37 protein-coding genes, 1 tRNA gene and 8 pseudogenes are annotated in these 43,514 nt (G+C 39.0%); 29 read left to right on the plus strand and 17 right to left on the minus strand.

Features of this window, described 5'->3' with window-relative positions; translation table 11 throughout:
- Window positions 1–208 precede the first annotated feature (208 nt).
- Both groL and groES read right to left on the minus strand, forming a co-directional pair.
- Window positions 209–1,853: pseudogene (gene groL / locus ACFINF_RS05085) on the minus strand (chaperonin GroEL).
- 58 nt (window positions 1,854–1,911) lie between these two features.
- A complete protein-coding gene (gene groES, locus ACFINF_RS05090; RefSeq protein ID WP_005774667.1) occupies window positions 1,912–2,208 on the minus strand; it encodes a co-chaperone GroES in 297 nt (98 codons plus the stop codon).
- A 226-nt stretch (window positions 2,209–2,434) separates the two neighbouring features.
- On the opposite strand from groES, the gene fumC (ACFINF_RS05095) reads away from it, so the two are divergent.
- The 3 genes and pseudogenes from fumC (ACFINF_RS05095) (at window position 2,435) to ACFINF_RS05105 (ending at window position 6,146) form a co-directional block, all read left to right on the plus strand.
- Window positions 2,435–3,823, plus strand: a complete 1,389-nt coding sequence (gene fumC, locus ACFINF_RS05095; protein WP_375619938.1) for a class II fumarate hydratase — start codon at window positions 2,435–2,437, stop codon at window positions 3,821–3,823.
- Window positions 3,824–4,410: 587 nt separating this feature from the next.
- Window positions 4,411–4,630: pseudogene (fumC, locus tag ACFINF_RS05100) on the plus strand (class II fumarate hydratase); the annotation flags it as partial.
- A gap of 625 nt (window positions 4,631–5,255) precedes the next feature.
- Window positions 5,256–6,146: an outer membrane protein gene (locus ACFINF_RS05105; RefSeq protein ID WP_375619939.1), complete on the plus strand. Its 891-nt coding sequence runs from the start codon at window positions 5,256–5,258 to the stop codon at window positions 6,144–6,146.
- A 1,365-nt stretch (window positions 6,147–7,511) separates the two neighbouring features.
- On the opposite strand, the gene ACFINF_RS05110 is transcribed toward ACFINF_RS05105, so the two are convergent.
- Window positions 7,512–7,596: transfer RNA gene (locus tag ACFINF_RS05110), tRNA-Leu, on the minus strand.
- 221 nt (window positions 7,597–7,817) lie between these two features.
- Between ACFINF_RS05110 and ACFINF_RS05115 the strand changes: the two genes are divergently transcribed.
- The 7 genes and pseudogenes from ACFINF_RS05115 (at window position 7,818) to dut (ACFINF_RS05145) (ending at window position 14,517) form a co-directional block, all read left to right on the plus strand.
- Window positions 7,818–8,423, plus strand: a complete 606-nt coding sequence (locus tag ACFINF_RS05115) for a YqaA family protein (protein WP_375619940.1) — start codon at window positions 7,818–7,820, stop codon at window positions 8,421–8,423.
- A 12-nt stretch (window positions 8,424–8,435) separates the two neighbouring features.
- Window positions 8,436–9,008 (plus strand): disulfide bond formation protein B, encoded by a 573-nt coding sequence (locus ACFINF_RS05120; protein WP_375619941.1) that lies wholly within the window; start codon window positions 8,436–8,438, stop codon window positions 9,006–9,008.
- Between the two features lie 297 nt (window positions 9,009–9,305).
- Window positions 9,306–9,826: pseudogene (locus ACFINF_RS05125) on the plus strand (type II toxin-antitoxin system PemK/MazF family toxin).
- 1,208 nt (window positions 9,827–11,034) lie between these two features.
- Window positions 11,035–11,403: a hypothetical protein gene (locus tag ACFINF_RS05130; protein ID WP_375619942.1), complete on the plus strand. Its 369-nt coding sequence runs from the start codon at window positions 11,035–11,037 to the stop codon at window positions 11,401–11,403.
- 899 nt (window positions 11,404–12,302) lie between these two features.
- Window positions 12,303–13,112 carry a VIT1/CCC1 transporter family protein gene (locus ACFINF_RS05135; RefSeq protein WP_375619943.1) on the plus strand — a complete coding sequence of 270 codons (810 nt, stop codon included), beginning with the start codon at window positions 12,303–12,305 and terminating at the stop codon, window positions 13,110–13,112.
- Window positions 13,113–13,340: 228 nt separating this feature from the next.
- A pseudogene (gene dut, locus ACFINF_RS05140) lies at window positions 13,341–13,873 on the plus strand (dUTP diphosphatase).
- A 104-nt stretch (window positions 13,874–13,977) separates the two neighbouring features.
- Window positions 13,978–14,517 (plus strand): annotated as a pseudogene (dut, locus tag ACFINF_RS05145) (dUTP diphosphatase).
- Between the two features lie 824 nt (window positions 14,518–15,341).
- On the opposite strand, the gene ACFINF_RS05150 reads toward dut (ACFINF_RS05145), so the two are convergent.
- Both ACFINF_RS05150 and ACFINF_RS05155 read right to left on the minus strand, forming a co-directional pair.
- Window positions 15,342–15,923, minus strand: coding sequence for a biopolymer transporter ExbD (locus ACFINF_RS05150; RefSeq protein ID WP_375619944.1), 582 nt, complete (start codon window positions 15,921–15,923; stop codon window positions 15,342–15,344).
- Window positions 15,920–16,804: a MotA/TolQ/ExbB proton channel family protein gene (locus ACFINF_RS05155; RefSeq protein WP_375619945.1), complete on the minus strand. Its 885-nt coding sequence runs from the start codon at window positions 16,802–16,804 to the stop codon at window positions 15,920–15,922. The genes ACFINF_RS05150 and ACFINF_RS05155 overlap by 4 nt, the downstream gene beginning before the upstream one ends.
- Window positions 16,805–17,812: 1,008 nt before the next feature.
- On the opposite strand from ACFINF_RS05155, the gene ACFINF_RS05160 reads away from it, so the two are divergent.
- Both ACFINF_RS05160 and ACFINF_RS05165 read left to right on the plus strand, forming a co-directional pair.
- Window positions 17,813–18,139 (plus strand): YqjD family protein, encoded by a 327-nt coding sequence (locus tag ACFINF_RS05160; protein WP_375619946.1) that lies wholly within the window; start codon window positions 17,813–17,815, stop codon window positions 18,137–18,139.
- Window positions 18,140–18,142: 3 nt separating this feature from the next.
- Window positions 18,143–18,586 carry a hypothetical protein gene (locus ACFINF_RS05165; RefSeq protein ID WP_375619947.1) on the plus strand — a complete coding sequence of 148 codons (444 nt, stop codon included), beginning with the start codon at window positions 18,143–18,145 and terminating at the stop codon, window positions 18,584–18,586.
- Between the two features lie 320 nt (window positions 18,587–18,906).
- Here the strand turns inward: ACFINF_RS05165 and ACFINF_RS05170 are convergent, their stop codons facing one another.
- Together ACFINF_RS05170 and ACFINF_RS05175 are read right to left on the minus strand one after the other, a co-directional pair.
- The gene (locus tag ACFINF_RS05170) at window positions 18,907–19,704 is read right to left on the minus strand and encodes a helix-turn-helix domain-containing protein (protein ID WP_375619948.1); all 798 of its coding nucleotides are present in this window, start codon (window positions 19,702–19,704) and stop codon (window positions 18,907–18,909) included.
- A gap of 773 nt (window positions 19,705–20,477) precedes the next feature.
- Window positions 20,478–21,206, minus strand: coding sequence for a nuclease (locus ACFINF_RS05175; protein ID WP_375619949.1), 729 nt, complete (start codon window positions 21,204–21,206; stop codon window positions 20,478–20,480).
- 157 nt (window positions 21,207–21,363) lie between these two features.
- Here ACFINF_RS05175 and ACFINF_RS05180 point away from each other — a divergent pair, with 157 nt between their 5' ends.
- The 17 genes and pseudogenes from ACFINF_RS05180 (at window position 21,364) to virB11 (ending at window position 32,721) form a co-directional block, all read left to right on the plus strand.
- On the plus strand, window positions 21,364–21,714 hold the full coding sequence (locus ACFINF_RS05180; protein ID WP_375619950.1) for a TrbC/VirB2 family protein: 351 nt from the start codon (window positions 21,364–21,366) through the stop codon (window positions 21,712–21,714).
- A 27-nt stretch (window positions 21,715–21,741) separates the two neighbouring features.
- Complete coding sequence (locus ACFINF_RS05185; RefSeq protein ID WP_375619951.1) at window positions 21,742–22,065, plus strand: type IV secretion system protein VirB3; 324 nt, start codon at window positions 21,742–21,744, stop codon at window positions 22,063–22,065.
- Window positions 22,065–24,425: a VirB4 family type IV secretion/conjugal transfer ATPase gene (locus ACFINF_RS05190; protein ID WP_375619952.1), complete on the plus strand. Its 2,361-nt coding sequence runs from the start codon at window positions 22,065–22,067 to the stop codon at window positions 24,423–24,425. Before ACFINF_RS05185 ends, ACFINF_RS05190 begins: the two co-directional genes overlap by 1 nt.
- Window positions 24,422–25,192: a type IV secretion system protein gene (locus ACFINF_RS05195; protein WP_375619953.1), complete on the plus strand. Its 771-nt coding sequence runs from the start codon at window positions 24,422–24,424 to the stop codon at window positions 25,190–25,192. Before ACFINF_RS05190 ends, ACFINF_RS05195 begins: the two co-directional genes overlap by 4 nt.
- A gap of 24 nt (window positions 25,193–25,216) precedes the next feature.
- Window positions 25,217–25,483, plus strand: a complete 267-nt coding sequence (locus ACFINF_RS05200) for an EexN family lipoprotein (protein ID WP_375619954.1) — start codon at window positions 25,217–25,219, stop codon at window positions 25,481–25,483.
- A pseudogene (locus ACFINF_RS05205) lies at window positions 25,483–25,854 on the plus strand (EexN family lipoprotein); the annotation flags it as partial. The gene ACFINF_RS05200 and the pseudogene ACFINF_RS05205, both read left to right, overlap by 1 nt.
- Before the next feature lie 122 nt (window positions 25,855–25,976).
- Entirely contained in the window at window positions 25,977–26,267 is a 291-nt protein-coding gene (locus tag ACFINF_RS05210) for an EexN family lipoprotein (protein ID WP_375619955.1), read from the plus strand.
- Between the two features lie 36 nt (window positions 26,268–26,303).
- Window positions 26,304–26,507, plus strand: coding sequence for a hypothetical protein (locus ACFINF_RS05215; RefSeq protein ID WP_375619956.1), 204 nt, complete (start codon window positions 26,304–26,306; stop codon window positions 26,505–26,507).
- Window positions 26,508–26,561: 54 nt separating this feature from the next.
- Entirely contained in the window at window positions 26,562–26,966 is a 405-nt protein-coding gene (locus tag ACFINF_RS05220) for an EexN family lipoprotein (RefSeq protein ID WP_375619957.1), read from the plus strand.
- 26 nt (window positions 26,967–26,992) lie between these two features.
- Window positions 26,993–27,208, plus strand: a complete 216-nt coding sequence (locus tag ACFINF_RS05225; protein WP_375619958.1) for a hypothetical protein — start codon at window positions 26,993–26,995, stop codon at window positions 27,206–27,208.
- Between the two features lie 54 nt (window positions 27,209–27,262).
- Window positions 27,263–27,667, plus strand: a complete 405-nt coding sequence (locus ACFINF_RS05230; RefSeq protein WP_375619959.1) for an EexN family lipoprotein — start codon at window positions 27,263–27,265, stop codon at window positions 27,665–27,667.
- Window positions 27,668–27,693: 26 nt separating this feature from the next.
- Window positions 27,694–28,617 carry a type IV secretion system protein gene (locus ACFINF_RS05235; RefSeq protein ID WP_375619960.1) on the plus strand — a complete coding sequence of 308 codons (924 nt, stop codon included), beginning with the start codon at window positions 27,694–27,696 and terminating at the stop codon, window positions 28,615–28,617.
- A gap of 7 nt (window positions 28,618–28,624) precedes the next feature.
- A complete protein-coding gene (locus ACFINF_RS05240; protein WP_375619961.1) occupies window positions 28,625–28,912 on the plus strand; it encodes a type IV secretion protein VblB7 in 288 nt (95 codons plus the stop codon).
- Window positions 28,909–29,580, plus strand: a complete 672-nt coding sequence (locus tag ACFINF_RS05245) for a virB8 family protein (protein ID WP_375619962.1) — start codon at window positions 28,909–28,911, stop codon at window positions 29,578–29,580. Before ACFINF_RS05240 ends, ACFINF_RS05245 begins: the two co-directional genes overlap by 4 nt.
- 2 nt (window positions 29,581–29,582) lie before the next feature.
- The gene (gene virB9 / locus ACFINF_RS05250) at window positions 29,583–30,437 is read left to right on the plus strand and encodes a P-type conjugative transfer protein VirB9 (RefSeq protein ID WP_375619963.1); all 855 of its coding nucleotides are present in this window, start codon (window positions 29,583–29,585) and stop codon (window positions 30,435–30,437) included.
- Between the two features lie 27 nt (window positions 30,438–30,464).
- Window positions 30,465–31,649: a type IV secretion system protein VirB10 gene (virB10, locus tag ACFINF_RS05255; RefSeq protein ID WP_375619964.1), complete on the plus strand. Its 1,185-nt coding sequence runs from the start codon at window positions 30,465–30,467 to the stop codon at window positions 31,647–31,649.
- Window positions 31,650–31,668: 19 nt separating this feature from the next.
- Window positions 31,669–32,721 (plus strand): P-type DNA transfer ATPase VirB11, encoded by a 1,053-nt coding sequence (virB11, locus tag ACFINF_RS05260; protein WP_375619965.1) that lies wholly within the window; start codon window positions 31,669–31,671, stop codon window positions 32,719–32,721.
- Window positions 32,722–33,485: 764 nt separating this feature from the next.
- On the opposite strand, the gene ACFINF_RS05265 is transcribed toward virB11, so the two are convergent.
- The 10 genes and pseudogenes from ACFINF_RS05265 to ACFINF_RS05310 form a co-directional block, all read right to left on the minus strand.
- Complete coding sequence (locus ACFINF_RS05265; RefSeq protein WP_375619966.1) at window positions 33,486–34,628, minus strand: adenosine monophosphate-protein transferase; 1,143 nt, start codon at window positions 34,626–34,628, stop codon at window positions 33,486–33,488.
- The gene (locus ACFINF_RS05270; RefSeq protein ID WP_375619967.1) at window positions 34,616–34,834 is read right to left on the minus strand and encodes a hypothetical protein; all 219 of its coding nucleotides are present in this window, start codon (window positions 34,832–34,834) and stop codon (window positions 34,616–34,618) included. Before ACFINF_RS05270 ends, ACFINF_RS05265 begins: the two co-directional genes overlap by 13 nt.
- 53 nt (window positions 34,835–34,887) lie before the next feature.
- Complete coding sequence (locus tag ACFINF_RS05275; protein WP_375619968.1) at window positions 34,888–35,010, minus strand: hypothetical protein; 123 nt, start codon at window positions 35,008–35,010, stop codon at window positions 34,888–34,890.
- Entirely contained in the window at window positions 34,997–35,185 is a 189-nt protein-coding gene (locus ACFINF_RS05280; protein ID WP_375619969.1) for an antitoxin VbhA family protein, read from the minus strand. Before ACFINF_RS05280 ends, ACFINF_RS05275 begins: the two co-directional genes overlap by 14 nt.
- A 167-nt stretch (window positions 35,186–35,352) precedes the next feature.
- Window positions 35,353–35,623, minus strand: a pseudogene (locus ACFINF_RS05285) (HigA family addiction module antitoxin).
- Window positions 35,624–35,639: 16 nt separating this feature from the next.
- A complete protein-coding gene (locus ACFINF_RS05290) occupies window positions 35,640–35,735 on the minus strand; it encodes a type II toxin-antitoxin system RelE/ParE family toxin (RefSeq protein ID WP_375619999.1) in 96 nt (31 codons plus the stop codon).
- An 805-nt stretch (window positions 35,736–36,540) separates the two neighbouring features.
- Window positions 36,541–37,914, minus strand: coding sequence for a phosphoglucosamine mutase (glmM, locus tag ACFINF_RS05295; RefSeq protein ID WP_375619970.1), 1,374 nt, complete (start codon window positions 37,912–37,914; stop codon window positions 36,541–36,543).
- Between the two features lie 542 nt (window positions 37,915–38,456).
- Window positions 38,457–40,607 carry an ATP-dependent zinc metalloprotease FtsH gene (ftsH, locus tag ACFINF_RS05300; RefSeq protein ID WP_375619971.1) on the minus strand — a complete coding sequence of 717 codons (2,151 nt, stop codon included), beginning with the start codon at window positions 40,605–40,607 and terminating at the stop codon, window positions 38,457–38,459.
- Between the two features lie 114 nt (window positions 40,608–40,721).
- Window positions 40,722–42,209 carry a tRNA lysidine(34) synthetase TilS gene (tilS, locus tag ACFINF_RS05305; protein ID WP_375619972.1) on the minus strand — a complete coding sequence of 496 codons (1,488 nt, stop codon included), beginning with the start codon at window positions 42,207–42,209 and terminating at the stop codon, window positions 40,722–40,724.
- Window positions 42,210–42,227: 18 nt separating this feature from the next.
- Window positions 42,228–43,514, minus strand: a pseudogene (locus ACFINF_RS05310) (tol-pal system protein); the annotation flags it as partial.

The following is a 43,514-nucleotide window of genomic DNA, read 5'->3' on the forward strand; positions in this document are numbered from 1 at the left end:
TGGAACTTCAGCAACCATTGCTTCTGTTGTAATCAGCAAGCTAGCAATTGAAGCCGCATTCTGGAGAGCAGAACGCAAAAACTTTCACTGGATCAACAATTCTTGAAAGCAATCAAATCACCAAATTCACCGGTTGCGAAACGTGAAAAAGCATTAAAAAAACGGGCACAGAAAGCCCGTTTCTTTATTACTTCTATGGAATAAGAGCTTAGAAATCCATTCCACCCATTCCACCCATTCCACCACCTAAGCATTGGAGGCATTGGTGTATCTTTCTTTGGAACTTCAGCAACCATTGCTTCTGTTGTAATCAGCAAGCTAGCAATTGAAGCCGCATTCTGGAGAGCAGAACGCACAACTTTCACTGGATCAACAATTCCCAAAGCAATCAAATCACCAAATTCACCGGTTGCGGTATTGTAACCATAAGTGTCAGCATTATTTTCCAGCACTTTGCCCACAATAATAGCGGCTTCTTCACCAGCATTGGTTGCGATTTGACGTGCTGGCGCCTGGAGAGCACGGCGAACGATATGAATACCAGCTTCTTGGTCAGGATTACTTCCCTTAACAGTCAACGCATTTGCTGCACGCAACAATGCGGTACCACCACCAGCAACAATACCTTCTTCAACAGCAGCACGTGTTGCATTCAAAGCATCATCAACACGGTCTTTCTTTTCTTTCACTTCAACTTCTGTTGCACCACCCACGCGGATAACAGCTACACCACCAGCGAGTTTAGCAAGTCTTTCTTGCAATTTCTCACGGTCATAGTCAGAAGTTGTTTCTTCGATCTGAGCCTTGATTTGATTGACGCGAGCAGTAATTTCAGACTTTTGTCCAGCACCATCAATAATGGTGGTATTTTCTTTAGAAATATTCACTTTCTTCGCACGACCAAGCATATCCAAAGTGACATTTTCAAGTTTAATGCCCACATCTTCAGAAATAACCTGCCCGGATGTCAAGATTGCGATATCCTCTAACATTGCTTTACGGCGATCACCAAATCCAGGTGCTTTTACAGCAGCAATTTTCAAACCACCACGCAACTTGTTGACCACGAGCGTTGCCAAAGCTTCACCTTCCACATCTTCAGCGATAATGAGAAGTGGTTTTCCAGATTGCACAACAGCTTCAAGCACAGGAAGAAGAGATTGCAAATTAGACAATTTCTTTTCGTGAATGAGAATGTAAGGATCATCAAGATCAGCGACCATTTTCTCAGCATTTGTGACAAAATAAGGGGAAAGATATCCACGGTCAAATTGCATTCCCTCAACGACTTCTAATTCCGTTTCAGCGGTTTTAGCCTCTTCCACGGTAATGACGCCTTCATTGCCCACTTTTTCCATAGCATCAGCGATCATTTTACCGATTTCAGCAGCGCCATTAGCAGAAATGGTTCCTACTTGTGCAATTTCTGCTGATGTTTGGATTTTTTTTGCTTTTTTGAAGAGGTTTGCCACCACTTCATCCACAGCAGCATCAATCCCGCGTTTAAGATCCATCGGGTTCATGCCCGCAGCAACAGCTTTAACACCTTCTTGCACAATAGCTTGTCCTAAAACAGTTGCTGTTGTTGTTCCATCACCAGCGATATCATTGGTTTTAGAAGCAACTTCGCGCAACATTTGTGCACCCATATTTTCGAACTTATCTTCAAGTTCAATTTCCTTTGCAACGGATACACCATCTTTTGTGATGCGAGGCGCACCGAATGATTTATCAATCACCACATTACGACCTTTAGGGCCGAGTGTCACCTTAACAGCATTAGCAAGGATGTCGACACCGCGCAACAGACGCTCACGCGCTTCACGGCCAAATTTGACTTCTTTAGCAGCCATTTAATTTCTCCTTGGAGTTTTTTCAAAATAGTACACAATGAAAAATTAAGCGCTTTAATTAGCCCATAATTCCCATAATGTCAGATTCTTTCATGATGAGGAGGTCTTCCCCATTGATCTTGACTTCAGTTCCAGACCATTTTCCAAACAGGATACGGTCTCCTGTTTTGACTTCTAAAGGCACACGCTTTCCGTTATCATCGAGAGCGCCATTGCCAACAGCAATCACTTCGCCTTCTTGAGGTTTTTCTTTTGCTGTATCAGGAATGATAATCCCACCAGCCGTTTTATTTTCAGATTCAACCCGACGGACAACGACACGGTCGTGAAGTGGGCGGAATTGTATATTAGCCATGTTTTAAATCCTTAAAACTGAACATAATTGCATTAATCTTAAAAGTTCTTGCTAGCACTCTCAAGCTATGAGTGCTAGTATGAGTTAGATATAAAATCGGCATCTCTTAATGTCAAGAATAGCCATAAAATAATTTTTCTAAATGAAGCTTCAAAGTCTTGCCTCTTATTGCACTTTCGCGTTATTTAGCTTTTTTAAGAACCCGTGAACAAAAAAGGATCTTATCATGGTTGAAACACGTCAGGAAACGGATAGCTTTGGAACGATTTCGGTACGTCAAGATCGTTATTGGGGCGCACAAACTGAACGTTCTCTGCATAATTTTAATATTGGTAGTGAAAAGCAGCCTCTTGCCATCATCTATGCCTTAGTCCTTATCAAAAAAGCTGCAGCTGTTGTAAATATGGATAAAGGAAAACTACCAGAAAATATTGGAAAAGCAATTATTGCCGCCGCCGATGAAGTGCTTGCCGGCGACTTTGATACGCATTTCCCGCTCTCCGTCTGGCAAACAGGTTCTGGCACACAAAGCAATATGAATGTCAATGAAGTCATTGCTAATCGTGCTAGTAAGATTTTGGGAGGAAAACTTGGAAGCAAAAAACCAGTTCATCCCAATGACCATGTCAATATGAGTCAATCATCGAACGATTCCTTTCCCACAGCGCTTCACATTGCCACCACGTTGCAAACACGCCAACACTTACTGCCAATCCTTGAAGCTCTTATTGCTACATTAAAACAAAAAGAGCAAGAATTTGCAGACATCATTAAAATCGGCCGCACCCATACCCAAGATGCAACGCCTTTAACCTTAGGGCAAGAATTTTCAGGCTATCGTGCCGCATTAGAAGCCAGTCTTCAGCGCATTGAAAATGCTCTAGCCGATGTCCACATGCTTGCTCAAGGTGGCACGGCTGTTGGTACAGGACTAAATGCGCCAAAAGGTTTTGACATTGCTTTTGCGCAAACAGTGAGCGCTTTTACAGGAATAACGTTTCAAACTGCCAGCAATAAATTTGAAGCACTTGCCCATCATGGAGCCCTTGCGCATTTCCACGGAAGCTTGAATGCTCTCGCTGCTGATCTGTTTAAAATTGCTAATGACATTCGGTTTTTAGGCTCAGGACCACGTTCAGGTTTAGGGGAACTCAGTCTTCCCGAAAATGAACCCGGATCTTCTATTATGCCCGGAAAAGTCAACCCCACGCAATGTGAAGCCTTAACCATGGTCGCATGCCAAGTTTTTGGCAACCATACCAGTGTAACATTTGCCGCAAGCCAAGGACATTTCGAACTCAACGTTTATAAACCTGTTATTGGTTATAATGTTTTACAATCAATTACACTTCTTGGTGATTGTATGCGTTCTTTTGATATGCATTGCATCCAAGGATTACGAGCCAATCGCGTTCACATTCACTCTCTCATGGAACGCTCTCTTATGTTAGTGACAGCTCTTGCACCAGAAATTGGCTATGAAAAAGCTGCTGAAATTGCCAAAGCAGCGCATAAAAATGATACAACTTTGCGCGCAGAAGCATTAAAAGCTGGCGTTTCTGGAGCTGATTATGACCGGCTGGTTGATCCCAAAAAGATGATTGCTCCCCAATAAACAACCCACTAAAAAAGATGCAAACGTCTTAAAACAAATCTTTCTGTCAAAAAATCGGGGTGTAAGCACCCCGATGATGACCGATAACGATAGCCCACGGCGTTCATTTTAGGATCTGGTCCACATTTCTACTCTTGTCTCAATGAGATAATGTGTTTATTTATAATGATAATCTAGTATTATCCATATTGAATGAGAATCCTGAATACCGTAGAATTTTCCCATTTTAAATCTGTCCTATGTTGGATCAATCAAAATCACTCACTTGCACATCACAAGCGGGATGAATGTGTGGCGATATGAATGTGTGAATAGAAATTGTATAAGATAAGAAAGGACTAAAAACACCTCTAATGAACCGCCTCAAATGCCAAGGACTGTCACAACATTGTGGAAAAGGCTGTCACAACATCCACGAGCTGGCAAGTATAATGATGCTGCCTGCCGGCTTGCTCCTTTATGAAGCGTAAAGATAGGGTAGCTCAATGGCTTTATCGTTATACCATTCACGAGCCACCGTCGTGAAATGGGTTTGGGAGCATTAAGAGATGTCTCTTTTATAAAGCGTGAAGATAGAAGTGCTCAATGGAGAAACAGCTGTTGAAAAACTCAATGCACCGAAAGGTTTTGGCCTTTACTGAAACAATCAGCTCTCTGACGGAGATATCCTTGACAGCTCGCAAGAAATTTGAGGCATTTACCCATCATGGCACCCTCACCCATTTCCACAAAAATCTGGGTGCACGCGCTAATCTCTTTAAAATTGCCAACGACATTCAGTTTTTAGGCTCTCATCCACGTTCCGGCTTTAAGCGAACGAAAAGGAGAATTTATCGTTTTACGTAGTGCATGAGAAACCTCATAAAACATTAAATTCTCGCACTTTGCTCCTTCTTATTCTTCGTATTCCATTCAATCAATCAAAACTATTCGCTTGGATTGTTATAAGCAAAAGTGGCATATAGATAAAAAAAGAAATAAAGTCGCTCATCCTCTCAAGTGCTCAAAAGGCTATCGCAATACAAAGCTACGCAATATCAGAAACGAGCAAAGAATGTGATAGTACCAATATGTATTTTTTTAAATATCAATTGAATATTAAGCACAATGATATCAATCATTATAGACAATACATTTAACACTAAAAAACAAATAGTATTTTTTTATATACACAAAACAGTGTTTTTAAACAAATCAAAATCTTATTTATTATACTATAGTTTTTTCTAAAACACAGAGAACACTGAAAGAGTATATTAAAAATCCTGAAAAGCGCCGGATAATAGCACGAAAAAAGTTTGAAAACGCTTAAATATGGGTAATTATAGATTTTATGCGTATTTTAGTTTTCATAATGATATTAACTATAGATTTCTTTAACCAATTTATGTATAATACGCTTTGTGTCTGAAATAAATTGGGGACGTTTTTTATGAAAACAAAATGTTTAATTACACTATCTATTTTCACTTTCATTACCGCTTCAACAGCGCAAGCAGCAGATACGGTAATCTTTGAGCAATCAAAGCCGAAAGTTTCGTTGCAAAGTGATTCATCATCACATATCTCACCGGTTACTGTTTCTGCGCCTTTTTCTTGGTCTGGTTTTTATGTTGGAGGACAAATTGGATATTTTTCCAGTAAAAATACTCTAAATTACGCACAAGAAGCCAAGGAGGGAAAGTGGGCTTGGGTTGATAGAAATTTATCACCGAAACCATCAGGATTGAGAGCAAGTTTGTATGCAGGTTCTAATATTGATCTGGGAGAAAACCTCGTTTTTGGTTTTGATACAGACATAGTCTGGTCTGGGAGGGAAAGCACCCAAACAGACAATGGAAAGAAAATTCTAGATGAATTAGACTCTATTAACATTGCCTTTAAAGAAGCTGGGATCCCCATCATAAAACCTGCAGCTCAGGATGAAACGATACCCAACTATGGTGACATTGTTGTCAGCAGTGTAACATTGAAAGAAAAATGGTCTGGTGCTGCGCGTGCGCGTATTGGTTTTGCCTCCCATCGTCTTATGCCTTATATTGCAGGGGGTATAGCCTATACACAAATGCAATATATCATGTCACTTTTATCAAAATCGCAAGAAGATTCGACAGTTTTTGCTTCTGGCAATGTGTTAGATAAAACAAAAACAATGTTTGGTTACACTGTTGGTGGTGGTTTTGATCTTGCAATGACAGATCATATCATCATGCGTACAGAATATCGTTATTCAGATTTTTTAAAAGAGAAATTTGCAAACGATGACCTTAAAATCTCTTCTCAAACGCATGATTTTCGCTTTGGTATCGCTTATAAATTCTAAGTTCTGTAAGAAAAGTTGAACTATTAAAAGCCCTGTTAAAAACGGGGTTTTTTAACGCCCCTTTCCCCCTAAAAAGACGTAGATTCTAAAAACCAAGACTAAACTGTAAATAAATAATCATGAAACAATAAAGCCTCTCCCTCTTTTAAAGCAAGCTCCTATCCTCTCTCCCCCTTTCATGTAATACATTTGGAATATAAAAGCTTTACCATCATACCACTGGGCGCCATCGTAAAATACGCCATCGTAAAATAAATGAGAGCAGTTATTAAGAGATATTTCTTTAAAATAACTATGGATATTGTGCATCAATTGCAGTTTTATAGGATGATGTTGACTTGTCCTCCCCACTCTCGAAGAATCAAGATTCTAAAAACCTATTTCTAAAATCATGTCCGTTTGTAAGAACACAACGACTCTTGGGGACTCTTGGGGCGGGCTCCTCCTCTTGGTGCCTCCCCATGAAATGCCCTTAAACCTAAAGCAAAATAAACACTCTTAAGAATATCCAACACACACTGAAAAAAATACTGTAACGTTTCAAAGAAGTTTAAAGACCCTATATGACCACACTTCAAATGACAGTGTTTACAGCTATTGTATACCAGAGTAGAGAGAGGATATTGCGGTTCTCTGTTTGTGTAATTTCTGTAACGGGGAGACAGCTTCATTTGGAGAGAATATGAAATTGTCAAGGTAAAAAACCAATTTCCAACCTTATCATTTCCTTTTACTTCGGTTTTTACGACTTTCAAAAGCCTCTAAAGCTCTATCTTTTAAAAAAAGGAGATTACGCATTGCCTCATGCTGGTGTTTCTCACGGATCTTTTTGGGATCACGCCCCTCATGTCATACGACAGCGCTCCAAACCAAACACACTCAAATCCCAAACACTCTCAAATCCCAAACACTCTCAAATCCAAGACACTTGGGTTACCAATTCACATGCGTGTTTTAAAGAAACATCTCTCAAAATCCTCAAGCCCATTTTGCAACAACGCCCACAAGAATATAAAATCTATAGAGCACCATCTTTACACTTCATAAAAGTGAAAACTGGCACACCGTCCACCATAGACTTTACCCTCAATGATGCCCTTGAAACCGTTCATAAGAGGCATTTTTATTCATTTTTTGTAAAATTTCATTCCACGCGAGCTCATCCAACTTGCAATGTACAAGAGACATGATTTTGGTTAATTTACTATAAATAGACTTAAAATAAACAGACTTAAAATGAGAGAGTCCTACGTTATTCAATGTTTTTCATTCAACATGCAAAACATTGAACGCTGTTTTACCAATCCCACATGTCTTATAAATCGACGTGATGCGCCATAATAGAATAGAGGAAAATATTAGAAATGGTGCGGGTGGTCGGACTCGAACCGACACTCCTCTCGGAACCAGATTTTGAGTCTGGCGCGTCTACCAGTTCCACCACACCCGCACATTGCTACAAAAGACAGGACTTAAAATACAGACTTGTCGATTATTCCTTTGCACTATATGAAGAAGCACAGATTCGTCAACAGCAGACTTCTCATTTTTTAAGAATTCATATCATTTTCTTATCTGTTTTATGAAATATTTTCTTTATTGGATTTCTCTACCGGATTTATAACAATCTCATTTGTAAAGTCTTTACCTCTTAAATTTATAGAAAGATTCATGATATTAAACAAATTAAAGCTTTGGACGATTTCTTTAGCAAATCGGCGTACAGCACCACACTGGCTTGGTTTCATTGCCTTTATTGAAAGTTCTGTTTTTCCAATTCCCATAGATGTTTTATATATTCCGATGCTGCTTATCCATCAAAAGCGGGTTTATCGCTATGCTTTGATTGCGACTACCTGTTCTGTATTAGGAGGCATTGCCGGTTGGTTTATCGGACATTTTGCCTATGATACTCTTGCCAAACCCATTTTAGAAATTTATGGTAAGGTTGAAAGTTTTGAATCTCTGAAAAATAGTGCAACCCTGCAATTTCTAGTCATTTTACTGATAACATCAGGTTTTTTTCATCTTCCCCCCATCAAGATTGTCACAATTTTGGCCGGTGTAATGAGTGTACGTCTTGAACTTTTCATTCTTATTTGTATTTTTTCTAGAGGCGCTCGTTTTTATCTTCTCGCATGGCTGATTAAACATTTTGGGCAAAAAGCAATGAATTTTCTAGTACAGAATTTCAAATGGATTATTCTCATTGGTTGTGTTAGCCTCGTTTTAATTTATGGGATTTTCATAGTTTTTTTAAACAAAAAGCTTTTATAAGGAACAGACTTAATGGCATGCGTTTTGTCTTATCACCCACTTTTATACAAGCACCTTCATCTTGAACCCAGCAGAAAAGAACAAAGTTTATGGGCTTTTTTTCTCGCTTTTTGCTTGTCCGCTACAATAGGTCTTGCCCTTGGTTTTGAATATTTTGGAGGGTATCTTCCTTGCGATTTATGCCTCATAGAGCGTTTTCCCTATTATGGTGCCATACCATTTTTGCTCTTAGCAGGTTTTGGGGCATGGTTTTTTCGCATGTCTGCTTGGATACAACTTTTATTTTTGTGTGTTTTTGTCTTAATGTGTATAAGCCTTGTTTTAGCCATTTATCATGCAGGTGTTGAATATGGCTTTTGGACAGCTCCCCTCAGTTGTGGTTTAAGCGCAGTGAGAAAAACCTCAGACATTAACCAGCTTCTTAACCAATTAAACAACATTCATCCCCCTTCTTGTTCTGAAGCATCCGCACGCTTTCTTTTTCTTTCATTTGCCGGTTGGAATGTCGTTGCTAGCCTATTTTACATGCTTATCAGTTTTTATGTTGCCTCAAAAGGGCTCCTTTCAAGCAATAAAAAACTCTAACCATAAAATAGAAACGAGACCGCGTGCACTCGTTCTCTCCAATCGCGTCCCCCTAACCAACAACCCACCTATCACCAATCATCCCCCAAAACCACCCACCGCCAAACCAACCCACCAACACCAACTAGTCACCAACATCCCTCCTCTAGCGTTGTACGCAAAAGACAAAAATAAGCAGATATATCCATTTTATGGTTTCACCTCTCTGTACTTATGAACAACATTTTGATAAAAACTCGTGATAGAAAAGCCGTAAAATAATTAAGTGAGGGGACCGATAAATATAAATGGTCTGCTATGGCTGAAGATAAGAACACAGCGCCTTCTACCCTATCACCTATTTCCTTAGATATAACCAAACTTGAAGAACCATGTGTTATGATGAAACATGATTATAATGCATGGCGCGAGCATATAAGAGAAAGAGATTTAAATGCTCCTTACAAAAAACCACCTCATATAAAACCACGAATCAAATCGGCACCACGCATCAGGCAAGTTTTTTGGTGCGATTTTCCTCATGATTCGACACTCCCTGAATTTTGGGAAAAAGCGGCCTGTTTTAGTGCTTTCTAAGAATGCAAAATTAGAAATGTGACAGTTTTACCTTTTTAACGAAATCACAACCCAATAATCCCGCTGCGTATCCAATACAATCTCCCATAGAGAATAAAAAAGCATGGATTATCTGCAATTATGTCACAACAGTTTCTGTAAGTCGTTTAAGTTGCTCACGTACTGTTCCAAGATTATCCAGCGAAGATTTTCATAAAGTTGTAGCTCTAATGCTCAAACATTTACCGCATTTACACTATTGATTTTTGAGAAAAAAAATAAGCGTATATGTATCACCATATACGGCATCAGTAATGGTGGCTGCTTCCCCGAAAGGGAAATAGGAACGAAGGAGTGGGCAACCGCTCCTTTCGTCATTGTTGGTATTTTTTTAAAAACTTTTTAGCCATTTTTTACAACCTTCCCTAGAACATATCCAACATTCATTCTCCACCGTTGTTGTTTTGAAATATCTGCGATTTGGGGTAAGCGGAAGACACTATCCGTACTGTTGATCCGGTAAAGTTTCCCATGGAGATTACCGAGATGTTGTACATACTTATCATTTCATTGCACAAAAAATCGTGCTGCCGTTGCTTAAACTTTATATGATTTGCCGCAATGGGAATATCTTTCCAAGATTGAAAAAATTTTTTCATAATTTGGCATAACAAATAATCCCCTGTTCTTCACGCTATTGAAGTGTTCAATCGCTCAATTTACCAAAAGATATTCGACCTCTCACAACTTGTTTATTTACGTCCCTCAATACGGATGAAAAAGCCAGCATATTTGAAAAGAAAAAATAGTAAAGAGCATTTAATGATTCAAGCGCTTTAAGACTAAACAGAATACTCCATTCATCTTTGAACGCATCAATTTTTGTAAAGAGAGCTAACAATGCTTACGTAATCTGAATAATATTAGTTTACTTACCATATGATAACCGATTGGTAACTATAACGCTGAACACAGAACTTATATCACCACACCGCAAAATAGTGTTTTTACGAGATAACATAAAACGATTACTTCACACCGCAATATATCTTAAAAATTGCATCAAAATTTATACAGAACATATGTCATTTACACCACAAAAAACTACATTTTGTTTATTTAAAATATCTCCTTTAATAATATAGAATTGCGTTTACGACTTACCAAAACAGATGATACAATAAATATAATAAAAACAATAATATAATTTAAATTTATTTCTAAATTAACAAAAAAATTATAGTTTATAATTTAAGTTAAAAACCAAAATTGAAAAGTTGACAGAATCAATAAACTATGGAAATTACCCAAATATAATACAAAATGTGTAATTAAACACTTTGTATTAACAGCACATTAAAAACATAATGAAATTATGCATCGCGGGATGCCATGGTGCTTTTTTTGTTTTGTTTAGAAAGTGTAATGAAAAAACTTTTTTGATTAAATATTTTAAATTGGGATCATTATAATGAAAATATTTCAAAAAATCGCGTTATATATTGTTACAATAGCCTTTTTCTTTTCACAGATTCTGGAAGCTAATGCTTACTATTTGAATAGTCATTCTCAAGATTCTAGTTTTTCTTCTACAGTGTCAAAAGAAAATAAATTTTTTAAAGCTATTGATATGGTTATGGATCATATTTCAACACAAAGCACTGAACAAGATGTTAAAGAAGGTGTTATAAAGGTAGGAATGTCGATGGGATTTGCAGCAGCACTTTGGGGTCTTATTGCGTATTTTTCATGGTTATTTTCTAAAAAGCGGCCTCCCTATCGTACACCGGGTCAAAAAGCATTTGATGCTCTTGCGGACAGTGCGTGGATGCTCGTTTAAACAACGTTTCACTTAAATACAGTTTAAACAGTAAGCTTATTTAATACTTAAAAACATAAACTGTAATTCAGATTACAGTTTATGTTTTTTTATATTCAATTAATACTGTTAACTTTTCCCCACTCCACATGATAAATAAAATTTGATCAGCTATATTCACACAAATGCAATGTAATAAATTGAACACTGTTTGATATGATAATATCTCTCTCTCATTTATGTACTTCCACCCTTAAACCTGCCCCTGAAATTACAGTACTAAAGATAATTCGTTACACGCTAACAAATCCACCTAAATGCAAAAGCTGTAACAACTCTAAATGCACGTAAATATCATAAGAATACTGGCTTACACCTCCACAAGCGCGATGAGTGGCGCAACACTGGGAGCTAAGGTGTATGATGATGCTGGCTTGCTCTTTTATGAAGCGTAAAGATTAAGAAGACTCAATGGAATTTATATTATTTCATGGAAATTTTGTCGCTCTACCCTTTTATACTCTTCACGGGCCCCCCTCGCGAAATGGGCTTTTGTCCCTTGAAAAAGGTCTCTTTTAAAGAATTCAAATTCCAAGAACTGTTACAGTATTTTGAACGCATCAAATGAATGACGGTGCCAACTTATTCCTTTCCCCACATTCTCTAGCACAATACATTGAAACACTTCATTGAAACGCCCCTTTAGCAAAATAAAGCACATTGTCTCTTAATTTTTTCACGCAATCATTTCTTTCATGTGACCATTATTCTTGATAAATCTCCTTTGCTTTCTTGATTTCTCAGCACTCTTTTTTCTCAGTGCAACCTTTTTGTAATTTGTCAGTTTTTAACTTTTAGATTGACTTTCGATTTATTTTTCTTATGTTTTAGAATTATTCTAAAGTGCAGAGGAACAGAAAATGTTGAAATTGTTTTTTTCATTTGTACAACGTAAAGCTCTGTTCTTTCGTTCAGCACAAAAAATGATACTTCAAGCGCTCAAAGTAAAAGAGCAACATGCAGCGCTCTATTTAAAATATGCAAAAGCTCTAGAACCTTATTCCTCTAAGGAAGCTGCAATTTTTACCGCCATGAGCATCCACGAGCTTAAAAATTATAAGGAACTTTTGTGCCTTACTTGCCATAATCGTGCAAACACTATCGGTTCATTATGTGACCGAACATCTCTTGTAAAAAGCAAGAGCAGCCATCCTTCCCCAAAAACAACAGCAGCAAATAACACCGTAAAAAAACCTTCGAAAGCGCAAAGACAAACGCTTTTGACTTGGATTCAACCAGGTCTTGCAGGGTTAATGGATGGCTCTGTCTCTACCCTTGCCCCCATTTTTGCGGCAGCTTTTGCCACGGGAGACACGCATCAAACTTTTTTGATAGGGCTCTCAGCTTCAATTGGTGCGGGACTTTCAATGGGTTTCACAGAAGCAGCCCACGATGACGGCAAATTATCAGGGCGCGGTTCACCGTTAAAAAGAGGTCTTGCCAGCGGCATTATGACAACATTAGGAGGATTAGGTCATACTCTTCCCTATTTGATCAATTCTTTTTATGTAGCGACAGTTATTGCTTTTATCATTGTTTTTTTCGAACTAGGCGCAATCGTCTGGATCCAAAACAAATTCATGTCAACGCCCTTTTGGCGCGCCTCTTTACAGGTTATCATTGGTGGTGCTTTGGTTTTTGCCACGGGTATTCTTATCGGTAGTATCTAGAAATCTTATCTGTGAACATAATTTAGATCTCAAATAAGCGCATGTTCCTAGGTATAAGCCATCAATAATGATGCCATTAATGGTGTTAGATGGTGCTTTGGAATATTCTAGATCAGCAAGCTCTGGAGACAATCTGTATCAACAAACCTTTATCGACTTGGTTTTATGGATATCTTTTGTTAAAGTATCATTTCTTTCTAGACCTCATATTTTGGAAATACCTTGATCATGTCGCACACTGAAACCAACGCTCCTCTAAACAACCACCCTGTCTCTTCTCAATCTTCACATCCCGTGACTTTATTTGTTCAGCGTCTTGCACACGGACAAGGTTTAGAACTTCCTCATTACGCAACGGCTGGTTCTGCGGGTCTTGATCTACGTGCAGCAATTGGAGAAGAAGAAATGCTTGTTCTTGCCCCTGGGCAGCGAGCACTTATTCCAACAGGTCTCATTTTTCATTTATCACGTGGGTTTGAAGCACAAATACGTCCACGCTCTGGTTTAGCCTTAAAACACGGCATCACATGCCTCAACACTCCAGGAACAATTGAGTGTGATTATCCGGAAGTGAAGTCAAAGTCCTTCTTATCAATTTAGGACAAGAAGATTTTTCCATCCAACGGGGAATGCGCATTGCCCAAACAGTCATCGCCCCCGTATCCCAAGTCAATGTTTGCGCCATTGAATCAGAGCAAAATACTCAAAACCATGTCGAAAGCCGTGGAACAGGAGGTTTTGGTTCAACGGGGCATACTTAAGAAGCTCTGAAAAAATCGCTCTTCTCAAAATATAATACTCGCTTATTCTAACGACTCTTTCACGGAAACTCCTTCGAGCTTTTCAAAGTGCAGGAGGGGTGCGCATTTGTTTTCAAAGTTTTTTACTAAACACACCTCTAAACAACCACCCTGTCTCTTCTCAATCTTCACATCCCGTGACTTTATTTGTTCAGCGTCTTGCACTTGGGACAAGGTTTAGAACTTCCTCATTACGCAACGGCTGGTTCTGCGGGTCTTGATCTACGTGCAGCAATTGGAGAAGAAGAAATGCTTGTTCTTGCCCCTGGGCAGCGAGCACTTATTCCAACAGGTCTCATTTTTCATTTATCACGTGGGTTTGAAGCACAAATACGTCCACGCTCTGGTTTAGCCTTAAAACACGGCATCACATGCCTCAACACTCCAGGAACAATTGAGTGTGATTATCCGGAAGTGAAGTCAAAGTCCTTCTTATCAATTTAGGACAAGAAGATTTTTCCATCCAACGGGGAATGCGCATTGCCCAAACAGTCATCGCCCCCGTATCCCAAGTCAATGTTTGCGCCATTGAATCAGAGCAAAATACTCAAAACCATGTCGAAAGCCGTGGAACAGGAGGTTTTGGTTCAACGGGGCATACTTAAGAAGCTCTGAAAAAATCGCTCTTCTCAAAATATAATACTCGCTTATTCTAACGACTCTTTCACGGAAACTCCTTCGAGCTTTTCAAAGTGCAGGAGGGGTGCGCATTTGCTTTCAAAGTTTTTTACTAAACACACCTCTAAACAATCATCTCTCAATTACGTTTCTTGCGCTATACAAAACTTCGTTATCACCGTACACCCCTCCCCCATAACAAAAACATTGGCATTAACCATTGGGAGCGCACACACCGCTTGTAATGTCTACAATCTATACATCATTTTGATTTATAATAATTAATTTTCTTGCAACTTAAATGAGAAAACTCAATACTGTAAGATTCTTTCATTGCAAATCTATTTATATTACATCAATCAAAAGCATTTCTCTCACATTCCAAACGTAGCTAGCATGTAGATAAAAACTGAAAAAATACCTATAATGAATACTTGTACTAAGTACTGTCATAACATTGGGGGAAAGTATAAATACTATAAGGGTGCTCGCTTGCTCCTTTATTAAGCATAATAATAATGAGGTTCAATAGATTTTTTATTATTTTACGGAAGCTTTACCGTTATACTATTTATGAACACCGTCGCAAAAAGGGCTTTAAGATGTATTAAGACACATAACAACCGCCCCTGCTGTTTTTCTTAATCGCACCTCTTGAGGCAAGATGAGTAGAGCTTAATCCTAAAAACCGATTCAATATATGAACCCCATGCGTATTTGGTTTAATAAATCGATGACAGTACCATAATCAATTTCACTCTACGACTTTGAGTAATATAGCTTTGCTTCCTGCAACAAAGGCTGTTTTTTATCACTGGTCAGAAGCAACTCCTGAAATATTAGCGTTTACCGCAGTGCCGGTTTTTATGACATCCACATGCCCCACAATGTTACCACCCACTCCATCGACAGTAGCATCCGCTACCCCTGTGGTTTTATTATTGATCACACCTCTTGAGGTAAGATTGGTAGAGCTTTGCAATCCTACAAGACCGATTTTATTATATCCAGCCATGCGTATTTGATTTAATAAATCGATGACAGTACCATAATCAATTTCACTATCAGCTTTGATTAAAATTTTTGTCTCTAAATTTTGCGTAGTTTCTCTCAACAAAGCTTCTCTCAAAGCTACCTGTTCTACAAGATGATCACCAATGTAAAGAGAACGATCTTTTTGCAAAGTAACATAAAGAGGTTCATCAGACTGAACCACTGAAGGTCCTTGAGTTATAGAAGGAAGCTGAACGGGAATGACAGATGTTGCCAAAGGTGCAGCAACCATAAAAACAATAAGCAACACCAATACAACATCAATAAAAGGGGTCACATTGATTTCGCTTTGCAACCCACTCTCGTCTGTATCCCAATCATTATTAAGGCTTGCTTTCATTTTTTATGACTTTTCTGTTGTCTTTGTTTATCAAGTTCACGGCTCAAGAGCCTTTCAAGAGCCGCAGCGATATCGCCTAAATCATTGCGATAACCATTCAAAGCACGCATAAGGCTATTATACATAACAACGGCGGGAATAGCTACAAAAAGCCCAATAGCCGTTGCGAATAAAGCTTCAGCAATCCCGGGAGCAACCACATCAAGTCGCGTTGTTTGAGACTGAGCAATCCCAATAAAAGAATTCATAATGCCCCAAACAGTTGCAAAAAGACCAACAAAGGGAGCAATTGCACCAATGGTTGCAAGAACAGCGCTTCCACATGCAACACGGCGTGTAGCAGCCAACAAGCAGCGTGACAAAAGCGAATGAACCCTTTCTTTTAAACCTTCATGAACATCGCGAGCCTTAGCATCGCGAACATCACGGGAAACATCTTCATATTGATTACTCTTCTCATAAAAGAGAATGTCTTCAAGCGTTTGTGCACTTTCCCTTGCACTGGTTCTTTCCTCAGAGCTTTTATTTATTCCTTCAGGAGCAGAAAAATGAACCTGTTGTGTAGAAAGATACACCTCTTTAAGGACTTCTTTGAGAAAAAACACACCAGCCCCTTTGCTTTCTTTCAAGCTAGCTGCCAAACGTGTAAGAGTCTGAGCATTAAGAACCAATTGAAGTTCATGACGCACTCTTCGTTTTGCCAAAGTGATCTCAATAATTTTCACAAAAGCAATTGTCCAAGATATAAGAGAAGCAAGTAATAAAATAATGATAACGGCTTTCACCACCCAATCAGCAGCCATAAACATAGAAAAAGGAGAAAAATCATGCGCTGTCAATACAGCAGACATATTATCTAAAGGTACTGTTTCAGATTCCATTTCTATCTCACATTCTTGTGGTCTTATCTTTTTTATGAGCTGGATCGTCATCCCGCATAGCATCACTGTTCCACAATGCTACTACCCTTTTAACGTCATTTTCGCATTCCTCTTAAGAAAGCAAACTTGATAAATCAAGTATAGTTTTATTCCACAAGCTCTCTCTTATTCTAAAGAAATCACTCAAGAAATTTTTCTCTAACAATTCAACAAGTTGATCTTAAACAATCAATTTATTGCATAAATTTGGCAAAATGATAGACTCGCAAGAAGTATTGCATATAATATTTTAATTTATAAGAATAATTTATCATCGTTTCTGTTGAATGAATCCCTCATATCGCAAAGCTTCTCTCATTTCAGCGGCTCTTTTAAACCCAACAAAATATTTACTTGCATAGGATAAACAGCAAAAATATCATAAAACTCTTGAAGAAAAGGATATGCACATCTCTAACAACCAGTGCACTGAAGTACCTCCTATCCCAAAATAAAATTATACCTTACATTTAAAAAAAATAATTATCGCAATATCTTAAACTTATCAAAAATATAAAGTATAATGGGAGTGCTCGTTTATCCGCCAAATATATAGAGAGTAAAGAACAGCAATATTATTTTCTTTTTCTTCTGCAAAAGCATAAAAATGACATTACTTCTGCCGCAAAGCACAACAACTATGTTTTTATCTGTCACAAACCTAAAAAACAAGCCTCAACACGCTTTCAAAAAACTATTATAAAAAACTGCGCCACAAGAAACTGAAGAATGGTGTTAAATTCCTGAAAAAGCATAAAACAATTTTCAACGGATGCGATCCTTTACGGGTATTGCCTATCGTATAGGAAAGATTTGTTTTATCAAAAACAATCTTAAATTCGACAAAATAAAAGGAACCAAAAAAAACTTTTGGCGTTACTCAAGCAGTGAAAATTTTCACTCCAATGCAAATGATCACTATGAACACACCAATACAAATATAATGAATCAAGAGAGGGAAAAAATATCATGGCCCAGAACAAAACAACACAACATAATAAAACAGTCGTAGAAAAAGACCTACAAGGACAATTAGAAAAGTTACGCACTGAAATTTCAGGGATTACCTCAACCCTGACAGATCTTGGTGCAAACAAATTTAACGCCGCCAAAGACAAAGCGGAAAAACTATATCACTCCGCGAAAGAAAGTGGTGAAGACATGATATCTCAAGCAAAAGACAAAATCAGTGATCTTGAACAAACCATAAATCAATGCGTTCGTAAAAATCCTGGCAAAAGTGTTTTGTTTGCCGCAGGGGTTGGTTTTATTCTTTCTCAACTACTGCGTCGTTAAGCAATGCATAAGTTTATCACTCCTCTTTTAAACCATCTTGTCGGTGGAGGGCTTAAAAGCACTGTCAAGCAAGTACGCCTTCAAGCAATTTGCTGTGGATTTATTGGCATTTCATTCTTCATGTCTTTGCTTTTTTTATGTATCACCGTTTTTATTGCGTTATGTTCTGTTATGAATCCTCTTGCCGCCGCTAGTATCATGTTTTTAATTTGTCTTTCTCTTGCAGGATTAGGTCTTATTATCAGTCGTGTTCTCAAGGCTTACCAACGCTATGACCAACAAAAAAAGACAGAAGAACAACGCCAAAAACTAATGACAGATGCGACCGTTTCCAGCCTTGCAGCTCTCAGTCAACATTTCCCTTTTGCCAAATTGAGAGTTCCCATTCTCGGACTTGTAACTTATTTTCTGTGGAAAAAAGATAAAAAGGACCGCTTTTCAGAGTAGAATATGTAAAGCTGTCGCTCTAATCCCCCCGATGTGCTTTCTTTTATAGCAAAAGAAAGCACATTTTTTCTCATAGTCTCTTTAGCTTCTTCAAGTGCCTGAAAAGAAATCTCCTTTATTTTCGCTAAAAATTCCATGGATCCGATTAAATCTCTTTCAGATTGCAATCCATGTTTCATGAACATAGCAACATGAGGCAAAGCTTGCGTTAAAAATTCTAGTTTGATTGGAAGAAATGCAGTGTATTTTGAAGAAAATGATGATTGGGTTTTGCTTTTCTCTATTTTTTCATAAGCCTTTTTTCATGACCGAAGGTCATGTTAGTATTTTGAGTTGTGTTCAGATTTTTCTGAATACTCATTTTTGTTACAATTACAATCATAGTTAGGGATTGTATTATGTAATTGCATAACATTTTTGTTATTTGTGCATAACATTTTTGTAAAAAATAAACGATCTAAGAGCCGATTAAAAAGCTTAATAGCTTTTTCCAATTTAAAGGTAGACGCTTTAAAAGGGGACCCAAGAACAGATTTAATTTTATTCATACGATTTAAAAACATTGAAGCAATAGATGTAAATTTTATCTCTTCGATACGAAGCTGCAATCGACGACAAACACCACAAAAGGTCCTAACAACCATATCATGATGTTTCTTTTCTTCTTTAATCGTTAAAATAGAGTGCTTAAGTTCATGGTAACGCGCGATTAAAATGCTAAGGTCAATACCACAAGCAATTGGTACATAATTAGCAGAATTAAAACTATAGCGTTTAAAGTTACCAGAATCCCGCATCACAATAAGACCTTTATCAAAAAGGCGTGAAAGTAATCTACTTACATGAACAGACGTACAACCAATTTCCAGACCAATTTGATGGTTGCTTTTAAAAACTATTGGAAGTTTACCTTTTTCAAAATGCGCAACGGGTACAGTATTCAAAAGTTTAGCTAATAAATGGGCTTCTGTTCCTTTGATAAGACCAATTATAGGTAATTCTTGTACAAGAAAAATAAGTTGGCTTCTACTAATGTGTCCAATATCAGTATTATCAGCAATTTTTATATATTCCCAGTGCTTTGAAGTTAATTTTCTACCAGATGTTTTCTTAACCATAATTTTTAAAACCTCTCTATTGGAGGCAAAAAAATGTTAAAAATACCCTTTTTCCACAAAATTTCTCTTGCAGAACGCATCACGATAAATTAAATTGAGAATTACTTGATATTTTAATTTACCGTACAGGTATTTAGAAACCCTTCTTTTGACGCAGTTGGGTTTTTATTTTTTTGCCATTATACTTCCCTCTATTTGAAACGACTCATAGCTCGAAAAAAGCGTGTCAAGATCAAAGCGATGCAAAAATATTCAACACGATAAAACGAGGGTTTGCAATCTTCTTTCTAGTTTTTTCGATTAACACCTATGATACCTATAAACTGCTATTTATACCCCTTATAAGTTTTCTCTTTAATCATGATTTTAAAGCTGCATGAAAAGGACAAGACAAGCCTTTTGGCTATTGGTCAAGGGCACGTGCGCCTCATGATGTACTTTTACAAAGTTCCCTTGCCTCTCCCCCAAAGGCTTGATAGTCCTCTGATAAACGCAGATCTGATGTCATGATTGGGGTGCGATTATTAATAGTTTGAGAGGCAGAAAGCCTTTCATTTAAAAAGCAAAACGAAATAACATATCGCCAAGGGAACGCGCTCTTACATAGCGCTGTAGTGAACAACTTATATGAGTAAGCAAGTTTTAAACACAACAATTTTTACTGAAGAGAGTTGTCCACCAAATCCTGTGTGGATTATGATTAACTTTTTTCTGATAAAGTTCGTAGTGGAATATTGTCTTGATTTTTAAATAGTGCTTGAGAGAACGCTTTATCAATAATGGTCAATGGGATTATAACTGCCATTGTCTCTTCGCCAATCTTCTGGTTGTTGAAATTTGCTCGACCATAAGCCATTTTGTGCTTTTTGAGCAGCAGATTGTAGAGTTTTATAGTCTGCTGGAGATGGGAAATTATGCTGATCTTTTGTCAACACCATCAACCCTTCTGCAAGCCCCAAACGTGCCAGATCAACCCCATCCACAAAACATTGTGCATAATGAACCTGTTGAATGACACGTGCTTGCCGACAAGTAACCTTTTTATCGATTGTTTTTGAAACAAGCCAAGCAGTAACAAAAGCACCGCATGGCCACTTAACGCCGTTGCGTGAGGCAAATTGCCTCATTTCACAGCTTTCCACACCATATAATCGAATATCACGAATGATCTTTTTTCTCCATCCATCATCCACAAGCGTAATCATTTTAAAGGTCACACCACTTGTTACCTGTATAGCACCTGAATAGACCGGCACATTTTCTTCATAAAATTGTGATGCGAATGGTTTTGGATACAACACAACATTTTGTTGGTTTGCATAATCTATCAATTGTGACTTCGGATTTTGAACAGGGTTTTCTATTGTCTTTTCTGGCACTTTAAAAAAATAATTTTGCATAATTTTTTCAGTATGTTGACTGAAATAAAAGTATCCCAAAATAATAATATAAATTAAGACAATATATTTAGACGCTGTTCTAAGATATTTTAAAAGTATCATTTTGAATATTAGTATATTTTTGTTTATTAATTAAAAAAAGATTAAATATTGTTAATTTATCGATAGAAAAATTTATTTTTTTCATTTATATGATTCCTGATTAATATTTTGAATATTAATTTTATGATCAACTTAAACATAAAGCGGGGGAATTTTCATGAAAAACATGAATAATTCGTTCATTAATGAACATACCTTACCAAAAACTACTCTATCCAACACACAAAAGAAATGGTTAACAGCAGCATTGATGCTGTTTATTGCCTTCATCGCACTGAGTGAACCAGCATTTGCTGATGGCGGCTTCGGAAAAGTTGAAACTGCTCTTCAAAAAATAGTTGATGCTTTAAAAGGACCAATTGCAAAATCGATTGCAACCATTGCGATTGCTGGTGTTGGGCTTGCATGGATTGCTGGTTATGTTGAAATGCGTAAAGCTTTCTTTGTTTGTGTTGGCATCGGCATTGTTTTTGGTGCATCGCAAATCGCATCAATGTTTATGTCTTAATTCGCTTGACTCTAGCCTTTCAAAGCCATGAAAGAGCACGATAAGCTAACAGAAGATACGTTATTTCTTGCTTGCACGCGCCCTGCAATGATCGCAGGCGTGACGGTGGAAGCTATGGGATTAAATGCGATAGGAACGATGATATTGTTTATTATGATAGGCAATATTTTTCTTGTAACTATTGGGATTGCCATGCATTTCATATTCAAGGAAATCCTAAAGCATGACCATAACAAATTTCGTATTCTTCTGACATGGCAAAAGACATCTATTTTTGCCAGAAATTCGAGTCTATGGGGTGGGGGAAGTATTTCTCCATTACGATTAATTCGTAATTATGAGGAATTATAATGAATACAACAGAGCGCAAACGTGAAAAGCAGCCAGAGGCGATCATTCCTTATGTGCGCCATGTCAATAAACATATCATTGCGCTGGATTCACGCGCTCTCATGAGCGTTATTAAACTTGAAGGCATTAACTTTGAGACAGCGGATATTATTGATCTGAATGTGCTTCACGAACAGCTCAACAATCTGTTTAAAAACATAGCGGATGAACGGATAGCGCTTTATAGCCATATTATCAGAAAGCGTGAAACTGTTTATCCGGATGGGACTTTCAGATCGGCATTTGCCAAGCAATTAGATGATAAATATCGCGAGCGGATGGTTTCACAGGAGCTTTATCGCAATGATCTTTATCTTTCGATTTTGTGGAATCCACACGTTGATCAAACGGATAAATTAGTGGAGTTTTTCAAACGTTTAGGCAAAGCCAAGCAAGAAAAGACAGAAGTTGATGCAGAGTCCATTCGCAAGCTTGAAGATATTACAACAGATCTTATTCAAAATTTAGAGCGCTATGGTGCAAAAAGACTGAGCCTTTATGAACATGAAGGTAATATTTATTCGCAGCAAAGTGAGTTTATCCATCAATTGGTGGGAGGTCGTCGTGAACGCATCCCTCTCACATGGGGGACGATAGCTTCAACTGTTTATTCAGACCGTCTCATTTTTGGGAAAGAGATCATAGAAATACGCACCGAGGCGGAACAGCGGTTTGCGGGCATGTTTGGTTGGAAAGAATATCCAGCAAAAACCAGGGTAGGCATGGCGGATGGTTTGCTCACGCTTCCCTTTGAGTTTATTTTCACCCAATCTTTTGTTTTCAAGAGCAAAAACATTGCCAAGCAGATTATGGGGCGCAAACAAAACCAAATGGTCAATGCAGGAGACCGTGCGGGCTCACAAATTATGGAGCTGGATGATGCGCTTGATGATCTTGAATCCAATCGTTTTGTTTTAGGGGAACATCATTTATCATTGGCAGTTTTTGCTGATACGCCGCAAGAATTAGCGGATAATCTTGCCAAAGCGCGTTCTCGTCTTACAGATGGTGGGGCTGTGATTGCGCGGGAAGATTTAGGGTTAGCGGCGGCTTGGTGGGCACAATTGCCTGGCAATTATGCTTATCGCACCCGCTCTGGTGCAATAACAAGCCGCAACTATGCAGCGCTTTCTCCTTTTCATTCTTTTCCGGTTGGAAAAATAGATGGCAATGTGTGGGGACCAGCGGTAGCCTTGATGAAAACCTCTGCTGGTTCACCGTTTTATTTTAACTTTCACTTTGGTGATTTAGGCAATACATTTGTTTGTGGTCCCTCTGGTTCTGGGAAAACGGTTATTGTCAATTTTCTTTTAGCACAACTTCAAAAGCATGATCCCAATATGGTCTTTTTTGACAAAGATCGGGGTGCAGAACTTTTTGTCAGAGCGGGTGGCGGCACTTATATGCCCTTGAAGAATGGTAAACCGACAGGCATAGCACCGCTAAAAGGCTTAGACTATAACAATCCAGCAGATAGAGTTTTTTTACGCCAATGGATTATAAAGCTTGTTTCGTCTGAAGATCAAAAGATCAGTGAATCAGAAAGACAAGATATCACGGCGGCTGTTGACCAGCTTGCCTTGTTACCAAAAGAACAACGGACGATCTCTGCCTTACAAATGTTTTTTGATACCACGCATAGAGAGGGGATATCGGGTCGTTTAGAAAGATGGTGTAAAGGCAATGCCTTAGGGTGGGTTTTTGACAATCCTGATGACGACATTGGCATTGATGCAAAATTTATTGGTTATGACATGACGGATTTTTTAGACAATGATGAAATTCGTCCACCTTTAATGATGTATCTTTTTCATAGGATTTTGTCTCTGATTGATGGACGTCGTATTATCATTGTCATTGATGAGTTTTGGAAAGCCTTAGAGGATGATTCCTTTAAAGCCTTTGCGCAAGACAGGCTGAAAACTATTCGTAAACAAAATGGTTTGATGTTGTTTGCAACGCAATCTCCCAAAGATGCGATCAATTCGACCATTGCTCACACCATTATAGAGCAATGTCCGACACAGATTTATTTTCCCAACCAAAAGGGCAATCATGGGGATTATGTAGAAGGTTTTAAATTATCGGACAGAGAATTTAACCTGATACAATCAGAATTAAGCCGTGAGTCACGGCGTTTTCTCATCAAACAAGGACAAAGTTCAGTTGTAGCAGAACTGAACTTACGGGGCTTTGATGATGAAATAGCCATTTTAAGTGGCACCACCAAGAATATTGAACTCCTAGAGACCATTATGGATGAAGTTGGACAATCTCCAGAAAAATGGCTTCCTATTTTTCAAGAAAGGTCAAAACAATGAAAAAACTTTTATTGGCAACAGCCGTCTGTGCAGCTTCATTTGGCTTTCAAACAAATGCCTTTGCTATCATGGTATATGATCCCGCGGCTGTTGGACAAATAATGAAACAAGTCCAGCAAGGCACACAACAACTTAACAAATTGCAAGAACAAATTCAACAAGGCAAACAACAGCTTGACCAATTAAAGAGCCAACTCGATCAAGCGAAACAATTATATAACTCCTTAAATGTCAAGCCTGACATTTCGGGATTGAAAGACATGTTTAACAAGCAAGGGAACAGTGGCGCCCTCCCTTTTGATTTTAACCACTTTCAACAATCGATGGGCAGTGGCGGCGGTGGCGGTGGCGGTGGCGGCAGCAAAAACACGCAAAAATGGCAAGAAGAGCTTAAATACAAAGAGCCCGCGGGGGGCGCAGACTCAAAAGAGGCAGTAGATGCTTTTTACGCACAGGAAGTGAAAAAAGCCGAACAGCGCGTAGTAGGACAAGCAGCCAAAGGACAAGACGTCTACGAAGAAGCCAGTGAAACACAAAAAAACATTACCAAGCTCCTTGACGAACTTGGAAGTACTGAAGATGCGGGTAAAATTCAAGGCATTCAAGCACAATTAGCAGCGGTACAAGCAGACCTCCAAACAAAAATACTCCAAATGCAAGCCGCCATGATGATTCAACAAGCAGAAGAAAAAGCGGCAGAAAGACGTGAAATAGAAGAATTTAAAGCACGAACCAAAGCTTTAGCCCAAAAAATGCGTGGTCAATAAAGAGTAAAAAAGAGGGGCTTGAATATGAACAAGATCATCATAACAACATTGCTACTTTGCACAGCGCTCATCACCACTGGGTGTGAAAAAACCTACAGTGTAGAAGAACTTAAAAAAAATAAAAAACTGATGGAAGAAGTATTAGTGAAATGTTTGACGTCAGGGGATTTGAATTCGAAAAATTGTAAAAATGCAGAGCAAGCTGAATTTGAAACCCGTAAAAATTGGAGAGGCTTTGGCTCGACAAATGACGATAAACAAGAATCTGAAAAGAAACAGGACAATAAATAATGAATAAAGTTCTCATAACAACATTGCTACTTTGCACAGGGCTCATCACGGCTGGATGTGAAAAAACTTATAGCGTCGCAGAATTTAAAAAAGATAAAAATTTGATGGAAGAATGGGGAGCAAGATGTGGATGGTCAGGAACTTCAAAAAATTGTGAAAACCTAAGAGTAGCAGCTTTAGAACTTGAAAAGGAACGCCGGAAAAAAGCTGAAGAACATAATCGCAAACTAGATGAAGAATTTAAAGCTAAACAAAAAGCTTGGATTGAAAAAATGAGAGCTGAGAATGAAAAATTCCGAGCTGAACAAGAAGCAAAAGAGCGCGCGGAAGAAGAACGAAGAGCAAAAGAGCGCGCTGCAGAAGAACAAAAAGAGAAAGAACAAGCTGAAAAACGGGAAGCTGAAGCTGAAAAACGGAGAATTAAAGAAGACGCTGAATGGCGAGCTAAAATTAAAGAGGATCAGAAAAGAATAGATAAGATCTGGAGCACGCCATGAAGAAAATCGTCATAACAACATTGCTACTTGGCACTGGAATTATCGCTGCTGGCTGTGAAAAAACCTATAGCGTCGCAGAATTTAAAAAAGATGAAAAATTACGCCTAGAGTGGGATGCGAAATGTGGATTTGCAGGAACTTCAAAAAATTGTGAAAACATGCGGTTAGCATTTTTAGAACTTGAGAAAGAACGTCAGGCAAAAGCTAAAGAAATATGGAATGCTACATTTGGGATAAAAGAGCGTGCTGAGGAAGAACAAAAAGCAAAAGAACAAAATAATAATTAAATTATAAAAATACACAATGAAGAGCGGAGCATCTAAATGGCAGTAGAAAGCAAAGGCATATTCACTAAGATAGACAATATGTTGATGGAGCCCATTACAAAAACAATGGATAACATCTATTGCGCTTTAGATGCTCAACTTAAAGAACCTTACAGACTATACAATAGATTTATGGCAAGATTATGTCGCTGCCCTAGATTTATCATCACTGGTTATAAAAAACCGATAACACAAGCATAATTTAAAAATTGTGCTCAAACCTTGTAAAACTGAAAGAAAGAAGGGGAAATATTGATGAATAAAGTTCTCATAACAACATTGCTACTTGGCACTGGAATTATCGCTGCTGGATGTGAAAAGACCTATAGCGTCGCAGAATTTAAAAAAGATGAAAAATTACGCCTAGAGTGGGATGCGAAATGTGGATTTGCAGGAACTTCAAAAAATTGTGAAAACATGCGGTTAGCATTTTTAGAACTTCAGAAAGAATATGAAGCAAAAGCAGCAGAAAGAAGTCGTAAAATTGACGAAGAAAATCGCAAATCAATGGAAAAATTGAAAGCTGAAATGAGAGCCAGAATTAAAAAAATGAGAGAAGAGAATCAAAAATTCCTTGCTGAACAAAGAGCAAAAGAGCGTGCTGAAGAAGAACGAAGAGCAAAAGAGCGCGCGGCAGAAGAACAACAAAATAACCATTAAGACATAATGAAGAGCGGAGCATCTCAATGGCAGTAGAAAGCAAAGGCATATTCACTAAGATAGACAATATGTTGATGGATCCCATTACAAAAACAATGGATAGCACCATTACACATCGCTATTGCGCTTTAGCTGCTCAACTTAAAGAACCTTACAGGCTATACAATAGATTTATGGCAAGATTATGTCGCTGCCCTAGATTTATCATCACTGGTTATAAAAAACCGATAACACAAGCATAATTTAAAAATTGTGCTCAAACCTTGTAAAACTGAAAGAAAGAAGGGGAAATATTGATGAATAAAGTTCTCATAACAACATTGCTACTTGGCACTGGAATTATCGCTGCTGGATGTGAAAAGACCTATAGCGTCGCAGAATTTAAAAAAGATGAAAAATTACGCCTAGAGTGGGATGCGAAATGTGGATTTGCAGGAACTTCAAAAAATTGTGAAAACATGCGGTTAGCATTTTTAGAACTTCAGAAAGAGTATGAAGCAAAAGCAGCAGAAAGAAGCCGTAAAATTGAAGAAGAAAATCGCAAAATAGATGAAAAGTTTCAAGCTGAACAAAAAGCTTGGATTGAAAAAATGGAAGCTAATACTAAAAAAAAATTAGCTGAACAAAGAGCAAAACGACGTGCTGAGGAAGAACGAAGAGAAAAAGAACGGGCGGCAGAAGAACAACAAAATAACCATTAAGACATAATGAAGAGCGGAGCATCTCAATGGCAGTAGAAAGCAAAGGCGTATTTTCTTATATCGACAATATGTTAATGGATCCCATTACAAAGGCAATGAATGACGCCATTTCTAATCTTTCGTCAGGTTTAGGTGCTCCGCTTAAACTGTCTTGTACAATCTACATTATATTTATGGGCTACAATATCATCTATGGGCGCTCTTCCATGCCCTTATGGGAATTTATAGTGACAACTTTCAAACTCGGCATCGTTGTTTCACTTGCCACAAACGCCGATGTTTATAATGCGTGGGTCAGTGGTATATTTTTCCATGATTTGCCAAATGCCATTGCAAACGTCACACAAGGAGCACATGTGGATCGAAATGTATGGGATAATATGATAGGCAAAGCTGGAGCACAGGTTTTGGACGCAGCAAACCAGTACACAGGTCTGACTCAAATGGGGATGTTTATTGCGACATGGATTGCTGGTTTTATCTGCCTAGTTGCTGCTATCTTTTTTTGTCTAGTCGGTTTTGTTGTTTCATTATTTGCTAAATTGGGTTTGTTTCTTGTCATATCAATAGGACCACTCTTCATAAGCCTCTATATGTTTTCCTCAACCAGAAAATTCACAGAAGCATGGTTAGGGCAAGTTGCAAACTTCATCATTTTATATGTGTTAGTCGTGCTGCTTGGTGATTTATATGTCAAGATTTCAATGAACATTTTTTCAAGAGGTGTTGACAATATCATCACTACTTTAATTCAGTTCTTGGTTGTTGGTATTGGTGGTATTTACCTTTTCCTCAGACTCCCTGATATCGCATCAGCTTTAGCCTCTGGAGGGGCTTCTCTTACAGGATCAGGACCAGTCGCTAAAACAACGGCTCAACTAAGTGGACGAGCTGCTAATGCAGCAACAAGGGGAATTAAAAAACTAGCATCACTATTAAAAAAGGTCTAAATTTAAAATGCGGGAATTTAAAAAAATTGGGATTATCTTACCATTTCTCTTTCTCAGTGGCTGTATGTCTTCACCAAACACACTGAAGTCACTCCCAAAGTGTGATGGATATTCTAAACGTCCACTCAACAGATCAATGTGGAATTGGGAAGGGAAAAAACCCACGCCCACGCCCATTATCATCAGTAACAACACCCCTTCAACCCTAAAAGAAGGCAAGCTGGAAATGCTTCTGGCACAAAAATTAACGGATGAAGAAATGAAGTCTTACAAAAATTGCGGGCAAAAAGCATGAAAGAAAAAGACATAGAACAATACATTGCTGAAGCACGCTCGTTTGATCAAGATCGCATGCTCGCCTCACGCCGCACCACCCGCGTCTCGCTTGCCATTGCCGGCATCGCGGTTGCTGTTGCAATAATGTCTTCTCTCGCGGTCATCACCCTCACGCCCCTTAAAACCGTGGAACCTTTTGTCATCCGTGTGGACAATTCAACCGGCATTGTTGAAGTTGTGGAAGCCTTAAAAGAAGGTCCCACCAATGTCGACGAAGCAATCACACGCTACTTTGCTGCAAAATATGTCCGCTCCCGTGAAGGCTTCACCACAGAAGAAACACAACACAACTTCCAAACCGTCTCTCTCCTCTCTTCTTCTGAAGAACAGGAAAGATTTGCCAGCTGGTATGGAGCAAGAAATCCCCAAAGTCCTCAAATTCTCTATAAACACGCTGCTGTTACAATAACAATAAAATCAATCTCCTTTATCAATGACGATGTCGCCCAAGTGCGTTACTACAGAACCATTCATGACAACGACAACAACAAAGAATTCATCACCCACTGGGTTGCAACACTTACCTTTGAATACATCGATGCCCCTATCTCTGTCCAAAACCGTTTGATAAATCCTCTAGGGTTTATTGTTAGTGAATATAGAACCGATCCGGAAGTGGTCAACTGATCATGACAAAAAAAATTCTTTTTCTCATTCTTAACATCGCTATTACCCTTTCTCCTATAGCCTTGAGCCATGCCAGTATTTTTCCCACCCGTGCGCCAAGCGATAGCCGCATTCGCTTTATCAACTATGATGCCTATAATGTCACAAAAATTATTGGCTCCATACGCTCATCGGTACAAATAGAATTTTCTCCCAATGAAGAAATTGCCCATGTGGCAATTGGCAACAGCGTTGCATGGGAAGTCGCCCCCGCTGGCAATATTCTTTTCCTTAAAGCCCGAGAAGTCCAACCCATTACCAATCTCCAAGTCGTCACCACAAAGCTTGATGGCTCAAAGCGCTCCTATCAATTTGAACTCATGATCAAAGATGGGGAAATTTCATCTGGACAAGAAACATATTTCCTTGTGAAATTTCGCTACCCACAAGAAGAAGCAGAACAAAGAAGACTCGCAGCCCTTATGCGACAAGAAAAAAAACAAGCCCAGCGTATTGATAGTGTCTTCAACGCTTATGAAACCTACGGACCACGCAATTGGGCTTACACCGCTCAAGGATCAAGCACGCTCGAACCCTCCTCCGTTTATGACAATGGCAAAACAACAACATTTACATTTCCCGACAACCAAGAAATCCCTGCCATTTACATCGTCAACAATGACGGTACAGAATCGCTGATTCCCAAAACCACAAGAGGCAACATGGTTATTGTCCATGCCATTAGCGCACGCTTCACCCTAAGACAGGGAAAAAACGTCCTATGCGTCTTTAACGAAGCCTATCAACCAAAAGGCACAAATCCAAATACCGGAACAACCTCACCATCTGTTGAACGTAAAATTGCATCAGATCTTTAAATAAGCGGGAATTGAAGGGGACAACACATGAGTGATAAACCAATCATCGAAGATCGTGGATCTATTGGAGATGGCAAAAACAATAGCGCCAAAACCGCCGGCAAAAAAATAGTTGTCGCAATCGCCTGTATAGGAATCTGCGGCTATGTGCTCTGGAACATCTTATCCACCCCCACAGAACAAAAAGACATCGCAAAAGCTCATAAAAAACAAGCACAAAGCTTTCACAATTCCCTCGCCCCTTTAGAGCTCGCCCCCTCTGACCCGCGCGCCAACATAGCACCAATAACCTTACCACCCCCACAACCACTCGCACAAGAACCCAAAAAAGATGACCCACTACTTGATGCCGCAAGACGCGCCCCTGTCTTAGCTTTTGCCAGAGGCTCTAAATCTCAATTAAAAGACATCGTCAACACGACTCTCAACCCCCTTGAAAAATTCCATGCCCTTGAAAATCTCGCAAATGCGCAAAATTCTCCTGCCCTTCAAAACACACAAAATTTTACAACCCTTTTAAAACCGACCACAACAGAAGAAACAAAAGCAAAACTCATCGGCAATAGAAACTTTATCATCGCCATGGGAACCTCTATCCCCTGTATCTTAGAAACGGCATTAAACAGCGACCAACCAGGCTTTGCAAGCTGCATCATCAACCGTGACATCCTCTCTGACAATGGACGCGTTGTTTTGCTGGATAAAGGCACCCAAGTCATTGGAGAATACCGCGGTGGAATAAAACAAGGTCAATCTCGCCTCTTTGTGCTCTGGACAAGAGCCAAAACCCCAACCGGTGTCATCATTCCCCTTGCCTCACCAGCAACCGACAGTTTAGGCAGAGCCGGTTTTGATGGCAACATCAACACCCATTGGTGGGAACGCTTTGGCTCTTCTCTTTTACTCACCGTTATTGATGGTGCCACAACCGCCCTAACAAATAAAATAGCAGGCAATTCCAATAAAGGAGGTTCAAACAACTCTGGAAGCGGCGGTTTTGAAGGCGCAAACAACACTGGAAAAGAAGCCGCCAATATTGCTCTTGAAAATCAAATCAACATCCCTCCTACCCTAGAAAAATTTCAAGGCGAACTCGTCAACATCTTTGTAGCAAGAGATCTCGATTTTTCATCTGTCTATAAACTAACCGTAACGAGCAAAAGGAACCGCTCTACTCCCAGCTATTCCTTTTTTCATTCTCAAGTTCAATAAAAGCCAATAAAGTCACATTATGCCATCAGCAAAAAATGCAGAACGAGCCTCCATCGTTTTAACAAAATTAAAGATCTTAGATGACTTCCTCAATGATGAAAATTTATTTGAAATTGTTATCAATCGCCCTGGCGAAGTAATCGTTGAGGGTCCCAATGGTTGGCAAACCCACATCTTAAAAGAACTAACCTACAGCGAACTAGAAGGGATTGCAAAAGTTGTTGCTGCCTACACAACACAAAAAATCAGTGTAGAAAACCCCGTTCTCTCCGCAACACTGCCAAACAACGAACGCATACAAATTGTTATGCCTCCAGCAGTTGCAGCCAATACCATTAGCATGACCATTCGTAAACCTTCATCACGCACTTTTTCTCTTGAAAGTTTACATGAAAACAATCTGTTTTCTGTCGCCCAAAACACCAGTTTCACACCCACGCAACAAATGACTGAACGGTTATCTGAACTCTCTGATACAGACAAAGAGCTAACAGATCTCTTTATCGCTAAAGATTTTTGCACCTTTTTAGAAAGAGCCGTGATTACACAACAAAATATCTTAATATCGGGAAAAACCGGTTCCGGGAAAACAACCCTCTCCAAAGCTTTAATTGCAAAAATCCCTGACTATGAACGAATTCTCACCATTGAAGACACCCCAGAACTTGTCGTTCCCCATTCAAACAAAGTTCAACTTTTTTATTCAAAAGATAACCAAGGCTTAGCAAAAGCAGGCGCAAAAGAACTGCTTGAATCTGGCTTACGCATGCGCCCCGACAGAATCCTTCTACAAGAGCTGCGTGATGGTACAGCCTTTTACTACATCCGTAACGTCAACTCTGGTCACCCCGGCTCCATTACCACCGTCCACGCCTCAACAGCACTTGCAGCCTTCGAACAAATGACCCTTCTTGTCAAAGAAAGTGACGGTGGTGGTAATTTAGCCCGCGATGATATCCGCGGCTTATTAATCTCGATGATAGATGTCATCATCCAATGCAAACGCCTTGAAGGCAAATTTCGTGTAACAGAAATCTATTACGATCCTTTCAAACGCCGTGATGCTTTTTAAAAAAACGCTACCCCTCACACCCTTTTTTATAAGCAAAAACGATACCAATAGAGCTTTCTTAAAAAAACGATTAATAGCTTTCAATTTCATTTTCAATAATCGAAAACAACAAGCAAAAAGAAGTAAAAATATTATCCCTATTCCCAATCACGAATGCGCCCCACAGAAAAACCACAATGTGCCGAAAATGATATCTATAACCCAATATTTTCTGATTTTTTTGACATCAACATTTGCAGGAATATAGATACCAAATTTGGTGACATCCACTTCAGCTTCAGACAAAAGCTTCACGAGCACCTTGTAATACACGAGATCCTGCTTTATTTGCCTTATCCATTATTTTTCCTTTCAATATTCATCAAGAAGCACAGTTAATTTTTTCTTCAACGCATTTCTCTCTGAGTGTGCCAAATTGCCTCAAGACGATTGACTGTAAACATCTTCAATCAACACCGGAATATTTTGACCACCCAAAAAGGGTATAACCCTATATCTCCCTCTTTTACCCTTATGCTTTAAAACCTAACTTTCCTTGGCTTCCCTCTCGTACCTTCCTCAAGATCACCAGCATCTGGATTAACAGCAATAAAGGAAACAATATCAAATAATTCTTCAGGCGATATGCTTTCTTTTTTTGCAGAAATTCAATATGCGGGATCGTATAACATCTTTTGTCACATCCATATTAAACCTCCTTTGATTACCTCTCTTTTGTCATATGGCTTAATCGAGCCTATGAAAATAAGATTTTATTCCTTATCTTATCGTGTCACATCTTTTGATTTTGTACGCTCATACGCATTATTTAGCTCTTGTATACGTCTCTGTTGCAAAAACTTAATCGCCATTTGAAACTCTTTCACAAGCTTTTTATCTTGAGGCTGATTTTTGGAGATTGCTTTTGACAAGTCAAAGTCTTGTTTATGAATGGCATCCTGTCCAAAACGTTTATCTAAAGCACTTTTCAGCTTTAAAAATTCTTCACCAACCTGCTCTGGTATTTTTGAATAACTATCACGACCAGCTTCAACATTTTTCATAAAAGTCACTGCTTCTTGTGAAAGTGACGGAACCTCTACTTTTAACTGTTCACGCTCCCGTGTAACCCTATCCATATGTGTCTCATAAGAATTCTTATAAAAGGATTGAAGCTTTTTAATAGAAGAAAGTGCAAAAGGAACGTGATAAAGTGCTTCTTTTCGTTCTTTTCCTGTAGCCTTCAATTTATCGATAAAACGATCTGATCCACGCAGTTCGCCCGCTCTATCAGGTGCCCTATCCAAAATATCAGAGAGTTTATCGCCTTTACCTGCTAAAATCGTTTGCTCAATCCTAAGCGCAGCCTCTTGTGGATCTTTATAAATAGATGCTAAATGACTGTTTAACTCCTTAAACATATTAACATAAGATTTTTTATTTCTAAGGGCGCTTAGCGCCTTCTGTTCTAAATTAGAGTTATCCGTATAAGCCGCAAGGTATGGCGCTCGTTCTGTTACTTTTAACGTAGCATTAACATCCCTTTGCGATTGCTCTACTTCAAGTTCTTCTTTTTGAAGTTTCGAAAAACTTGTCTTTTCTCTATCCCAAGGAGTTTCAATCTTCTCTTTTTGTTGTTCCAAGCACTCTTTATTAAGATCAACGCCAAAAGCAATCTTTTTCCCAACACTTTGAGAAACATCATCCCTTTTATTTTCTGTAAATTTGGTAAGGTTCTTATAGATGAGTGCAGACAGATATTCTGAATTACCAAAATGTGCTTTAATTGACGCACGTGTCATTTCTTGTCGCTCAATACCCTTCCAGTTGATATGATAACCAGCTTCACGAGCAAGTTGCACCATAAATTCACGCTGAGTACGCCCATTCCCCTCTCGAAACGGATGCAACGCATTCAACTCGCCCATGTAATATCCAGCCCTTTGCTGAATTCATCCGCATCAAGACCACGTAGATACTGTTCTTTTGCAAGCTGCTGTGTAATCTTCGGTGCATAACTTTCAATCTGATGATGATAAGCAAATAAACAACCACCTTTGGTAATATCTATTGAACGGATCTTTCCTGCCCATTCATAGACGTCACCAAATAGCTTCTTGTGAATGTCTTTCATATGATTGAGATCAAATTTACCCCTAATAGGAGTACTATCAAGTTCATAAGACCTTAATAAGCAAAAGCAGACTCCAGACTCCTTAGTGTGGCTTTGTCTTTAATACCAAGCCGATTATACATCACACCAGTTTCAGCATCAGTATAAGGATCAACGCCCCCTTTATACTTCTCCACGGTTTACCCGTTCCAACAAATCTTTGATGACATCACTTGTTTCGAGCTCTCCAATAATAACACGCTCCATTTGCGCAACAACCAGCGGATCTGGCTCTAATCCCTCTAAACGTTGGCTTGCTAATGCATTTTCAGCAGCAAAGCGACGTCGCTTAATTTCCTCTTCACTCAACATATAAAACCCTCCTTTGCTTATATTTATTATAGCCAAACAGACTACAGAAACAAGATTTTATCCTTATCTTACCGTGTTCACATCTTTTGACTTTGCACGCTCATACGCATGATTTAGCTCTTGTATACGTCTCTGTTGCAAAAACTTAACTGCCATTTGAAACTCTTTTATGCAATCTTGATCATGAGACTGTTGTTAAGGATTTTTTTTGATAGATCATAATTTGTTTGCATAGCAAGCCGAGCACGTGCTGTGCTTACATCAGACATTTCAAGCCTAATAGCAAGATTAGCACTCATAGCGGCTTTTCCATTTAAAACTCTAGAAGTGCCACTCGAGAATACCAAGCCGCTCTGCTGCTTCATTAACGGATACACCAAGCTCTTTGATCACATCTTCACACAATAATTCATCGAGATGTAAAGGATTCTTCATCATTGTTTGGATCTCCTTTTTAATGATAATCTAGATAATCGACCATTTCGACATCTGTGCTATCGAAGCGAAATATTACACGACAATTTCCATTTACAGTAATTGACCAATGAATCTTTGAGAACGCCCTTTAGTAAAGGTAATCAAAAAGACGGAAAGTTTAAATCATTTGGCGATATAGCAACTTCAAGAGCACCCAGAATACGCTTTAATTTTTGAGCATGGGCAGTTCTAACCCCTTCAGTCGTACCAGTATTATATAGAAGGCTTTAATCCTTTTATGTTTAAATCCTAAAATCATAACTGAATATAGCGTGTAACACTACAAGATACAAAAAATTTTCATAATTTTTATATCACAGGGCTTTTTTTACTTTATAAACATTAAAACTGTCGTGAAAAAAATTGATCATTCTCATTGCTTTCTAATTATTCTACTCATTATTGGAAAAGTATACGTTCATAATTAGGGGGAGCTAAACGTAATAGGAGCGCATCATATCCCCAATTGGCAGCTGCGCTTAGAAACATCAAGATGATATAACCAACGACCATTGCTGTTTGATGTTCATAGGGCGCTGCACCCCCTTGTATATCCAGTAAAAAGAATGAATAACACTAATAAACTCCCCCCGCTATAAACTCTGTTAAAATAATAACCAGTTTACGAATAAGCAAAAGAAAAAGGAAAATCAAAAAAAGCATATTTTAAATATCTTACGAACTATAGAACACTCTACGCATTATAGTTATTAGAACTCGATTTTTCTCTTTTTTATTTAATTGATTAGTAGATAGAATATCCATTACCGTTATTACATCACTAACATAGTTAATAATCATACCTTTTGTAATTGCCAAAATCTCGCATTACAATAAGAGCTTTATCAAAAAATGATCTGATAATTTTCTCAAAAAACTCAAGATTCCTCAAGTGCAGTACCCATGCGTACATCATGATGGATAATAACATCCATCAACTCTGTCACGACTGTGTCCAATACTTCTCGTGCATCGCCTTCAGCCATAAGGCGGATAACCGGCTCAGTTCCAGAAGCGCGGATCACCAGCCGTGCCTCTTTTCCCAATTGTTGCGTTGCTTTATCGATTGCCTCTTTGACTGGATTTTTTTTCAGTACATTTTTATTTTTAATCGTTACATTTTTTAAAATTTGCGGTACAGGTTCAAACTGTTTACACAATTGGCTCATAGGACTTTGAGTTTCCTTCATACAGGCTAAAATCTGCAATGCAGCCACCAAACCATCACCCGTTGTACCAAAATCACTAAGCACAATATGGCCAGAAGCCTCACCACCAACATTATATCCCTTTTGACGCATGGCATCGACAACATAACGATCTCCAACATTTGTCCTTACAAGATGCAACCCTTTACTGTGCAAGAAACGCTCCAGTCCAAGATTTGACATAATCGTTGTGACAACACCATTGCGCCGCAATCGTCCCATTTTATGCCAATTTTCAGCAATTACAGCAATCAACTGATCTCCATCAACCGTTTGTGCTTTTTCATCAACAATGAGAACACGATCTCCATCTCCATCAAGAGCAATCCCCACATCAGCACGCACTTCATGCACTTTTCGTTTTAAAGAGCTTAAATCAGTTGATCCACATTTTTGATTAATATTGGTACCATTAGGCTCATCATGAATAGCAAAAACCTCAGCTCCCAATTCCCATAAAGCACGGGGAGCAGCTTTATAAGCAGCCCCATTGGCACAATCCACAACAATACGCAAAGCATCTAAGCGAACATCACGCGGCAAGGTTCGTTTAGCATATTCAATATAACGATAAATATCCCCCTCAACCCGTTTTGCATAACCAATTTCAGCAGAACTTGCTAAAGACTTTGAAAGATCTGTATCGATCAATTGTTCAATTTTCGCTTCCATATCATCTGAAAGTTTAAAACCATCAGGACCAAAAAGTTTAATTCCATTATCATAGAACGGATTATGAGAAGCAGAAATCATCACCCCAAGATCCGCTCGCAAAGAGCGGCAAAGCATTGCAACAGCAGGTGTTGGCACCGGCCCCAATAAAAAAGCTTCCATCCCCGCAGCAGTCAACCCTGAAACCAGAGCATTTTCCAACATATAGCCAGATAATCGTGTATCCTTGCCAATCACCACACGACGTGATTGATGTTGTGAGCGGAATAAAACCCCTACAGCCATCCCTACCTTCATGGCAAAATCGGGTGTCATAGGAAATGAATTGGCTTTTCCCCGAATTCCATCTGTACCAAAATATTTTTGCACCATGCCTCTTTCCTTTAATGTATAATTCTTCCCTTGGCTTTTCTCTAAAACCCTAACAAGCCCCCTTGGTACAATAGTTTCCCTCCCCATATAAAATCAGATCATTGATCTAAACTTTCATGCATTTAGACAATCAAGAATCCTATTCATCATCTACACATCTAAACCCCAACCCATTATGTTCACACCCTCGCACATACAAGCAATATTATCTCCTCAAAATGCTTTACAGATCTCCTGAACACAACCAAAGGATAATCTGACACATTTTCTAAATCCGTAAAGAATCCCAGCACCTAACCTCAAACTTTATCAAATCCGTAAGGAAATCTATCGCCAACCTCACACCTTGCTAAATCCGTAAAGGAAAATACCACCTCGCCTTGTAGCCTGCTAAAACTGTCATCATACAACAGCTTTGCTTAATTTTTTGCTTCCATATTTTTGCAAATATTACATTAAAGGCGCAAGCTTTGCTTGCGCCTTTCTCAAAGAATTTAGAAGTTTTCTTAAAACATCGTTACTCAAGCGTTATTAAACAGTTCTTATTTTTCTTTATCATCTCCCGCAGTACTGGGCTTCTTTTCAGCATTACTTTTAGAGCGGTTGACTGATTTTGTGGTACCTTTTGTGCTTTGCGCTTTTTTCTCAGTCTTATCCGACTGCCCTTCTTTAGACGACGCCTCCTTAGGCTCAACATTACCGGATTTTGCTGTTTTTTTCCCAACAGCTTCCTCTGCTTTGTCTTCCTCTAGTTTATCGATCTCTGCTTTATGAGGCGCTGTTTTAGGTTTTTTTTCATCTTCCACTGTTGTCTCTGTCTTCATTTTTCCAGTTTTTGGAACAGAAGACCCCCGTGGCGCAGCATTCTCATCTTTCTGTGTGCGTGAAGGAGGCTTTCCTGCAATAACTTCGTTAATTTCAGCTCCCGTTAAAGTCTCATATTCCAACAAACCTTGTGCCAAAGAAAACCATTCTTTTCTTTTTGTTTTCAAAATGTTAGTCGCATTTTTATAGGCATCATCAATAAGCTTACGCACTTCCATATCAATCATGCGCGCTGTTTCTTCAGAGACATTTTGTGTTCGCGCAACAGAATGACCCAAGAAGACTTCATCTTGGTTATCGCCATAAGCTACATTTCCAAGCAGATCAGAAAATCCCCACCGTGTGATCATTGCGCGTGCTAATTTAGTTGCTTGCTCAATATCAGAAGAAGCACCGGATGTGATATTTTCCTTTCCAAACTTTAATTCTTCAGCCACACGCCCACCCATCATAATGGCCAAACGAGAAATCATCCACCGATAACTCATGGAATAGCGATCGCCTTCAGGCAATTGCATCACCATTCCTAATGCTCTTCCCCTTGGAACGATTGTTGCTTTGTGGACAGGATCAGCAACCGGCACATTAAGAGCCACAATAGCATGTCCTGCTTCGTGATAAGCAGTGAGTTCTTTTTCCTCTTGTGTCATAGCGGTTGAACGACGTTCAGCCCCCATCATGACCTTATCTTTGGCATCTTCGAATTCTTGCATCGTAACAACTCTTTTATTACGGCTCGCAGCCATAAGAGCAGCTTCATTTACCAGATTCATCAGGTCCGCACCGGAAAATCCTGGTGTTCCCCTTGCCAAAATTTTTAAGTCAACGTTAGGTGCTAAAGGCACGTTACGCACATGTACTTTCAAGATTTGTTCACGCCCAGAAACATCAGGATTTGGCACAACAACTTGTCGGTCGAAACGCCCTGGTCTTAACAAAGCGGGATCCAGCACATCGGGACGGTTTGTTGCGGCAATAAGAATAATACTTTCATTGGGCTCAAACCCATCCATTTCGACAAGCAACTGATTTAAGGTCTGTTCACGTTCATCGTTTCCACCACCAAGTCCAGCCCCCCGATGACGTCCAACAGCATCGATTTCATCGATAAAGATAATACAAGGTGCATTTTTTTTAGCCTGTTCGAACATATCGCGCACACGGCTCGCCCCGACACCAACAAACATTTCAACAAAATCAGACCCTGAAATGGTAAAGAACGGCACATTGGCTTCACCTGCTACAGAACGTGCTAGCAAAGTTTTACCGGTTCCTGGAGGACCAACAAGCAAAACACCGCGTGGAATACGCCCCCCTAAGCGTTGAAATTTTTGTGGTTCACGTAAAAATTCAACAATTTCTTGAAGATCTTGCTTTGCTTCTTCAACGCCAGCAACATCTTTAAAGGTAACACGCCCTTGCGCTTCATTAAGCAATCTCGCTTTTGATTTCCCAAATCCCATTGCACCACGTGACCCATTTTGCATTTGCCGCATAAAAAAGACCCACGCCCCTACGATAATAATAACAGGCAATAAGGAAAAGAGGAGATTGAGGAAAATGCTATTTCCAGAGCTTTCAGGAATAGCTTTAACATTAACGTTTTTGCTTTCCAATTTTTGTATCAAACCTGGATCGCGAGGAGCATAGGTTGAAATAGCTCTATGTTCAATGGTTTGTCCTGTTAATTTTTGACCTTGAATGGTCACAGATTTCAACTCATTATTTTCAACTTTTTGCAAAAATTCAGAATAGGAGACTTCTCCACCACCAGAACGCTGACTATCTCCATTAAAGAGAGAAAACGACACAATTAAAATTAAGGCAATAACCCCCCAAATGAGGAGAGAGCGGTAATTGGAATTCATATTCAGCCCACTTAATCAAATATAGATTTCAAACAGTTCCCCTTAACATATAACCTTGTCAGCCCCTTGCCAAGGGATGAGAAGCTGTTTATTTTCTTTTAGCGTAATTTTCCTTTATCTTTTCACCTCAATATTAAAAAAAGGTTCCACAACACTTACCAAAGCAGCATCTTCTCGTGAGGAAAGCCAATCGAAAGGTGCCATAATCCGCTTGGTTATAACATGTTTATGAACAACTGCTTGAGAAATCAACTCTGGAATATCATACCCTTTGTGATTTGAGATCATCAGCAGCGATTGTAAAGAGGGAAAATGAGGCTTTTCAAGTTCAAAATCGCTATTTTTCAATAAAAATTTCAGCTGTTCTAAATTTGCGGCTCCAATCTTTATAGCCTTAGATCCATGATTTGTGATCTGATAGCGCCCATCCCATATAAAAGTTTTATCTGGCTCAACGATAGCCTCTTTCATATTTCTCCCTTCACGCCACAAAGAAATGCCGTGTTTATTATATTCAATAACAGAGCCCGCATAAGTAAAACGCTTCTTTTCCGGAGAATCGAAACAGAGTTTTTGAACAAGCATGCTTAATTTTTGATTGGGAAGCAAATAAAATCCCCCTCCCATCAACACCGCAAAGAGCCCCACCACAAAAGGAAAACTGGAATGTTTTTGTAAGAATAGCGCAGGCTTTACTATGAAACAACGCCCATGTTGAACAGTAATATCCAGCGCTAAGATCAAATCAGCAATATTTTTCGCTTGTTGACGACGCTGCAATGCTGCTTCATTTATTTTTTGAGCAATATAAGCCAATTTTTCAGGATGAAGAGATTGACGCACGCGCACACGTTCAAAATTGCGATCTTCATTGGTTGGATCATCAATCCATGTTTGTCCTTGCAAGCGTAAATAATTCCGTAATGTTTGGCGTTTTACACCAAGGAGCGGCCGAATCAAACGCACTTTTCTATGCAATAACGCCTCACGCGGAATACAGGATAAACCACGCTCATATAGGGGACCATAGTTTTTTTCGGCAATATTTTTTCTCGTTTCTCTGGCATGACCCTCATCATATATACCCTCGGCTTCACCGCGCAAAACACCGGTAAAACCACTGGAATAAACCTCATCACGCATGGCACCAGCTTCACCGTACACCGCACCTCTATTCTTTTTGAGACGCTGATACCGCATTTGATAGGTTTCAACCTGATCATTGAGTGTATGGCCCGTCATAATAACTGATGCGCCATGTTTTTGTGCTTCTTTAACCAAGAGATCATAGCGTGCAACACGAGCACTGGAAGCAATATGCGTCTTTGGTTTTTCACCTTCCCACCGCACAGCGATATGTTTAATGCGATGGACTCGACAAATTTTCGCAACAGTTTCTACCTCACGCATTGATTCTTTACGCAATTGATGATCAACCGTGACAACAATCATTTCTGGAGGAACTGAGAGAGTTTCCAAATGCTCTTTGACCAAAAACATCAAAGCCAAAGAATCACTTCCCCCTGAGACGGCAAGAATCAACTTCTGACACTGAATAAAATCCGATGTTTTAAAGAGATTTCTTGCCAGTCTAACGCACACCGAAAACGACCTCACTATTTATTTTGCAGGTTTACAAAAAATAGACCCTAATGTTTTTTGATGTTTTGATTTTTTCACAAGATGAGCACAATCGTCTTTATTTGGCTCAAGAGCGATCATACTTCTTGCTAATTTCAGCAAAATCTCGGAAGTATAGAGCTTCTTTTTATCTGCATACCATGCGGTAAGATACACTTGTGCTGCTTCATGATAGCGTTTTTGTCCCAACAAAGATTCAGCCAACCAAAATAAAGCATCATCACTCAAAGAATCTTTTTTGTAACGATTTTGAAAAGCGCAAAAGCTTTTTTCAGCATCAACATAGTTGGCAGAACGAATAAAATCATATCCTTCCTTATACAAAGCTTTAGAAGAAGAAAGATTGTCACTCTGATGTGCTTCAATTGGAGCACTTACTTCATGCGCTTTGTCAAAATGCTGACTGTTTTCATGATCATGACTCTCTACCTTAGCTTCCACAGCAGCAACCTTTGTCTGATCACCTGTACTATGCTCCTGCTCCATCTCCATCTCTTCTTTTACAGTCTGATATTTTTCATCCACAGCGGACTTTTCAAAAGAACAAGAATAAACAGACGAGGCTTTTTTATCAAAAAGCCCATGAAACTGCTTGTTAACATTTTTTAGATTGTTATGCTCAAGCACCATTCGTATCTTATGCAAAAGCTTATCTAAATCATAATCTTTAAATAAAGCCTGTTGGTTCTCTAAAATAATCCCTTGGTGCTCCACAACACTAGCGGCTTTTTCCACCGCGCTAGACGCTGCTTTATCAGCTGCTTCAGGTGCTTTCTTCACTGCATCAACAGCCTTATTAACAGTGTCAGTGGCTTTTTCCTCCACGCTAGATGCTGCTTTATCAGCTGCTTCAGGTGCTTTCTTCACTGCATCAACAGCCTTATTAACAGTGTCAGTGGCTTTTTCCTCCACGCTAGACGCTGCTTTATCAGCTGCTTCAGGTGCTTTCTTCACTGCATCAACAGCCTTATTAACAGTGTCAGTGGCTTTTTCCTCCACGCTAGACGCTGCTTTATCAGCTGCTTCAGGTGCTTTCTTCACTGCATCAACAGCCTTATTAACAGTGTCAGTGGCTTTTTCCACCACGCTAGATGCTGCTTTATCAGCTGCTTCAGGTGCTTTCTTCACTGTATCGACAGCCTTATTAACAGTATCAGTGGCTTTTTCCTCCACGCTAGATGCTGCTTTATCAGCTGCTTCAGGTGCTTTCTTCACTGCATCAACAGCCTTATTAACAGTGTCAGTGGCTTTTTCCTCCACGCTAGA

Source organism: Bartonella sp. TS25HLJMH, from assembly GCF_042193505.1.
Taxonomy (GTDB): domain Bacteria; phylum Pseudomonadota; class Alphaproteobacteria; order Rhizobiales; family Rhizobiaceae; genus Bartonella; species Bartonella grahamii.

Coding starts and splice junctions, on each gene's coding strand:
- ACFINF_RS05180 (WP_375619950.1), top strand. CDS start 21,364: ATGAAAAACATGAATAATTCGTTCATTAATGAACATACCTTACCAAAA.
- virB9 (WP_375619963.1), top strand. CDS start 29,583: ATGACAAAAAAAATTCTTTTTCTCATTCTTAACATCGCTATTACCCTT.
- ACFINF_RS05280 (WP_375619969.1), bottom strand. CDS start 35,185: ATGTTGAGTGAAGAGGAAATTAAGCGACGTCGCTTTGCTGCTGAAAAT.
- ACFINF_RS05115 (WP_375619940.1), top strand. CDS start 7,818: ATGATATTAAACAAATTAAAGCTTTGGACGATTTCTTTAGCAAATCGG.
- glmM (WP_375619970.1), bottom strand. CDS start 37,914: ATGGTGCAAAAATATTTTGGTACAGATGGAATTCGGGGAAAAGCCAAT.
- ACFINF_RS05210 (WP_375619955.1), top strand. CDS start 25,977: ATGAAGAAAATCGTCATAACAACATTGCTACTTGGCACTGGAATTATC.
- ACFINF_RS05120 (WP_375619941.1), top strand. CDS start 8,436: ATGGCATGCGTTTTGTCTTATCACCCACTTTTATACAAGCACCTTCAT.
- ACFINF_RS05245 (WP_375619962.1), top strand. CDS start 28,909: ATGAAAGAAAAAGACATAGAACAATACATTGCTGAAGCACGCTCGTTT.
- ACFINF_RS05170 (WP_375619948.1), bottom strand. CDS start 19,704: ATGGTTAAGAAAACATCTGGTAGAAAATTAACTTCAAAGCACTGGGAA.
- ACFINF_RS05235 (WP_375619960.1), top strand. CDS start 27,694: ATGGCAGTAGAAAGCAAAGGCGTATTTTCTTATATCGACAATATGTTA.
- ACFINF_RS05225 (WP_375619958.1), top strand. CDS start 26,993: ATGGCAGTAGAAAGCAAAGGCATATTCACTAAGATAGACAATATGTTG.
- ACFINF_RS05150 (WP_375619944.1), bottom strand. CDS start 15,923: ATGAAAGCAAGCCTTAATAATGATTGGGATACAGACGAGAGTGGGTTG.
- ACFINF_RS05135 (WP_375619943.1), top strand. CDS start 12,303: ATGTTGAAATTGTTTTTTTCATTTGTACAACGTAAAGCTCTGTTCTTT.
- ACFINF_RS05270 (WP_375619967.1), bottom strand. CDS start 34,834: ATGAAAGACATTCACAAGAAGCTATTTGGTGACGTCTATGAATGGGCA.
- ACFINF_RS05130 (WP_375619942.1), top strand. CDS start 11,035: ATGAAAATATTTCAAAAAATCGCGTTATATATTGTTACAATAGCCTTT.
- ACFINF_RS05105 (WP_375619939.1), top strand. CDS start 5,256: ATGAAAACAAAATGTTTAATTACACTATCTATTTTCACTTTCATTACC.
- ACFINF_RS05195 (WP_375619953.1), top strand. CDS start 24,422: ATGAAAAAACTTTTATTGGCAACAGCCGTCTGTGCAGCTTCATTTGGC.
- ACFINF_RS05230 (WP_375619959.1), top strand. CDS start 27,263: ATGAATAAAGTTCTCATAACAACATTGCTACTTGGCACTGGAATTATC.
- groES (WP_005774667.1), bottom strand. CDS start 2,208: ATGGCTAATATACAATTCCGCCCACTTCACGACCGTGTCGTTGTCCGT.
- virB11 (WP_375619965.1), top strand. CDS start 31,669: ATGCCATCAGCAAAAAATGCAGAACGAGCCTCCATCGTTTTAACAAAA.
- ACFINF_RS05200 (WP_375619954.1), top strand. CDS start 25,217: ATGAACAAGATCATCATAACAACATTGCTACTTTGCACAGCGCTCATC.
- ACFINF_RS05155 (WP_375619945.1), bottom strand. CDS start 16,804: ATGGAATCTGAAACAGTACCTTTAGATAATATGTCTGCTGTATTGACA.
- ftsH (WP_375619971.1), bottom strand. CDS start 40,607: ATGAATTCCAATTACCGCTCTCTCCTCATTTGGGGGGTTATTGCCTTA.
- ACFINF_RS05175 (WP_375619949.1), bottom strand. CDS start 21,206: ATGATACTTTTAAAATATCTTAGAACAGCGTCTAAATATATTGTCTTA.
- ACFINF_RS05185 (WP_375619951.1), top strand. CDS start 21,742: ATGAAAGAGCACGATAAGCTAACAGAAGATACGTTATTTCTTGCTTGC.
- ACFINF_RS05220 (WP_375619957.1), top strand. CDS start 26,562: ATGAATAAAGTTCTCATAACAACATTGCTACTTGGCACTGGAATTATC.
- ACFINF_RS05160 (WP_375619946.1), top strand. CDS start 17,813: ATGGCCCAGAACAAAACAACACAACATAATAAAACAGTCGTAGAAAAA.
- ACFINF_RS05215 (WP_375619956.1), top strand. CDS start 26,304: ATGGCAGTAGAAAGCAAAGGCATATTCACTAAGATAGACAATATGTTG.
- ACFINF_RS05165 (WP_375619947.1), top strand. CDS start 18,143: ATGCATAAGTTTATCACTCCTCTTTTAAACCATCTTGTCGGTGGAGGG.
- virB10 (WP_375619964.1), top strand. CDS start 30,465: ATGAGTGATAAACCAATCATCGAAGATCGTGGATCTATTGGAGATGGC.
- ACFINF_RS05240 (WP_375619961.1), top strand. CDS start 28,625: ATGCGGGAATTTAAAAAAATTGGGATTATCTTACCATTTCTCTTTCTC.
- fumC (WP_375619938.1), top strand. CDS start 2,435: ATGGTTGAAACACGTCAGGAAACGGATAGCTTTGGAACGATTTCGGTA.
- ACFINF_RS05190 (WP_375619952.1), top strand. CDS start 22,065: ATGAATACAACAGAGCGCAAACGTGAAAAGCAGCCAGAGGCGATCATT.
- ACFINF_RS05265 (WP_375619966.1), bottom strand. CDS start 34,628: ATGGGCGAGTTGAATGCGTTGCATCCGTTTCGAGAGGGGAATGGGCGT.